A 55,936-nucleotide genomic window follows, 5' to 3' on the forward strand; every position below is an offset into this window, starting at 1 on the left:
CGGAATTGGTAGACGCGCATGGTTCAGGTCCATGTGCCGCAAGGTGTGGGGGTTCGAGTCCCTCCGTGGGCACCACAGAATTCCGCAAGAAAGCCTCCATCGAGTTCATACGAGATGGAGGCTTTTTTCATTTACAGCGCCGCTTTGACGGCGTCCGCCAGCGAGATGGTCGGACGGCCGATCAGCTTGCCCAGCGTGCCGCTGCCGTCGTACAGCGCGCCCCTGGCGGCCTGCGCATCCGAATCGGCGATCAGCTCGGCCAGCGGCGCCGGCAATCCGACGCCGAGCAGCATGTCGCGGTAATCCTGCTGCGGCAGGTTGTGGAACGGGATGTCCTTGCCCGACTGGCGCGACAGTTCCGCCGCCAGATCACCCAAGGTGAACGCGGTATCGCCCGCCAGTTCATAGACCTGCTCGACCGCTTGCGTGGACGCCAGCACGGCGGCGGCCGCGTCGGCATAGTCGGCCCGCGCCGCCGCCGAGATCCTGCCCTCGCCCGCGCCGCCGGCCAGCGCGCCGTGCGCCAGCGCCGCGCCCAGGCCGCCGGTATAGTTCTCCACGTACCAGCCATTGCGCAGCAGGCTGTAGTTCAGGCCCGACGCCCGCACCGCCGCCTCCGTTTGCCGGTGCTCTTCGGCCAGGCCCAGCGCCGACGTGTCGGCATGCAGCACGCTGGTGTAGGCCAGCAGGCCGGCCTTGGCGCGCACCGCCGCGGCTATCACGTTGCGGTGCTGCGCCACGCGCTGGCCCAGTTCGCTCGACGAGATCAGCAACACCTTGCCGGCGCCGGCGAAGGCCGCGTCCAGCGACGCCGGATCGCTGTAGTCGGCGCGCCGCACCTGCACGCCCTGCGCGGCCAGGTCGGCCGCCTTGGCGACGTCGCGCACGGCGGCGACGATCTGCGCGGCAGGAACGGTTTTCAACAGGCTGGCAATCACCAGGCGGCCCAGTTGGCCGGTAGCACCCGTAACGATAATCATGATGTAGTCCTCTTGGTTGGCTGCCGCGGGGAGGTTTCCGCGCGGTTGAAACCATCATAAACTCTGTACTTACGAATTGTAAGTACGTACAATTTGGTAAGTACCCCCACCCACCGGAAACCGCCATGAGCCAGCCCAAAACCAGCAAATCCCTGCGCAACACCCTCGCCGCCGGCGTCAGCGCCCAGCGCGGCCAGCTGATGGCGGCGGACTGCCCGTCGCGGCTGGTCCTGGGTCACATCACCAGCCGCTGGGGCGTGCTGGTGCTGGTGGTGCTGCTGGACGGCACGCATCGCTTCAGCCAGCTGCGGCGGGCGGTCGGCGGCGTCAGCGAGAAAATGCTGGCGCAGACGCTGGACGCGCTGGCCGTCGACGGCCTGGTGCTGCGCGTGGCGCATCAGGTGGTGCCGCCGCACGTCGAGTACAGCCTGACGCCGCTGGGGCGCGAGGCGGCCGAGCGGCTCGAGGTGCTGGTCGACTGGATCGAGGACAATTTCCCCCTGATCAAACAGGCGCAGGAGGCCAATGCGCGGCAGGCGGCATGATCGGGCAGAAAGGCCCGAATCGCGGCATAATCGCTTGACCAGGCATCACCATCCTGTGAAACTGGTCCCAATTCGCCTATGGAATGCCCATCCCAGCCCATGATGCAGCCTTCACCCTCGGATCCGCCTCAACTCGTGCTCATCGTCACCAACTCGGCCTATGACCTGGCGACGCTCAGGCCCATGCTGAGCGGCCACGGTTTGCGGGCGGAGGTGGTCGGCCGCGGCGACGAAGCGCTGGCGCTGGCCGCGCAAGGCGGTGTCGCGCTGGCCTTGCTCGATGCGGCGCTGGCCGGCAGCGCCCGGCTGGAACTGTGCCAGCGCCTCAAGCAGATCTGCGGCGACGGGCTGCCGGTGTTCCTGCTGTCCGGCATGCCCGACAGCGAGGAACGCGAGCAAGCCGCCGAAGCCGGCGCGGCCGCCTACCTGCCGCTGTCCTTCCCGGCTGACGACATGGCCGAAAAAATCCTGCTGCAACTGGGCCGGGTCAAGCCAGCGCCGCTCAAGCGCAACGCGCCGACCATGGCCACGCTGGAGGTCAACTACCACAACATGCTGGCCGGCTCGCCCGACGCCGTCGTGCTGATGCAGCGTGGCACCAACCTGATCCTGGACGTCAACCGCAGCACCCGCACGCTGTTCGGCATGACCGAGACCGAGCTGGTGCAAACCGACCTGCTGTCGCTGTGCCCGCCGTTGCAGCCGGACGGACAGTCTTCCGCCACGGTGCTTGACGCCGTGGTCGAGCAGGTGATGGCCGGCGCGGTGCAGGTGTTCGAACTGACGATGCGCCATAGCTCGGGCAGGCAGCTGGCGTGCGAGCTGCGCATGGTGCCGCTGAACACGCCCGACTTCCGCCTGATGCACGTGCGCATCGTCGATGTCAGCAGCCGCAAGCTGGCCGAGGAACTACGCGACGGCAAGAACGCGTTGCTGGAAATGATCGCCCGTGGCGCGCCGCTGAACGAGACGCTGGAGAAGCTGATGCTGCTGGTGGAATCGCAGGCGCCGCCCGTGCTGTGCAGCGTGATGCTGCTGGCGGACGACGGCACGACCATGCTGTCCGCCGCCGGCCCCAGCCTGCCGCCGGATTATCTGCAGGCCATCCACGGCGCGCAGATCGGCCCCACGGTCGGCTCCTGCGGCACCGCGATCTTCCGCAAGGAAACCGTGGTGGTCAGCGACATCATGAACGATCCGCTGTGGGCGCCGTACAAGGAGCTGGCCGCGCAATACGGCCTGCGCGCCTGCTGGTCCACGCCCATCCTGCTCGACAAGAGCACGGTGCTGGGCAGCTTCGCCATGTACTACCGCGAAACGCGCAGCCCGACCGACGAGGACCGCAGCCTGATCAAGGCCGCCACGCACATGGCCGGCATCGCCATCGCCAGCACCCGGCGCGAGGCCGAGCTGCGCCGCCATCGCGAGCACCTGGAAGAGCTGGTGCAGGCGCGTACCGCCGAACTGCAACGCACCAAGGACGAGGCCGAGCATGCCAACGAGGAGCTGACCACGGCGCTGTCCAACCTCAGCATGACGCAGGAGGAACTGGTGCGGCGCGACAAGCTGGCGGCGCTGGGCGCGCTGGTGGCGGGCGTGGCGCACGAGCTGAACACGCCGATCGGCAACAGCCTGACGATGGCCAGCAGCATGAGCGAGCGCACCGCAGAACTGCGGCACGACCTGGAGGGCGGCTTGCGGCGCTCGGTGCTGGCGGCCTATCTGGATCAGGCGGCGGCGGCCGACGAGGTGGTGCTGCGCAACCTCAACCGCGCCGCCGCGCTGGTGGCCGGTTTCAAGCGCATCGCGGTCGACAGCGCCAGCTCGCAGCGCAGCCGCTTCGTGCTGGGCGACCTGGTGGCGAAACTGCTGCAAGCCATGCAGGGCGAGGTCAGGCAGCATGGGCTGGAACTGGTGGAGGACATCGAGCACTGGCTGGAACTGGACAGCTATCCCGGCCCGCTGGAGCAGGCGCTGGGCAACCTGATCGAAAACAGCATCGTGCACGGTTTCAACGGGCTGACGCAGGGCGCCATCACGGTGCGCGCCCAGGACGCCGGCAACGGCGAGATCGCCATCACCGTCAGCGACAACGGCGCCGGCATTCCCGCCGCCCACCTGCCGCGCATCTACGACCCCTTCTTCACCACCCGGCTCGGCTCGGGCGGCTCGGGGCTGGGCTTGTACGTCACGCACAACATCGTCACCGGCGTGCTCGGCGGGCGCATCGAAGTCGCCAGCACGCCGGTGCTGGGCACCAGCTTTACCATGCGCCTGCCCAAGGTCGCCCCGCTCTGAAGGCCGGTCAAATATTTTCCTATACGCAATTGTTGCAGTCGTATAATGAACGCTACCAGACCGGCAGCCAGCCGGCATAGCGGAGACCAGCCTTGCATTCACGATCTGCCCCATCGCAGAAGTCGGAAGTGGCGGCCTTGCGTTGCGAGTATCGCGATGCCAGGACCGAGAAGGCGTTCCTGCGCCATCACCTGGCCATGACCCAGGCGCAGCTGCGCGTGACCTTCCTGTTTTGTTCGTTGTTCTATCTGAGTTTTGCCGTCACCGACGTGATCTGGGTCGGCTACGGCGGCCGCACGCTGCTGCTGGTCGGCGCGCGCCTGATGGTGGCGGCCACCGCGCTCGGCAGCCTGATGCTGCTGCGGCGCTATCCGCGTTCGATCTACATCACGAGGATGGTGGCCAGCCTGGTGGAAACGGCCGGCGCCGCCGGCTTTTTGCTGATCGCCGCGTTACGGCCGAACGAGTTTTCGCTGCACTCGATTTCGATGTCCATCGTCATTACCGTGATCTACATCTACATCCCGAACCGGCTGCTGTACGCCGGCGCGATCGCGCTGCCGGCCACCGCCGGCTTCGTCGCCCTGGCCGCGCTGCTGGGCAATCTGCGCACGGCCGAACTGGCGACGATGGCGGCGCTGCTGACCATGGCCAACCTGTTCGGCTACGTCGCCGCGCGGCGCTACCAGATGCTGCTGCGCGACGAATACAGCGCGCAGACGGTGCTGAAAAACCTGTCGGTGCGCGATCCGCTGACGGGCTGCTACAACCGCCGCCACCTGCACAACCAGCTGCTGGAAACGGAAATCTCGCGGGCCCAGCGCTACCGGCTGAGCCTGACCGTCATCATGTGCGACCTGGATCACTTCAAGGCCGTCAACGACACCTACGGCCACCACGGCGGCGACGCGGTGCTGCAGCGCTTCGCCACGCTGCTGCAATCGATGACGCGCGACAGCGTCGACAGCGTGGTGCGCTACGGTGGCGAAGAGTTCCTGCTGATCCTGCCGGAAACCGACCTGGCCGGCGGCGAGCTGCTGGCCGAGCGCCTGCGCCAGGCGCTGGCCGCCGCGCCGGTCGAGCACGACGGACGCCGGATCGCCGTCACGGCCAGCTTCGGCGTGGCCAGCGTGGACTTCGCCAGCGCCACCCACACCGCTCACCTCAACATGATCGCAGCCGCCGACGATTTGCTGTACGCTGCAAAAAACGGCGGCCGCAACCGCGTCTGCGTGCGACAACTTGCCTGAATCATGAGAAAAATCAAACACTCCGCGATGTGCGCCCTGCTGCTGGGCCTGTCTTGTGCCAACCTGAGCGCAGGCCCCGCGCCCTGGTACAAGTGGCGCAGCAAGATAGACGGCTACCTCAGCTGTTCGCAAACGCCGCTGGGGCCGGGCTGGGAAAAGGACTCCGGGCCCTACAAAGATAGCCGTTGCGAAAAGCTGGTTATTGCTAAATAATGGGGCTGCAACAACAGGGGGAACCCCGGGGCATCATCAGCTACATCCCATCGTCATCATGAGGAGACTGTATGTTTACAAATCCCGAACAATTTGCCAACGCCACCAAAGCACTGTTTGAGTTTCAGCTTGAAACCTTTAATGCCCTGACCAACAAAGCCGTGCAAGGGGTCGAGCAAGTCGTCGCCCTGAACATGGCCACCGCCAAATCCAGCCTTGAAGACGGCCTCGCCGCCGGCAAGGAAATCAGCCAGACCGCCGATCCGAAAGCCGCCATGAGCCTGGCCGCCGCCAAGGTGCAGCCCGGCATGGCCGGCGCCGCGGCCTACAACCAGCAGCTGGGCGTGATCATCGCCGAGATCCGCGAAGAATTCACCCGTGCCGCCGACGCCCACATGACCGAAGCCAAAAGCACGCTGAGCGCGCTGATCTACGACGTGACCAAGAACGTGCGTCCCGGCTCGGAAAACGCGGTGGAGATCGTCAAGAAAGCGATCGACAACGCCTTCACCGGCTACGAACAAGTGACCAAGGCCACCAAGCAGGCGGTGGAAGCGGTGGAAACCCAGATCGCCAAGGCCAGCGCGCTGGTCGAGCAAACCACGCCCAAGGCCGCCAAGGCCGCGAAAAAATAAGCGCAGCAAGCTCCCCCATCAGCCAGGCCTGCGCGCCTGGCTTTTTTATTTTGCTGGGCAAGCACGGCGGAACACGATACACTGTACATAAACACAGTTAATCGCCCGCAACTCCCCCGCAATGATCAAAGTTCTTGAAAATCCGTTGTATTACCTGGATAACTTCCAACAGGTACTGACGTGGATAGGCGACCGCTACGACGATCTGCTGACCGCCGAGGAACGCGATTTCATCACCTCCTTCCCCACGCTGCCGCAAGCCTCGCGCGCGCTGTTCGTGCGCATGGTCATGCGCAAAGGCACGGTGTTCCGCGCCAGCAAGCTGGTGTACGCGGAAATCGGCAGCACGCACGAGGCCGCTCGTCCGCTGGCGGCGCTCGGCCTGATCGAGGAAGACCCGCTGGTCGATCTGGACCAGTTGTTCGACCTGCTGCAAAAGCCGGAGATCGGCAAGATCTTCCAGCTGGCGCCGCACGTCAAGCACCTGCGCAAGGCCGAGCAGCTGGAAGCGCTGCGCGAACACTTCGACGGCCAGCACCGCTTCTCCGGCTGGTACCAGGGCTCGGGCGACCACGCCTACCGCAACCTGGCGCAGGAACTGTGCGACCGTTTGCGCCTTATCTTCTTCGGCAACTACCACCAGGACTGGACCGAGTTCGTGCTGTCCGACCTCGGCATCTACCAGTACGAGAAAGTGGAGTTCTCGCCGGCCGCGCGCGGCTTCCGCAACCGCCGCGACATCGACGATTTCCTGGCATTGCACCGCTGCCACGAACGCTTCATCGAAGGCGACGATCCGGCCGCCGTCATCGCCGCCCTGCCTCCCTGCCCGGACGACAACGAATGGCTGCGCAGCCGCCGCGACAAGCTGACCTTCCAGATCGCCCAGCATCTGGAAAAGCTGGCCGACTGGAAGGCCGCGCACGCACTGTACGCCAGCTGCAACTATCCCGGCGCCCGCGCCCGCGCGGTGCGCGTGCTGGAAAAGGACGAGCAGCCGCGCGCCGCCTTCGAGCTGCTGCAGACGGCGCTGGAGCAACCGGAAAGCCCGGCCGAACAACAGCAGCTGCTGCGCATGGCGCCGCGCCTGGCGCGCAAGCTGGGCCACGCCAAGCCGCCGCCGGCGACCGCCGCGCAGGCGCTGCGCATCGACCTCAGCCTGCCGCCGCCGGCTGAACCGAACTACGTTGAATTCGTCGTGCGCGACCACCTGACGCGCGACGACGCGCCGGTCTACTACGTGGAAAACTCGCTGATCAATTCGCTGTTCGGCCTGCTGTGCTGGGACGCCGTGTTCTGCCCCATCCCCGGCGCGTTCTTCCACCCCTACCATCGCGGTCCGGCCGACCTGCACAGCGCAGACTTCCAGCGCCGCCGCGCGCAGCAGTTCGCGGCGGCGCTGGCGCAGCTGGACGGCGAACAGTACCGGGCCACCATCCTGGCCAACTACGCCGCCAAGGCAGGTATCCAGTCGCCCTTCCTGTACTGGGACGCGATCGACGAGGAATTGCTGGTCCTGGCGCTGGACTGCATCCCGGCGCTGCACCTGCGGCGCGCCTTCGAGCGCATCCTCGAGGACATCAAGGCCAACCGCAGCGGCTTCCCGGACCTGATCCAGTTCTGGCCGGCCGAGCGCCGCTACAACATGATCGAAGTGAAAGGCCCCGGCGACCGCCTGCAGGACAACCAGCTGCGCTGGATCGCCTATTGCGCCGCGCACGAGATGCCGGTGTCGGTCTGCTATCTGCAGTGGGCGGCATGACGCAGTCCGCCCGCTACACCGTCGCCGTGCGCGCGCTGTGCGAGTTCACCGCCAAGACCGGCGACCTCGACCTGCGCTTCACGCCGTCGCCCACCGCGCAGGAAGGCATCGCCGGCCACGCGGTCGTGGCCTCGCGCCGCGACGACGATTACCAGACCGAGATCGCGTTGAGCGGAGAATTCGGCCCGCTGCGGGTGCGCGGCCGCGCCGACGGCTACGACCTCCGCGCCAACCGGCTGGAGGAAATCAAGACCTATCGCGGCGACCTGAAGAAGATGCCGGACAACCAGCGCGCGCTGCACTGGGCACAGCTGAAGGTCTACGGCCACCTGCTGTGCCAGGACCAGGGCCTGCGGAAGGTCAACCTGGCGTTGGTCTACTTCGATATCGGCAGCCAGAAGGAAACCCTGCTGCACGAAGAGCACACGGCGGCCGGCCTGCGGGCCTTTTTCGAACATCAGTGCGGCCTGTTCCTCGACTGGGCACAACAGGAGATGGCGCACCGCGCCGAACGCGACCTGCAGCTGAAGGCGATGCGCTTCCCCCATGCCGATTTCCGCCCCGGCCAGCGCCAGCTGGCGGAGGCCATGTACAAGGCCAGCAACCGCGGCGTATGCCTGCTGGCGCAAGCGCCCACCGGCATCGGCAAGACCGTCGGCAGCCTGTTCCCGATGCTCAAGGCCAGCGCCGAACATGGCGTCGACAAGGTGTTTTTCCTGGCCGCGAAAACCTCCGGCCGCCAGATGGCGTTGGACGCGGTCGACGTGATCCGCAGCGGCGCGCCGCTGCTGCCCTTGCGCACGCTGGAGATGGCGTCCAAGACCAGCGCCTGCGTCAACCCGGACAAGGCCTGCCACGGCGAGTCCTGCCCGCTGGCCAAGGGCTTCTACGACCGCCTGCCGGCCGCGCGCCAGGCCGCGCTGGACATCATGCGGCCGCCGGCCGAAGGCAACGGCCCCTTCCTCGCGCTGGACCGCGACACGCTGCGCGCCGTGGCGCTGGCGCACGAGGTGTGTCCGTACTACCTGAGCAGCGAACTGGCGCGCTGGTGCGACATCGTCATCGGCGACTACAACTATTACTTCGACATCAGCGCCATGCTGCACAGCCTGACCTTGCTCAACGACTGGAAGGTCAACGTGCTGGTGGACGAGGCGCACAACATGGTCTCTCGCGCGCGCAAGATGTATTCGGCCGACATGGAGCACGCCGGCCTGCGCCTGCTGCGCAAGGCGGTGCCGGAGGAATTGAAAAAGCCGCTGGACCGCGTGCACCGCCAGTGGAACCAGCTGGAAAAAGACCAGTCCGCCGACTACCAGTCCTACGCCACGCTGCCGGAAAAATTCATGGGCGCGCTGCAGACGGCGGCCACCGCCATCTCCGACTACATGGCCGACCATCCGGCCTACGTCGACGCCGACCTGCAGAACTTTTACTTCAACGCGCTGCTGTTCGCGCGGCTGGCGGAAACCTTCGGCGAGCACGCGCTGTTCGACATCGAAAAATCCGAAGGCGCGCGTGCCAGCCACAGCAATTCGGTGCTGTGCATCCGCAACATCGTGCCCGCGCCGTACCTGAAGCCGCGCTTTGAAAGCACCCATGCCACGGCGCTGTTCTCGGCCACGCTCAGTCCCTGGAACTACTTCGGCGACATGCTCGGCATGCCCGACACCACGGCCTGGGTCGACGTCGAATCGCCCTTCGTGGCGGAGCAGCTGTCGGTGCAGGTGGCCGCGCACATCTCGACGCGCTACCAGCACCGCCAGCAGTCGCTGCGGCCGATCGCCGAGCTGATGGGCGCGCAGTACCAGCGCCAGCCGGGCAACTACCTGGCTTTCTTCAGCAGCTTCGACTACATGGAAAAGGCCGCCAACCAGTTCGCCGAGCATCATCCGCAGGTGCCGGTGTGGCGCCAGTCGCGCCGCATGGATGAGGCCGAACGCGCGCAATTCCTGTCCCGCTTCACGCTCGACAGCGAGGGCATAGGCTTCGCCGTGCTGGGCGGCTCCTTCGGCGAAGGCGTCGATTTGCCGGGCGCGCGGCTCATCGGCGCCTTTGTCGCCACGCTGGGGCTGCCGCAGATCAACCCGGTCAACGAGCAGATCCGCCAGCGCATGGACGCCATCTTCGGCGCCGGCTACGACTACACCTACACCTTCCCCGGCATGCAGAAGGTGGTGCAGGCGGCCGGCCGCGTGATCCGCACCCAGTCCGACCGCGGCACCGTCTACCTGATCGACGACCGCTTCGGCCGGCCCGAAATCCAGCAGCTGATGCCGGCCTGGTGGCGCATTGAATCGAACGGCGCCAGACGATAGCAATATGCAATGGAGTGCCGGCGGCATGTCTGGTATATTGAAATCGACCAGCTTCAAAGCGCCCCACCTTCGCGCGACTCGACTGTTTATCACCTCACCTCAGCGCCGTGAGCTCTTAGTTTGTAAGGATGCTCCTATGCGCCCCCGAGAAAATGCTCGCCTCGCGGCAGCGATTCAACATGCCATAGTTATCGATGCCGTCGAAGGCGCCGCCCATGCATGGGCTTATCTGTCGACCCATGCCGTCTCCCAGGCCACCATATTGCGGGTACTGTCCGGCGACGGCGCGCGCCGCGCCTCCGACGTCAAGGTGGCCCACCAGGCCCAGGCAGACGGCCAGAAATAGCCGTCGTCCTACTGCAGGACATCGCGGATCTTCTGGTAGCCGCTGCGGCTGACCGGGATCCTGCTGCCGTCCTTGAGGATGGCCACGTGGCTGTCCTTGGTGGCCTGCTCGATGCGGTCGACGCAGGCGATGTTGACGACGTAGGAACGGTGGATGCGCAGGAACTGGCCGGCGTCGAGCTGCCCCTCCAGCTCCGTCAGGCGCTGGTTCTTCAGATAGGATTTCCCCTCCGAGCGGATCTGCACGTAGTCGTCCTGCGCTTCGATGACCTCGATTTTCTCGCTGTTGATGACGTGGACCTTGGCGCCGTCGCGTATCAGCACGCGGCCCAGCGGCTTGTTGCGGCCGGCCGCCTCGCGCACCATGTTCTCCACCGCAGCATCGCCCGCGCCCTTGCCCAGATTGGCGCGCGCATGCGCCAGCGCCTGGTCGAAGCGCTGCTGGCTGAACGGCTTGAGCAGATAGTCGAGCGCGTGGAACTCGAACGCCTTGATCGCATACTGGTCGAACGCGGTGGCGAAGATGTAGCGGGTCTTGCTGCCCGCCAGTTCGGCCACTTCGAAGCCGTCCAGCTTGGGCATCTGGATGTCGAGGAACACCAGGTCCGGCGCCAGCTCGGTGATCGCCTTGACGGCCTCGAAGCCGTTGGCGCATTCCGCCACCACCTCCACGTCGGGATGCTCGGCCAGGTATTCGCGCACCACGCCGCGCGCCAGCATTTCATCGTCCACGATAATGACACGCATGCTCTATTCTCCGTCTTCGCTTGTTTGCGCGGGCATTGCGATCTCCACGCCAAAGCTGTTTTCCTTGCGGCCCCAATGGATGCTGGCCTCGTGTTTATAAGCGCCGGACAAACGCTGGCGCACGTTGGTCAGGCCGATGCCATGGCCGCTGGCTGGCGCCGACGGCATGTCCTCGTCCACCGGGTTGTCGACGCGGATATGCAGCACCGATCCGGCGCGCCGCGCGCTGACGCGGATGGTGCCGCCGTCCGTCATATTGCAGATGCCGTGCTTGACGGCGTTCTCCACCAGCGGCTGAATGATCATCGGCGGCACCAGGCAGGCGGCGGCCTCGTCCTCCACCGCTTCTTCCACCTGCAGCCGGGCGCCGAAGCGCACCTGCTCGATGGCGAGGAAGTGCCGTATCAGCACCATCTCCTCGCCCAGCGTGACTTTTTTATGCGCCTCCATGCCCAGGCTCTGGCGGAAGAAGCTGGCCAGTTCCAGCGTCATGCGGCGGGCTGCCTTCGGGTCCTGCGAGGTCAGCGCACTGATGGAATTGAGGCTGTTGAACAGGAAGTGCGGATCGATCTGCGTGCGCAGCATGCGCAGCTCGGCCTCCTGCGCCATCAGCAGCGATTCAAGCTCGCGCTGCTCGGCGCTCTTGGCGCGCAGGAATTCGATCACCAGGTAATGCACCGCCGCCGCAAAGCCGTACAGCAGTATGCCCAGGCCGACGATCAGCGCCGACAGGTGCGGGCTGAGTTCTATGCCCGCCCATGCCGTTCCCAGCGTCAGGCAGGCGCCGTTCCACACGCGCCCAACCACCAGCCACAGGAAACCCGACACCACCGCCGCCACCGTCAGCACCAGCGCGATCGCGCCGGGCCGGCGGCTGCCGAGCGGATAGGCGCGGCACAGATAGTAGGCCGAGTAGCCGGCGGCGAAGGCGTACACCAGGTTCATCGGAATCGCGAACAGCATCGCGTTGCCGGCCGGCGCATCGCTGGCCAGCGAAATCACGCCGCCCAGCGCGATGCCCAGGAACAGCCACACCGTCAGGTAGATGACGGTGCCGCGCCGGCTGGAGGAAATCTCCTGCATGCCTAGTTACGCACTTCCAGGCCGCCCATGATGGCGTAGCCGCGCACGATCAGGCGCTTGTCCGGCGTGGTCGGCGGCACCGTCTTTTCCTCGAAGCCGCCCATGATGGGTGTGCCCTGCAGGACCACGGTCCAGTCGATAGGCACCTTGATGGTGACGCCGCCGAACATCGAGAACACGTTCAGCACCGCCTCGCCATTGATCGAGCTTTGGCGCAGATCGAGTTCACAACCGCCCATCAGCGCGGTGATCTCGCCGCCGCGGAAATCCGGCGTCGTGATGCGCCGCTTGAAACCGCCCATGACGGCCGTGATGTTGATGACGCTGTCGTCGCTGGTTTTTTCCAGCGGGCTGTTGAACTGCTCCAGCAGCGAACGTCCGTTGGTGGACTTGAACACCACCGACAGGCCGGCGGCGATCAGCAGCAAGGGCCACAGCGAGCGCCAGCCGATGGAAATCAGCCCGGTCTCGTTCAGCAGGATCACGCTGCCGACCAGGATCAGCGCGCCGCCGACGATGGCGCCTGCGGTGGTGCGGGTCTGCACCACTTTCAGCACGCCGAAGAAGATCAGCGCGGTCGGCCACAGGTGCAGCGTGAAGTCGATATCCAGCCAGCCCAGGTTATCGAGCAGGAACACCATGCCGACAGCGACCACGAACAGGCCGACGATCATCTGCGACGCGGGAGTTTTTTGGCGTTTCGAGCTCATTTCGGCTCCTTGGTCGAAGGGAAGATATTGTCCAGCAAAGGCCGCAGCAGCATGCCCAGGCCACAGGCCACCACCAGCGCCGGCCAGGTTTCGCCGAAGCCCAGGCCCCAGATGTGGTTGAACGACACATACCACCAGCCGGCGAAGAAAATCTCCCACAGGCCGTTGAGGAAGTAGCGCGGCGTGGTCGGCGGGATGATCTTGGTGATGCCGCTGATGACCAGCAGCCATGGCCACCAGCGCCAGAAGCTCAGCGGGTTGAAATCCAATTCGATGATGCCGGCGCGGTCCAGCAGCAGCACGCAGCCGGCGGCGATCAGCGCCGTGCCCCAGACTATCTGTTGGCGCCAGCGGTATGCGGTGTAAATACTCATGTCAGTCCCCCAAGTCGGTATGGATAGAACAATACCGGGGAACGGCTGGCGGGGAAACGGCTATTCGGCGAACGGCGGAAAAGGACGGGTGAATGGCGAAAAAAACTCACGCCGGGGGTGCGTGAGTCGTGTCGGCGAGGCTCAGCTCAGGAGCGGCCGCCGTTGCTGACCTTCTGTTCGAACATCATCATGCCCCAGCCGAGCTGGCGCCGGATTTCTTCCGGCGTAGGCGGCGGCTTGACTTCATGCGACCGGCGTTCCAGGTAGGCGCGCACCAGATATTTTGATGGATGAGTAGTCTGCGACATGATGGCCTCCCAGTAGCGGCAACATCGTTGTTGGTGCCGGTACTTGAGGCTACCGGCTTACCTGCTGCCGAGCACCTCTTGTATATCTTGTATGAGGCACTCCAAGCATGCAAGGCCAGTGTAGCGCCGCGGACGAGCGCTCTCTGTACGGAGCCGCACACTCCCGCTGATCAGAGTTTTTGCTGCAGGAATTCGAGAAAACAGCTGATCCGCTGCGCCAGCTGGGTGTTGCGGTAGTAGACCGCGTGGATCTGCTGGCAATAGCCGGTGTAGCTCGGTTCCAGCACCTTGACCAGCCGGCCCGCCTCGATGTCGGCGCGGGTCATGAAGTCCGCCAGGCAGACGATGCCCTGCCCCGTCAGCGCCAGCTGGCGCAGCGTCTCGCCGCTGGACGCGGAAATCGACGGCGTGATCGGCAGGCTGTTGCCGCTGCTGTGGCGCAGCGGCCAGTTGTTGCCCTGCTCGTATTGGGCAAAGCCGATCAGCGAATGGCGCGCCAGGTCTTCCGGCGTGTCCGGCGTGCCGTGGCGGCGCAAATACTCGGGACTGGCCAGCACGTACAGCGGGCTGGAACTGAGCGCGCGCGCATGCAAGGTCGAATCGGTCAGCGCGCCGATGCGGATGGCGATGTCGGTGCGGTGCTCGATCAGGTCGGCGATCTGGTCGTTGCTGCTCAACTCCAGCCGGATCTCCGGATACATCGCGCGGAACTCGGCCATGTGCGGCACCACGCAATGCAGCATGAACGGCGAGGCCGCGTCCACGCACAGGCGGCCGGCCGGCTTCTGGCGGCGGATGCGGATGGTCTCTTCGGCTTCTTCCATGGCGCCGAGGATGGCGCGCGCGCGCTCGAGGAACAGATGTCCCTCTTCGGTCAGCTCCATGCGGCGCGTGGTGCGCGTCAACAGCGAGGTGGCCAGCTTTTCCTCCAGCCGCGACAAGGCGCGGCTGACGCCGGAGGTGGTCTGGCCCAGGTGGACCGACGCGGCGCTCAGCGTGCCGCTGTCGATCACCGTGATGAAGGTTTTCAGATCGTCTGAATTAATATCCACTGCTGCTCCGTTGTTACGCCACGTACAGCAGCACCGCGCCGAAATGGCAGGCGCTGCCGCCCAGTACAAACAAGTGCCAGACACCGTGGCCATAACGCCACTTGTGGTCGGTGACAAAAAAGGCGATGCCCACGGTGTACACCACGCCGCCGGCGGCCAGCCAGCCGAAACCAGCCCAGCCCAGCGCATCGATCAGCGGACTGGCGCCGATCACGGCCACCCAGCCCATCGCCACGTAGATCAGCAGCGACAGCACCCGCGCGCCCTTGGCAAACCATATCTCCTGCAGGATGCCGATCAGCGCCAGGCCCCATACCACGCCGAACAGCGACCAGCCCCACGGCCCGCGCAGGCTCACCAGCGTGAACGGCGTGTAGCTGCCGGCGATCAGCAGGTAGATGGCGCAGTAGTCCATCTGCCGCAGCACGTCCTTGGCGCGGCCGCGCAGACTGTGATACAGCGTCGACGTCAGGTACAGCCCAAACAAGGTGACGGCGTAAATGCTGAAGCTGACCACTTTCCAGGGATCGCCCGTGCGGGCGGCCAGCACGATCAGCAGCGTGCCGCCGATCGCGGCCAGGGCGGCGCCCACCGTGTGCGTGATGCTGTTGAAGCGCTCTCCGTAATACATATGTGTTTCCAATGCCGAAGTGGCGGCGGCGGAATAGCCACGGCCCCGAGCATTGTATAGCGCATCGCATAACGGTGCCGCGCACCGGTACATAAATGGCAATTAGCAAAAACTTAATCGTAACATATAAAGAATTAATTAAATGCAATGTTACAAATTTTACGTTTCCGGCTTGACTCTGTGCGACACATGTCGCACAATCTCCCCATTGGTCGCAGAAAGGTAAATATGTCCCCTATTCCATCCGTCAGCGAATTGACGATACTCAAGGCGCTGTGGAAACAGCAGCCGCTGAGCGCGCGCGAGGTTCACGAAGCCGTCGCCGGCGAGCTCGAATGGTCGTTCTCTTCCACCCGCAAGACGCTGGACCGCATGCTGGAAAAGCAGATGGTCGGCCAGCACACGGCGCACGGCGTGAACGTGTACAGCGCGCTGCTGGAAAAAGTCGGCACGCTGGCGGCCTTTGCGCATGATTTCGGCCGCCGCGTGATGGAGATCGATGCACCGCTGCCGGTGACCATGTTCACCGGCAGCAAGCTGGTCGACCAGCAGGAGCTGGCGCAGCTGGAGCAGATGCTGCAGCAGTGGCCATCGGACGAGGCCGGCAAGCCATGATGCCGGCCTATGTGGCGATGTTCAAATGGCTGGCGGCCAGCGCCGCTTGCGTGGCGACGGGATTGCTGGCGTGGGCGCTGCTGACGGCCGCGCTGCGCCGCTGGCCCGCCCTGCTGCCGCGCCGCGCGCTGTGGCTGGCCGCGCAAGGCGTGACCGCCGGCGCCGCGCTGCTGGCCTTCGTGCCGCACGCCGCGCAGCTTGGCATTGCGCCTACCGTCACCTTGAGCGAGCCGGCGGCCGTGGCCCGCCAGCCGTCAATCCGTACCGTCACGCCGGGCGGCACACCGCTGTCCGCCGCCTCGCCGTCATCTACCTCACCGTCATCCGCTTCCGCCGGCGAGCGAAGCGACGACACCGGCGACACCAACGACATCAAACCGCCGCCGCCAGCGCTCATCCTGGCGGCGCTTTGGTCCTTGATCTACGCATGCGGGCTGGCCCGGGCGCTGCTCCGGCTGCTGCAGGCCCGCCGCCTGTGGCGCCAACTGCTGGCAAGCGCCGATCGACTGTCCCCGCAGGACTTGCTGGCCCACGGCGCCTTCAGCGCAAGCCAGCTGGCCGATATCGCCCGCCACCGGCTGGCGGTGATGGAAACCGGCGCCGCCATCTCCCCCATGCTGGTCGGCGTGCGCCGCCCGCTGTTGCTACTGCCGCGCCATCTGCGCGATTTCAGCGCCGAGCAGCAGCACATGATCATCGCCCACGAACTGCATCACTGGCGGGCGCGCGATCCGCTGTGCCTCGGCATATCGACAGTGCTGCAAACCGTATTCTGGTTCAACCCAGCGCTGCGTTGGATGCACGCCAGGATGGAGTGGGCGCTGGAGCTGACCTGCGACCAGCAGGTGCTGGCCGGACGTCCGCAGCAGCAACGCAAGCAGTACGCACAAGCCCTGCTGCTGCAGTGGAAGACGCAAACCGCAACCTTGCCGGCGGCAGGCGTGGCATTTGGCGGCATTGACGGCGCCACCGCCGCCGCGCGCATCCGGCACATGCAGCAGAGCGCATTGCCGGCGCTGAGCCGCGCCGCCGTCTGCGGCGTATCCGTATCGTTGGCTGCGCTGCTGGCGGCCGGCGTCATGCTGCAGCCTGTGCTGGCGGTCACCTCCCCCCAGCCGGCAGCCATCGTCGTCCAGACGGCGCCGTTTGCGGACAGCGGCGAAACCGCGTGGCGCTACCCGCTCGACAAGATGCACGTCAGCGGCTTCTTCGGCGTAACGCGCACCGTATCGGTCAGGCCGCACACGGGCATCGACATCGCCGCGCCGGTCAACACGCCGGTCCACGCGTCGGCGGCGGGCGTGGTGATCGCAGCCGGACCGCTGGCCGAAAACGATGGGCGTTATGGCACAACCGTCATCGTCGACCACGGCACGCAACGTTCGCTGTACGCGCACTTGAGCAGCGTGGCCGTCAAAGCCGGCACCCGTGTCGAAGCGGGCCAGTTGATCGGCGCGGTCGGCGAAAGCGGCTTCGCCACCGGTCCGCATCTGCACTTCGAAATCCGCCAGGGCGAACAGGCCATCGACCCCGCCACCAGGCTCGCCAACCTGGATGCCCACGCCACCAAACGCGCGCTGAAAATCCGCCGACAACAACTAGGTTCCTGAACTATGCAGATTCACCATCTTGCCGGCAGTGCGCTGCTGGCGGTGGGCGCTTGCGCCTACGCTTCCGACAACGACGCACCGGAACCGCCACAGGTCAAGGTCACCGCCGCCCGCGCCGACCAGCGCCAGCGCGAGACCACCACCAACATCGTCGTCAACCACGACGACATCATCCGCCAGGGCGACCAGACGCTGGCCGACGTGCTGAAACGCCTGCCAGGCATCAGCATCTCCGGCGTGCCCGGCCAGGGCGGCGCGATCAGCATGCGCGGCCTGGGCAACGGCTACACGCAGATCATGCTGAACGGCGAGCCTGTCGCAGCGGGCTTTTCGCTCGATTCGGTGGCGCCCGAGATGATCGAGCGTATTGAGATCATGCGCAGCACCACGGCGGAATTCAGCAACGCCGCGGTGGCCGGCGCGATCAACATCATCCTCAAGAAAACCGTCAAGCGCGGCCAGCGATCGCTGAGCGCCAGCGTCGCCAGGCAGGCCGGCGCCACCACGCCGGCGCTGTCCGCCACCTTGTCGGACCAGGATGGCGGCTATTCGTACAGCGTCGCCGCCACGTTGACGCGCAAGCGCAACGCTGCGTCGTCGACCGACTGGGAGGAACAGCGCAACACGGCCGGCGAAACCATCCTGCTGCGTCGCACGCCGCAAACCGAATCCGGCCTCACCGATGCGCTGACCATCGCGCCGCGCCTGAACTGGACGTTGGACGGCGGCGATACGCTGACCTGGCTGGGCTTCGCCAACCTGCGCCGGGTCGGGATCCAGCGCCGTGCCGATGAAACGGCGTTGATTGGTGAGCACAGCGAATACCCGCACAACGTCTCCGACTTCGCCGCCAACTTCAGCATGCTGCGCAGCGACTTGAACTGGATGCACCTGCTGGCCAGCGGCGCCAGGCTGGAAACGAAGCTGGGCCTGAGCAGCAACCGCCGCAGCGGCACCTTCGACTTCATTGGCCAGGACAGCGACCTGCAGCCGGCCGGACGCCATCATGTCGACTCCGGGCCGTCCGAAACCAGCATCACCGCCAGCGGCACGTATCGCCACCCGGTCGGCGAACGGCACGCGATCGCGCTGGGCTGGGACGCCAGCCATGCGGCCCGCAGCGAGGACCGCAGCGAAACCCTGTTCGGCCCGGACGGCGTGCAAACCGGCGCCAACAACGCCGACTACCGCGCCACCGTCAATCGCATCGCCTTGTTCGCTCAGGACGAATGGCAGGTCACGGAGCGCTACTCGCTCTATCTGGGCCTGCGCCATGAACGGCTGGACACCGCCAGCCGCGCCACCGCCGCCAATGCGCCGGATGCGCTCAGTTCGCGCTCGCAGGTCTGGAGCCCGTCGCTGCAATCGCGCTACCAGCTGCCGAACAAGGACCTGCTACGGCTGGCCATCAGCCGTACCTACAAGGCGCCGCCGTTGTCCAAGCTGGTCCCGCGCCGCTACACCAACGACAACAACAATAACCAGACCAATCCCGATGAACAGGGCAATCCCTACCTGCGGCCGGAACTGGCATGGGGATTGGATGCGGCATATGAACACTATCTGGGCGAAGGCGCGCTGGTCAGCATCAGCACCTATGTGCGGCGCATCCGCGACGTGACGCTGACGCGCCTGTTCCAGCAGGACGGCGAGTGGGTCGAGTCGCCGTTCAACCAGGGCAACGCCAGCGTGCACGGGCTGGAGCTGGAGGCAAAACTCCCGCTGTCGCCCGCGCTGGACCTGCGCGCCAATCTCTCCCGCAACTGGTCCAGCGTGGACAGCGTGCAGGGGCCGAACAACCGCCTGGAGAACCAGGTACCGTTCACGGCCAACCTTGGCGCCGACTATCGCCTGCCCGGCGCGGCGCTCACCGTCGGCGGAAGCTTGAACTACCAGGCGGGCGGCCCGGTACGGCAATCGCCGTTGCTGGAGATCGGCGGCAGCCCGAAACGGGAGCTGGACCTGTACGCGCTGTGGAAGATGAATGCGAAGACGCAGCTGCGCTTCTCGGCCAGCAACCTGCTGCGCCAGCAAGCCAGCGAGTTCCACGACTATCGCGACGCCGACGGCCGCCGCTACCGCGTCACGCAGACGCCAAGCTATGCCACACTACGCATCCTGATGGAGCATCAATTTTGAACGAATCAATGAGAAACAAACATATCGACGCCCTGCGCGGCGTCGCCATATTGTGCGTGCTGGTGCTGCACTTTACGCTGGCCTACGGCTTGAAAAACAGCCCGCTGGGCGACCTGCTGCCAGCCTGGCTGCTGCGCGCGGCTTACCAGGGCAACTTCGGCGTGACGATGTTCTTCACCGTTTCCGGTTACCTGATTACATCGACGTCGCTGCGGCGCTGGGGCGACCTGGCGAACATCGATATCCGTACATTCTATTTATACCGTTTCGCGCGCATCATGCCCTGCCTGCTGCTGGCGTTGGCGATCATCGTGCCGCTTGGGCTGATGGAGGTGCCCTTCTTTTCCAATTCGGACGGCGGCGTGCACCGGCCGGCCAGCTACTTCGTCGTCGCGGCGGGATCGGTGCTGACGTTCTGGCATAACCAGCTGATGCAAACGGCCGGCTACTTCAACTACTGCCTGAACGTGTACTGGTCGCTGTCGGTGGAAGAGGTGTTTTACCTGCTGCTGCCGGTATTGTGCCTGTTGTTGCGCAGGCAGTGGCTGATCGTGCTGCTGTGCTGTGCCGCCATCGTGGCGGGACCGATCTACCGCAGCCAGCATACCGACAACGAAATCTTCTTCATGTATGGCTATCTGGCCTGCTTCGACGCCATCGCCTTCGGCTGCCTGACCGCACTGTTGGCGCACGGTACGCGACCCAATGCCCGACAAGGCACGGCGCTGCGCTGGATCGGCGGCATCGCGCTGGCGGCGCTGTATTTGCGGGGTATCGAGGGACACGAGGTATGGGGCTTCACGCAGGTGGCGATGGCCAGCGCTGCTTTCCTGTTCGGAAGCGCGGCGCAGCCTGGCAGCGCCACCGTCTCGCGCGCTCCGCGCATCGCCCCGCTGCGCTGGTTCGGCCAGCACAGCTACGAGATCTACCTGTTCCACATCATCGTGCTGGCGGCGATGCGCAACGTGGCGACCAAGGCCAGCCTGAGCTACGCCGCCAGGCTGCCGTGGCTGCTGCTGTTCCTCGGCCTGACGGCGCTGGTAGCCGCCCTCGTCGCCCGCTACGTCTCCGAACCCGCCAACGCGGCACTGCGCCGCCAACAGCGACGGCAGCCATATTTGCAAGGCTAGATCCCTTGCTGTGGTATGGTTTCGCTATGACGCAAGCACAAATTCAATCTTCGCAACAATCGTATAAACCGTATAAACGCTGCATGGTGCTGGGTGGAGGCGGGTTTCGGTTCGGCATCTACATCGGCATGTATGCCGCGCTGCGGCAGGCCGGGCGCGCGCCCGATGTGCTGCTGGCCAGCTGCGGCGGTGCGATCGCCGCCACCATCATCCACAACCTGCCGGATCCGGAGCAGCAACGGGCCTGGCTGTCTTCGCCGGAGATGTACAGCTTCTGGTGCAGCCTGAAATCGACCCGGCGCGCGGCGCTGATCGGCAGCCTGGCGCGCGCCGCCAAGCGCAAGTTGTCGACGGCGCGGGCGCCGGTGATTCCGGACCTGTTCAGCGACTACCTGTTCGAGATTCCAGCGCAGCTGCCCTTCCCGCCAGCCACCGGCACACCGGAGGTGGACATCGCCATCATCGGCGGCAAGCTGCTGTTCGACGAATCGGAAGTGGGCCAGCCGCGCGGCCAGCGCAAGCTGTATGCGGAAACCGTGTTTTGCGGCGAACGCGCCGCCGCCCAGCTGCAGGGCATGGACTCTCCGCTCAGCGACGCCCGCTGGGGCGACCACGCCGTCGCGCGCGAGCTGCTGGTCGACGGCACCGTGCCGATCACCGTCGCCGCCCGCATCTCCATCGCCGACATGATCTACTTCCGCTGCGCGCAATACCAGGGGCAGGAATATATCGGCGGCGTGCTGGACCTGTTTCCGGTCGAAATCGCCCGCCGTCTCGGCACGGAAGTCGTCATGGAATTCAAGGAAGCGTTCGACCAGGTATTCTCGATTCCCGCCTGGCGCACCGTGCTGGGCGTGGACGGCAACGCGCGCCTGCGCTACGCCAACACGCACCTGGCCGACATGCGCATCGATTCGTCGGACGTGTCGGTGGTGCTGGAGAAGCAGCAGTTGCAGCAAAAGCTGGACTGGCGCCGCAACCGCATCGAACTGGCCATGCCGCCGAGCTACGAGACCTTTGTGCAGCACATGACCGACCAGTGGCAGTTCGGCCACGACCGCGCAAGCGAGGCGCTGGGCCGGCCGGCGCGCCAGCATCCGCCGGTCCGCCGCGCCCACCGCCACAGCAAGCCGTTGCGCAGCATAGAACCTTAACTTAACGCTAGTCCGACGCCAGCACCTGGTGCAGCGACTGCACCGCCGCCGAACCTTCGCCGACAGCGGCGGCCACGCGCTTGACCGAACCGCTGCGCACGTCGCCGACGGCAAAGATGCGCGGCCGGCTGGTCTCCAGGAAGTGCGGACTGCGCTCCAGCGGCCACGAGGACGACCCCGATACCTGCGGCCCGGTCAGCACGAAGTTCTTGTCGTCGAGATCGACGCAATCGCCCAGCCACGCGGTGCTTGGCTCCGCGCCGAGGAACAGGAACAGGTGGCGCGCCGGCGCGGTCTTGACCTCGCCGCCGGCCGGCTGCCAGCTGATGCGCTCCAGCCGGTCCTCGCCCTGCAGCTCGACGATCTGCTTGCGGGTATGCAGCGTGATGTTAGGCGCCGCCTCGATGCGCTGGATCAGGTAGCGCGACATGCTGGAGGCCAGGCCGTCGGCGCGCACCACGATGTGCACGTGCTTTGCGTGGCCGGCCAGGAACACCGCCGCCTGTCCGGCCGAATTGCCGCCGCCGACGATCACCACTTCCTCGTTGGCGCAGAACGTCGCTTCCATGAAGGACGCGCTGTAATAGACGCCGCGCCCCTCGAAGCGCTCCAGCCCCGGCAGGTCCGGCTTGCGGTAGCGGGCGCCGGTGGCGATGACAATCGATCGCGCGCGCAAACGCTCGCCGCTGTCGATGGCGATTTCGAAATCCGGGCCTTCGCAATTGACGGAGCTGACCTTGACCGGCACCGCCACCTCGGCGCCGAACTTGCGCGCCTGCGACAGCCCGCGACCGGCCAGCGCCTGGCCGGACACGCCGGTCGGGAAGCCGAAATAGTTTTCGATCTTGGAGCTGGAACCGGCCTGGCCGCCCGGCGCCTTGGCGTCCAGCACGGCCACGCTCAAGCCTTCGGAAGCCGCGTACACGGCCGCCGCCAGGCCCGCCGGGCCGGCGCCGACCACCACCAGGTCGAAGCTGCGGCCGTCGATGTTGTCGGAGCTGAGGCCGATGCTGTCGGCCACCTGGCGCAGCGTCGGCTGGCGCAGCACGTCGCCGGACGGCGTGACCACGGCCGGGATATCGGCTTCGGTGACGCCAAAGCGCTCCATCAGCGCCGCCGTTTCGTCGTGCAGTTCGACGTCGAAGTAGGCGGCCGGCTGGCCGTTGCGGGTCAGGAAATGGCGCAGGATCAGCGTCGCCTGCGAATGGCGCGCGCCGAACACCACCACGCCGCCGGTCTGGTCCTGCATGTAGGCGACGCGGCGCAGGATGTAGGCGCGCATGATGGTCTCGCTCAGCGCCGCTTCCGAGATCACCAGCGTGCGCAGGGCTTCCTCGGGGATGACGATCAATTCGCTGTCGCTCTTCACGCGGCCGGTGGCGACGGCGGCGCGGCCCGCCAGCGTGCCGATCTCGCCGGTGAACATGCCGGGACCGTGGTTGCCGATGACGGTCGAGCCGAGCGCCGAGCCGCGCTCGATTTCGATCGCGCCGGAGATGATGACGTACATCGAGATGTGGCGGTCGCCCTGGCGGAACAGGATGTCGCCGGCGCGGAAGCTGCGGCGTTCGCCGTAGCGGCTGAGCAGCTCGAATTCGCTTTCGCTCAGCGTGGGGAATATCTGGTGGCGGCGGTTGCCGATGTCCGATGATGCGAGATGAGGGCTGGCGCTATTGCCGCTCCCTGGGTTCTGTTCCATGCCGTGTCCTCGTTCAATATGCGGCAATGATAGCGCTTATTCAGCGACAGAGTTGCTGCCACTGCTGCTCGAATTCGGCCGGCGAAACATCCTGCGCCAGCAAGGTCAGGTCGCGCGCGACCGAGATGTAGCGCTGGTAGCCGATGTAGCCGCCAAACGCGTCCTTGGCGTTGACTTCGCCGCATGGGGCGCCGCCCTTGCCGATGAACTGGTTGCGGAACTGCGCCGACGCCGGCTCCCGCACCTTTTCCTTCACATATTTCTCGCCCAGGCTGGTCAGTGTGGCCGCTTCCTCGCGCTGTTTTTCCGCCGCGCTCTTGCCGCAAGCACTCAGGCCCACGGCCAGCAAGGAAGCCAGCACTAACGCCGCGCCCTTGCGCATGGTGTTAGCCAAATCCATAATGTTTTCTCTTTTGTAATTATCTGTAAGCAATTATCTACTATCTTAACAATTTCTGCATAGTCATTAACGCGGCATGGGCTTGCATTGTTGACAGACCACGTATTTGTTATTATCCCAAGCTTTACAGCCTGATCAGGAGATCACATGTCCCACCCGATACCCGCACGGTTCTTCAAGGCGCTGCTGTGCTGCGCATTACTGCTTGGCAGCTATGCCGGGGCGGCAGACAAAGTGGCCGCCCCGCTCGCCCATGTGACCATCCTGGCCACCGGCGGCACCATCGCCGGCAGTGGCGCCACCAGCACCACCACGGTCGGCTACACGGCCGCCACCGTCGGCGTGGACCGCCTGATCGCCGCCGTGCCGGAGCTGGCCAAGGTGGCCCAGGTCAAGGGCGAGCAGGTGTTCCAGATCGCCAGCGAAAACATGAGCAACGAACACTGGCTGACCTTGGCCAAGCGCGTCAACGTGCTGCTGGCCCAGTCCGACGTGGACGGCATCGTCATCACCCACGGCACCGACACGCTGGAAGAAACCGCCTACTTCCTCGACTTGGTGGTCAAGAGCAAAAAGCCGGTGGTGCTGGTCGGCGCGATGCGCCCGGGCACCGCGCTGTCGGCCGACGGCCCGATCAACCTGTACAACGCCGTACTGCTGGCGGCCAGCCAGGAAGCCGTCGGCAAGGGCGTGCTGGTGGCGATGAACGACCAGATCCACGGCGCCCGCGACGTGACCAAAACCAACACCTCGACGCCGGACAGCTTCAAGACGCCGGAATTGGGCATGCTGGGTTACATCCAGGGCAACAAGCCTTACTTCTACCACGCGTCGACCCGCAAGCACACGGTCGACACCGAGTTCGACGTCTCCAAACTGGACGCACTGCCGCAGGTTGATATTTTCTACGGCTACGCCAATGTTAATCCAGTTGCGCTGAACGCGCTGGTGGCCGCGGGCGCCAAGGGTATCATCCACGCCGGCGTGGGCGACGGCAGCCTGGCCGCCAAGGTGACGCCGTCGCTGACGGCCGCCCGCAAGCAAGGCGTAGTGATCGTGCGTTCGAGCCGCGTCGGTCAGGGCATCGTGGCCCGCAACGGCGAAGCCAACGACGACGAGCTGGACTTCGTGGTCTCCGATACGCTGAACCCGCAGAAAGCGCGCATCCTGCTGATGCTGGCCTTGACCAAGACCAGCGACAGCAAGGAAATCCAGCGCATGTTCTATACCTACTGAACGAGGTGGGGAGTTTGAATGCGCCGGAACCGGCGCATGATGAGATATTAGTTTGTTAGTTTGTCACTCCGGGGCCACCTGGCCCCGGGGATCCCAGCGCCTCACCGTCTTCGCGTCGAGGCCGAACAGGTCCAACACCCTTCCCAGCGTATGGTCGACCATCTCGTCGATGCTCTGCGGCCGCGCGTAAAACGCCGGCACCGGCGGATAAATGATGGCGCCCATCTCGGTCACCGCCGTCATGCTGCGCAAATGGCCCAGGTGCAGCGGCGTCTCGCGCAGCATCAGCACCAGCCGCTTGCGCTCCTTGAGCATGACATCGGCGGAGCGCGACAGCAGCGTGCCGGTCATGCCGGTGGTGATCTCCGACATGGTCTTGATCGAGCACGGCGCCACGATCATCCCCGAAACCTGGAACGAACCGCTGGCGATGCTGGCCCCGATGTCGCTGTTGGAGTGGACCACGTCGGCCAAGGCGCGCACCTCGGTCACGCTCAGGTCGCTCTCGTGGGCCAGCGTGACCTGGGCCGACTTGCTCATCACCAGATGCGATTCCACATCAAGCTGGCGCAGCAGCTGCAGCAGGCGGATGCCGTAAACGACGCCGGAGGCACCGCTGATGCCGACGATAAAACGGGGACGGGATGATGGTTGCATGATGGTAGATGTCTGGTAGTTGCAGCGCTGGAGAGCCGATGGTAACAGAGCCAAACAGCCGTGAACGGCGCGGTCAAATTAATTAGTTTTTCTAATTAAGTGATCAGATATTGTTGCTTCAGTTATGTGCCGTAGTGCTTTAGATTGCGATGGTCGACACCTGTCGACACCGATCATGACATACGGAGACAACATTGAGTTCCCATCCCGATTTCAACGCCGCGGAGCAGGCGAGCGCCCTTCCCGACCTGGAGCGTTTCGAACTGCGCCGGTTTGCCGCCGCGCTAGGCGAGGCCGAATTTGAACGCCACGCCGGCCCGGTCGAGCTGGCCGACGTCGCGCGCCTGCTGGAAGGCAACCCGAAAGCGGTCATCTTCGACCGGCCCTCCGGCGCCGGCGACGCCGCCCCGTTCGCGCTGTGCGGCAACCTGGCCGGCAGCCGCAGCCGCCTGGCGGCGGCTTTCGACACCACCTCCGAAAACCTGCTGCAGGAGGTGCTCAAGCGCCTGCGCCGGAAAGCCAGCATCCACCAGGTTGCGCGCGAGGCGGCGCCGGTGCAGCAGGTGGTGCTGACCGGCGACGACTGCGACTTCACCAGGCTGCCGGTGCACCTGCAGCACGGCCTGGACGGCGCCCCCTACATCTCGTCGTCGATCGATTTCGTCATCGACAAGAACACCGGCTGGACCAACGTCGGCGTGCGCCGCCTGATGCTGCGCGGCCGCCGCACCGCCGGCATCGACCTGATCGCGCCGTCCGACCTGCGCGCGATCTACCTTGAACACGCCAACCGCGGCGAACGGCTGCCGATCGCCTTCGCGGTGGGCACCCACCCGATCGACCACGTGGCCGCCACCATGCGCCTGCCGACCGATGAACTGGAACTGCTGGCGTCGCTGCGCGGCGCGCCGCTGGGCGTGGTCAAGTGCGTCACCAACGACCTGATGGTGCCGGCCGACGCACAGTTCATCCTCGAAGGCTACCTCGACGAAAACGGCCACGTCGAGCCGGAAGGTCCGTACGGCGAATTCCTCGGCTACTACGGCGGCGTCAAGCGCAATCCGCTGTTCCACCTGACGGCGATCACGCACCGCCGCGACCCGGTGTTCCAGACCTCGACCATCAGCGGCCGCGACATGGCCTATACCGACACCGCCCAGCTGTGCGCGTTGCGCACCGAGGTGACCGTCTGGCGCGCGCTGGAAGTGGCCGTGCGCGAAGTGAAGGCGGTGTACGCCAGCGCGGCCAACGGCGGCATGTTCAACGTCCGCGTCTCGCTGCAGCAGCGCGTGCCGGGCGAGGCGCGCAACGCCATCGCGGCGGTATTCGCCTGCCTGGCCAACGTCAAGCATGTGTTCGTGGTCGATCCCGACATCGACATCTTCTCCGACGACCAGATGGACTGGGCGCTGGCCACCCGCTTCCAGGCCGACCGCGACCTGGTGCTGCAGGACCGCATGCGCGCCATGCCGCTCGATCCGTCGCTGGCCGGTTCCCACCACACGGCGAAGGCCGGCTTCGACCTGACGCTGCCGTTCCTGCGTCCGGGCATGAACCGTTCGATCGAGCACCGCGTGCCGGCCGCGCCGGTCTTCGACGGCGCGCGCTTCGAGTCGCTGCAGGCGGCGCTGGAACATGGACCAAAGCTGTTCGCGGAACTGATGGCAGCCGTCGGCAGCCGCGACGGCCGCGAAGTGGTCCGCTGGCTGGAAGACACCGGCGCCACACGCGCCATCACGCGCGACGACGAAGGCCGCTACCTGTTCGCCTGAGCGACGCCGTCCCCGTAAAAGCAATGAGCCGCCATCCCCACGCCGGGGATGGCGGCTCATTTTTTTGACGTGCTTTAAAAACGTGTAGAGAGCGCGGTGGCGGCAAGATGGCCAGCCAGCACGCTGGCCGATGCCGGCGCCATGCCGGGGGCCAGCGACAGGAACTGCTTGACGGCGCGCAGTGTCACGGCGCCGTTGCCGAGCATCGTCTGGACCAGCATATCGGCCGCGGCATCGAGTCCGGCGGCCGGCATCACGCTGGCCACCAGTCCGGCCTCGAGCGCCTGCACGGCGCTCAGCGGCATGCGGCTGTAGATCATATGCGCCAGCGTCTTGACCGGCACACGGTCGGCCAGCGCAGCCATCACCAGCGTTGGCGGAATATCGCGCTCCATCTCGGGAATCTGGAACACTGCGTCATCGGCGCACAGCACCAGGTCGGCCACGCAGGCCAGCGCACAACCGGCGCCTATCGCGCGGCCCCGCACTACTGTCAGCACCGGCACGGGCACCGCCTTGATCGCGTCGTACAACGCCAGCGGCGGCAGCGCCACCACCTGGCGCACGGTCTCCGCCGATGGCTTGGTGCCGAGCGTGGGGATAGGCGAATCGCGGCCGGTGCAGAAATCGGCGCCGTCGGCGTCGATGCGCACCAGCTTGACGCCGGGGTCGAGCGCCGCCAGCGCGGCGACGATCAATTCGCCCATGCGGGCCGTCAGCGCGTTGCCCTTGTCGGCGCGTTCCAGGCGTATCGCCAGCACGTCGCCGTCGCGAATGATTTTTACCTGTTCTTTATCCATTTTTCTGTTCCCGGCGTATGTAATTCCAGATCACCGCCGGCGTGGCGGGCATGTCAAGTTCCTGGGCGGCGCCCTCGCCCAGCGCGTCGGCCAGGGCGTTGTAGATGACGGCGGTGGCCGGCGTGATGCCGCTCTCGCCGCCCCCCTTCACGCGCAGCGGATTGCCGGCGGTCGGATCCTCGGAGAATTCAAGCGTCATGCGCGGCACCCGGCCGGCGCGCGGCACGCCATAGTCCATATAGGAGCCCGACAGCACCTGCCCGCTGTCGGGATCGACGTAAAAGCCTTCCGACAGCGCCTGGCCTATGCCCTGCGCCAGCCCGCCGTGCACCTGGCCCTCGACGATCATCGGGTTGATCGGCTGGCCGACGTCGTCCACCGAGATGTAGTGCAGCAGCTCGACTTCGCCGGTGTCGGGATCGACCTCCAGTTCCATCGCGGCCGCCCCGGTCGGGTGCGCGGCCATGCGGCCGTTGAATTCGGCCTCGGCTTCGAGCGGCGCCAGGCCCGCCTCGGCCAGCCGGCGCGCCAGCTCGAACAGGCCGACCCTGTGTTCGCCTGTGCGGAACGTACCGTCGGCGAACGACACCGTGGCCGCATCGACCTCCAGCAGCCCGGCCAGCGCGGCCTTGCCCTGCTCGACGATCTTGGCCGCGCCATGCACCAGCAGCGTGCCGCCCAGCCGCATGCTGCGGTCCGAGTGGGTGCCGCCGCCGACGCTGACAAAGGCGGTGTCGCCGGTGCGCAGGCGTACCGAGTCGACCGGCACGCCCAGCTGCGCCACCACCACCTGCGCGAAGGTCGTCGCGTGGCCCTGGCCCTGGGTCTGGGTGCCGGACACCAGGTCGATCACGCCCTGCGGCAGCACGCGCATCTCGATGCGCTCGCGCGGCGCGCCCACCGGCGCCTCGATGTAGTTGACCAGGCCGATGCCGCGCAGCTTGCCGTGCGTGGCGGAAGCGGCGCGGCGCGCCGCGAAGCCGTCCCAGTCGGCCAGTTCCAGCACACGTTCCATGTTGCCGGCGAAGTCGCCGCTGTCGTAGTTCAAGCCCATCGGGCTCAGGTAAGGCATGGCGTCGCGCCGCACGATGTTGCGGCGGCGGATCTCGACCCGGTCGATGCCCAGCGCGTGCGCGCCGAGATCGAGCAGGCGCTCCATCATGTGGTTGGCCTCCGGCCGCCCGGCGCCGCGATAAGGCGCGGTCGGCGCGGTGTTGCTCAGCACCGCGCTGATGTGCACCGCCGCCACCGGCACGTGGTACACCGTGGTCATGACGCGGGTCCCGTTCGACATCGGCACGTACGACACCGTATGGGCGCCGACGTTGCCTATCCATTCATTGTCGATGGCCAGGATATGGCCGTCGGCGTCGAACGCGATTGCCGCGCGCAGCATCGCGTCGCGGCCCTGGTAGTCGGACAGAAAGGCCTCGCTGCGGTCGCCGGTCCACTTGACCGGACGCCCCACCTCGCGCGCCGCCCACACCACCGCCAGCTGCTCGACATAGAGCGAGCTGCGCGGACCGAAGCCGCCGCCCACGTCCGGGCACACCACGCGCACCTTGTCGGCCGGCACGCGCAGCGCGGCCACCAGGCCCATTTTCTGGCGCACCGCGCCCTGGCTGCCCGAGATCAGCGTATAGCTGCCGGCCTCGGGATCGTAGACGCCGATCGCCGCACGCGGCTCCATCTGGCAGTTGACGACGCGGCTGTTGTGGAATTCGCGCCGCAGCACGTAATGGGCGCCGGCGAAGATGGCGCGCGCCTTGTCGCGGTCGCCCAATTGCGTCTGGAAGCACAGGTTGCCGGGCGCATCGTCGTAGAGCTGGGGAGCGCCGGCGGCCATGGCGGCATCGGCAAGCACCACCGCATCGAGCACGTCGTAATCGACGTCCACCAGTTCGGCGGCGTCGCGCGCCTGCGCTGCGCTGGCGGCGATCACCATCACCACCGCCTCGCCCACGTGGCGCACCTTGTCGACCGGCAGCGGCAGGTGCAGGCGGCTGTAGACGGAGCCGGTCAGCGACTCCCTGAACGCCGGCGCCGTGTGGTCGATGGCGTCGAGCGGCATCGGCACGTGCTGGATGCCCTGGAAACCGGCCGCCAGGTAGTCGTCGCCGGTCAGCACCGCCAGCACGCCAGGCGCGGCGCGCGCGGCGGTGGTGTCGATCGCATGGATGCGCGCGTGTGCGTGCGGCGAGCGCAGGAAGGCGGCATACACCTGGCCATCGACGCTGATGTCGTCGGTGTACTGGCCGTTGCCGGTCACCAGGCGCCGGTCTTCCAGGCGTGGCAGGGACTGGCCGATCATGGCTGTACCTCCAGTTCGGGATACAGCGCGCGGGCAGCATGGCGCACCGACGCGATGATGTTCACATAGCCGGTGCAACGGCAGATATTGCCCTCCAGCGCAGTATGAATGGCCTCGTCGTCCAGCGACGCCGGCTTCTCGCGCAGGAAATAGTCGATCGCCATGATCATGCCCGGCGTGCAAAAACCGCACTGCAGACCGTGGCACTGCACGAAGGCTTCCTGCACCGCGTGCAGCCAGCCATCCCGCTCCATGCCCTCGACGGTGCGCACGCTGCCGCCGCTGGCCTGGGCCGCCAGCACCGTGCACGACTTGACGGCGGCGCCGTCAAGGTTGACCGTGCAGGCGCCGCATTGCGTCGTGTCGCAGCCGACATGGGTGCCGGTCATGCCCAGCTCCCGCCGCAAAAACTCCACCAGCAGCGTGCGGTCCTCGACCTCGCGCTCGACCTGTTGGCCGTTGACCTGTAATTTCACTTGTACCACGTCTCACCTGCCTGTTCTTGATAACTGTCTGTGGCTCAGCCGCGCTGCCACCATTTTTTGGGCGCGCCCTCGGCGGCTGGGGCGTCGTCGACGGCTTCGGCCGGCGGCGCCAGCTGCTCGCTGAAGCGCTTGAAGAATTCGTCCGCCATGCGGTTGGCCACCGACGCCACCAGACGCGACCCCACCTGCGCCAGCTTGCCGCCCACGTCGGCCGTGGCGTCGTAGGTCAGCACGGTGGCGCCGGCCTCCGGCGCATCGGCCAGCGTGACCACGGCCTGCATCTTGCCGAAGCCGGCCACGCCACCCTCGCCCTTACCGGCGATGCGGTAGCCTTCGTTGGCGCGCCGCTCCGACAGCGTCAGGCTGCCCTTGAAGCGCGCCTTGACCGGGCCGACCGCGGCCTGCACCACGGCCTCGTATTCATCCTCGCTGCGCGCGCTGAACGATTCGCAGCCGGGCACGCAGGCTTGCAGCACGGCCGGATCGTTGAGTGCGGCCCACACGGTTTCACGTGAGGCTGCGATGGTTTGGGTTCCGCTGAATTCCATGTTGTCTCCTTGTTCGGCCGCCTCTAGCGGACGGCCAGTGCCGCGACTGCGCGGCGGGTGAATACTTCGACCAGGTTGGCGCGGTAGCGCGCCGGCGTGCGCTCGTCGTCAAGCAGCAGGTCGGGATCGATGTGCAGACCGTCCAGCGCCGCCACGTCGCAGCCGGCGCCCAGCGCCTGCTCGGCCTCGCGCCAGCGGAACACCGACGGCGCGGCGCCGGTGACGGCCAGCCGCACGCGCTCGCCGAAGTCGGCCACGAACACGCCGGCCAGCGCGTAGCCGGACGCCGGGTGGCGGTATTTCCGGTAGGCGGCGCGCTGCGGCAGCGGATACTCGATCGCCACCACCAGTTCGCCCGGCGCCAGCGCGGTTTCGAACATATCGACGAAAAAGTCATCGGCCGGCAACCGACGCGCGCTGGTCACCACGGTCGCGCCCAGCCCCAGCACCGCCGCAGGGAAGTCCGCCGCCGGATCGTTGTTGGCGACCGAACCGCCCATGGTGCCGCGGTTGCGCACCTGCGGATCGGCGATCAGGCCGGCCAGGCAGGCGAGCGCCGGTATCGCCTGCCGCACCACGGCGCTCTCGGCCACCTCCGCATGGCGGGTTGCGGCGCCGATGCGCAGCACGCCGCCTTCCAGTGCGATACCCCTGAGTTCCTCCAGTCGGGTCAGGTCGACCAGGTGCGACGGTGCGGCCAGGCGCTGCTTGAGCGTCGGCACCAGCGTCATCCCGCCCGACAGCGGCTTGGCGTCGGGGTGTTCTTCCAGCAAAGCCAGCGCCTGCGCCAGCGAGTCCGGACGGACGTAATTAAGTGCGTACACGTTGTTCTCCAGTGGCCGCGCGTCGCCGCCGGCCGGCCCGTTCAGGGCTGTTGCAAATAGTTGTCGAGCGCCGCGGCCAGCGCCAGCGGCGTCTCGTGCATCGGATAGTGGCCGCAGCCCTCCAATACTTCGAGCTCGGCGTTCGGATACCAGGCCAGCCAGCTGCGTTCCATTAGCTCGCGTGTCAGGGTCGGGTCGTTGGCGCCGATGAATACCTTGACCGGCGTCGGGTTGCCCTGCACGCGGTCGGAAAAATCCACCATGCCCCAGTCGCGCAGGTAGCCTTCAAACGCCTGCGGCAGGCTTTGCTCCGCCGAGTCCCGCGCCAACCGGCACAGCCAGGCAAACGGCAGCCGCTTGCCGGTCGAGAAGTCGAGGATGAACTGGCGTTGCGCCAGGTCGGTGGCGGCCTTGCCGAACATCGCCAGGCGCTGCTCGTCCATCCGCGAGCCGCAGGCCGGCACCGCGGCGATGGCTGCCATGCGCTCGATGCGTCCGGGACGCGCGGCCAGCAGCACGCGCTGGATCGCCACCCCGCCCATCGAGTGGCCGACCAGCGCGAAGCGCCCCCAGCCCAGGCTGTCGGCCAGCGCCAGCACGTCGGCCGCCGCCTCGTCGAAATTGAACTCGCCATCGAGCCCGCGCGAGCGGCCATAACCTCGGTAGTCGGCGAACACCCAGGTGGCGCGCTCGGGATCGAGTCCGGCCAGGATGCCGGTCCAGTCCTCGGCCCAGCCGAAGGCGCCGCCCAATACCATCACCTTGCGCGAGCCTTGCCCGAACTGCATGTGGCCCAGCATCAGCGGCTCCCGCCGGACAGGTCGCGCGCAGGCTCGATGCGGCCGCGGCACTCGCCAAAGCCGATCGTCACCGCGCCCTTGCGGGTGGCGCGGGCGCGCAGCACGATCTCGTCGCCGTCTTCAAGCGCGGTGCGGAATTCCTCCGGCCCGACTTTCAGCGGATCGGCGCCGGCGTTGGTCAGCTCGGTGATGCAGGCGCGCGCGCCGTCGTCGGCGCCCGAGATCGTGCCGCTGCCGATCAAATCACCCGGGCGCAGGTTGCAGCCATTGCTGGTGTGATGCGCCACCATCTGGCCGAAGGTCCAGTACAGGTTGCGCAGGTGGGTCCTGGTGATGCGCAGCGGACCTTCGCCAGCGGCGCGCCGTGCGGGGGTCGACAGCCAGGCTTCCAGGCCGATGTCGATGCCGCCTTGGGACTGGTCGCGCGGATCGGACAGGTGCGGCAGCGGGTCGGGATCGCCGGACCCGCGCGGCGGCGCTGGCATGCGGAACGGCGCCAGCGCTTCCTGGGTAACGATCCACGGCGAGATCGAGGACACGAAGCTCTTGCCGAGGAAAGGCCCGAGCACCTGCTCCCACCACTGGATGCTCTTGGCCGACCAGTCGTTGAGCAGGCAGTAGCCGAAGATATGTCCGTTCGCCTCGCCCAGCGGGATCGGCTGGCCGAGCTGGTTGCCCTGGCCGACGAACGCGGCCAGCTCCAGCTCGAAGTCCAGCATCGGCGCCGGACCGTATTCCACGGCGCCGGCGGCGTTCTTGTACTGGCCGTGCGGACGCACCACCGGTTCGCCGCTGACGCGGATCGACGAGGCGCGGCCGTGGTAGGCGATCGGCAGCGACTTGAAGGCCGGCGGCAGCGGATCCTTCAAGCCCTTGTAGCGGCCATGGCGTTCGGTGTGATGCAGCGAGGTGAGGAAGTCGCTGTAGTCGCCGATCTCGCACGGCAGCGCCATCGATACCTTGGACATCGGCACCAGGATGCGCTCGCGCTGCGCCAGCACCTGTTCGAGTTGCGGACTGTCGCTGCGCAGCAGGTCAGACAGCGCGGCGCGCAAGGCCGACGCGTGGCGCGGGCCGAGCGCCATCAGCCCATTGAGACTGCCGCCGGCGCAGGGGCGCGCCGCTTCGGCGGCGTCGCCGTCCAGCAGCTTCAGTGCGAGCAGCGCGGCGAGGTCGACGATCTGGTCGCCGATGGCGACGCCGGCGCGGCGCGCGGCACCATCGTCGAAGACGCCGAACGGCAGGTTCTGGATCGGGAACTCGGCGTCCGCGAGATTGGCGCTATCGATCCAGGCGCGGCGCGCCGGATCGTGGGTGGCGTTCAGTTGGATCATCAGTGCACCTCTCGTGCCGGACGCGCCGCTTTTTCAGCGCTCCAGTTGTCGATAGCGCCGCGCGCCTGCCGGCGGAAGCCTTCGTGCATCTGCGGCGTGCCGACCGGCGTGGTGAACTCGAGCCGGAAGCCGTTCGGATCGAAGAAGTAGATCGACTTGACGAAATGATGATCGACCGGGCCGATCACCTCGACACCGGCCGCCTGCAGTCGCGCCTTCATCGTCTCGAGATCGCCCACGCTGTCGACGCGCAACGCGATGTGGTTGACCCAGGCTGGCGTATTGGGCGAAGGCTCGGCGCTGACGTTGTCGCCGAGGTCGAAGAAGGCGATGTTCGAACCGTCCGTCATCTCGAAGAACAGGTGCACGTACGGGCAGTATTCGCCGGTGCTGGGCACGTGGTCGAGGCGGATCACGTGCACCAGCGGCAGGCCGAGCAAGTCCTCGTAAAAGAAGCGGGTTTCTTCGGCATCGCGGCAGCGCCAGGCGAAGTGGTGCAGTCCGCGCACGGCGGGCGTATTGGTCATGATGATCTCCTTGTTGTTTGGGCTTACAGGGGAACGGCGTCGACGTCGTACTGGAACAGCCATTCGTAGCGTTCCTTGACGCGCTCCTCGCTCCATTCCCTGGTGACATAGGCGGCGGCGCCTTCGGCATGCGCCAGCGCCGGGTTGTGGAAGCGTTCGGCGTTGGCGGCCGAGCCGCGCACGATGCGCGCGGTGCGTTCGTGGCGCGCGGCCTCGTAGCGGCGCAGCGCGTCCGGCAGGTCGCCGCCGTACTGCGCCAGCGCGCGCGCCAGGATGTAGCCGTCTTCGAGCGCCATGCCGGCGCCCTGGGCCAGGAACGGCAAGGTCGGATGGCAGGCGTCGCCAAGCAGGGTGACGCTGCCCTTGGACCACTGCGGCATCGGCTCGCGCACCATCAGCGCCCACTTGTACGGCACGTCGATGGCGCGGATCATGGCTTGCACGTCCTCGTGCCAGCCGGCGAAGTCGGCCAGGCATTCTTCGTGGGTGCCGCGCTCGGACCAGGATTCGACTTCCCAGCCACCGCCTTCGACCGCGCCGACGAAGTTGACCAGCTCACCGCCGCGCAGCGGATACTGGATCACGTGCGCGCCGGGACCGACCCAGTTGGAGCCGTACGGTTCGCGCATATGGGCCGGCAGGTCGGCTGCGCGGATCACGCCGCGCCAGGCCATGATGCCGGAGAAGCGCGGCGCATCCGGCCCAAACAAGGCTTCGCGGGTGCGCGAGTGGACGCCGTCGGCGCCGATCACCAGGTCGGCGGTCCAGCTGTCGCCGTTGGCGCCGTGCACGGTGACGCGCCCGTCGTCGTGCTGCTCGTGGCGCTCGACCTTCACGCCGAGGCGGATGGCGTTCGGATTGCGCTGGCGCACGCCGTCGGCCAGCACCGTGTGCAGGTCGGCGCGGTGCAGCGTGAAGTAGGGATAGCCAAAGCGCTCGCGCGAAATGGCGCCAAGGTCGAACAGGGGCCAGGACTGGCCGGTATTCCACAGGCGCACGCGCTTGCCGGCAGGCTCCGAGGCGATTTTTTCAAGCGCCGGCCCCAGGCCCAGGCGGTACAAGACGCCGGTGGCGTTCGAGCTCAGTTGCACGCCGGCGCCGATTTCCTTCAGTTGCGCGGCCTGTTCCAGCACGGTGACGTCGAAGCCCCGGTCGAGCAATGCGCTGGCGGCGGTCAGGCCGCCGAGACCGGCCCCGATGATGATGATTTTCATATGCTGTCTCGCTAATTTTTTATACTGTTTATGAAGGGGCGGACAGGCCCCGTCGCTGAACCAATATAAAGAATCCACATGGAGAGCGGAAGCAAAAAGAATCTATCGTTTAATCGAAAAGCCTAAACAATGAAGACGGCGAACAGCGCCATACGGCCTCAGGCTGCGGCCTTGCCGCGTCCGCGGCCCTTCTTGACGACGCCGGCCTTGGCGATGTAATCCTGCGCCACCTGTTCGAACACGGCCGACAAATGGCCCAGCGTTTCATTGCTGCCGCGCCCCGCCCGCGTGATGCAGTAGAACGGCAGTTCGATGGACGGCACGATCGGGTACAGGCGCACCCTGAAGCGCTGGCAGGCGGCGGCAGAGATCGACGGCACCACGGCCACGCCGAAGCCGGCTTCGGCCATCGCGATCGCCGTTTCCAGATGGCCGACCTGGGTGCGCTTGCCGGTGGTGACGGCGGCCGCGCTGAGGTTTTCCTCGACCATGCGCTGGATCGGCGTCTCGTCCGAAAAACAGATCAGCGGCACGCCCTGCAGCGCGCGCCAGGTGTCCGCTTCGGCGCTGAAATCCGGCCAGTCGGTTTCCTGCATGCCGATGGCGAGCATCAGCCGGGTCGGAAAAATCGGCATGCGCTCGACGCCGGATTCCTTGCGGAAGAACGGACCGTAGGCGGCGTCCAGCGCACCATCCTCGACCATGCGCAGCAGCTCGACCGGTGTGTTGTCGACGACGTCGACCCGCACCAGCGGGTACAGGCTGGCGAAGCGGCTCAACACTGTCGGCATCAGGCTCACGGCGATATGCGGCATGACGCCCACGCGCAGCAGGCGCTGTTCCTCGCGGCCGATCTTGCGCAGCTCCAGCGCGGCGTTCTCGATGGTGGCGACGATGTGGGTGGCGGTGGGCAGGAACATCCGCCCGGCCTCGGTCAGCGCCACCGAGCGCGTGGTGCGGTCGAGCAGGCGGCAGTGCAGCTGGGTCTCGAGCTCGCGGATGATGGCCGACAGCGCCGCCTGCGACAGGTGCAGCCGCTGCGCGGTCTTGGTGAAGCTGGAGGCCTGGGCCACCCCGATGAAGACCTTGAGCTGCCTGAGCGAGAGATTCATGAGTAGTCCGATGAAGCGGGCGCTGCCGCAGATTGCGAAGATCCTATTCTAGCAGCAGCGGCAGCAGCGGATGACAGCGGGCACCGTCCCTCAATCGCAGAGATTGGCGGCCAGCCACGGGAAGCGCCGCAGGCGTTCACTCTCGAAGCCGGCGATGCGTTCGCGCTGCTGCAACGCCAGGCCGATTTCATCGAGGCCGTTGAGCAGGCAGTGGCGCGTGAACGGCGCTATGTCGAAGCCGGCCGTGAAGCCGTGCGCACCGGTGACGCGCTGCCGTTCCAGGTCGACGCGCAGGCGGCACCCCACAGCACTTTCGGCGGCGGCGAACAGCTGTTCCATCGAGGCGGCGTCCAGCTCGACCGGCAGCACGCCGTTCTTGCCGCAGTTCTGGCGGAAGATGTCGGCGAAGCTGTGCGCGATGATCACCTCGAAGCCATATTCCAGCAGCGCCCACGGCGCATGCTCGCGCGAGCTGCCGCAGCCGAAATTGCGTCCGGCCAGCAGGATGCGCGCGCCCTGGTAGCGCGGCTGGTTCAGCACGAAGTCCGGATTGAGCGGACGGCGCGCATGGTCCTGGCCCGGCTCGCCGGCGTCCAGGTAGCGCCAGCTGTCGAACAGGTTGGGGCCGAAGCCGGTGCGCGCCACCGATTTCATGAACTGCTTGGGCAGGATGGCGTCGGTGTCGACGTTATCGCGCCGCAATGGCGCGGCCAGACTTTCCACGATCGTGACCGGCTTCATTGCGCGCCCTCCCCGGCCAAGCTGCGGACATCGGCCAGGCGGCCGGCCAGCGCGGCGGCGGCCGCCATGGCGGGGCTGAGCAAATGACTGCGCCCGCCGGCTCCCTGGCGTCCTTCGAAATTGCGGTTCGAGGTCGAGGCGCAGCGTTCGCCCGGCGCCAGCCGGTCGTCGTTCATGGCCAGGCACATCGAGCAGCCCGGCTCGCGCCACTCGAATCCAGCGTCCTTGAAGATGCGGTCCAGGCCTTCGCGCTCGGCCTGTTCGCGGACCAGGCCGGAGCCCGGCACCACCAGCGCCAGCGCGATGTTGTCCGCGATCCGCCCGCCGCTGGCGGCGAGTACGGCTGCGGCGGCGCGCAAATCTTCGATGCGGCCGTTGGTGCAGGAACCGATGAAGACCTTGTCGATGCGGATATCCCGCATCGGCGTGCCCGGCGCCAGGTCCATGTAGGCAAGCGCGTGTTCCAGCGCCTGGCGGCGCGCCGGATCGTCCTCGCGCGCCGGATCGGGAACGGCGCCGCCGATCGGCGCCACCATCTCGGGCGACGTGCCCCATGTCACCTGCGGCGCGATCGCGGCGGCGTCGATCTCGAGCACGCGGTCGAAGCAGGCATCGTGGTCGGACACCAGCGTGCGCCAGTGCGCGGCCGCGGCGTCCCACTGCGCCGCCTTGGGCGCGAACGGACGGCCGCGCAGGTAGTCCAGCGTGGTCTGGTCGACCGCCACCAGGCCAGAACGCGCGCCGGCTTCGATCGCCAGGTTGCACAAGGTCATGCGCGCCTCCATCGACAGCGCGCGCACCGTGGCGCCGGCAAACTCGATCGTATGCCCGGCGGCGCCGCCGCTGCCGATGCGGCCGATCAGATACAGCGCCAGATCCTTGGCGCTGCAGCCCGGCGCCAGCTCGCCTTCGATACGCACCAGCATGTTGCGGCTCTTGCGCGTCGCCAGCGTCTGCGTGGCCAGCACGTGCTCCACTTCGGAGGTGCCGATGCCGAACGCCAGCGCGGCCAGCGCGCCATGCGTGCTGGTATGCGAATCGCCGCACACCACCATCATGCCGGGCAAGGTCATGCCCTGCTCCGGCGCGACCACGTGGACGATGCCCTGGCGCCGGTCCTGCATGCGGAACTGGGCGATGCCGTGGCTGCCGCAGTTGCGCTCCAGCGTTTCCACCTGCAGACGCGAGAGCGGATCGGCGATGCCGTTGGCGCGGCCGCTGGTGGGCACGTTGTGGTCGCACACGCCGAACGTGGCGCCCGCGCGCCAGACCGGGCGCCCGCTCGCGGCCAGGCCGGCAAACGCCTGCGGGCTGGTCACCTCGTAGACCAGGTGGCGGTCGACGTAGAGCAAGGCCGCGCCGTCGTCGTCGATGCTGACCAGGTGCTCGTCCCAGAGCTTGTCGTAGAGGGTGCGCGGGTGCGGGAGAGCTGGCATGGTCATCAGGGTGCGATTTCTTCCAGCGACTTCTGGCGCGTCTCGGTCATGCCCATGGCGGCGACGATGCCGAGCACGCAGACGCCGGCGAACATCAGGAACACCACGGCGACGCCGTTGGAGCCCAGCACCACGCCGACGATGGCCGGGCTGGCGGCCGAGGCGGCGCGGAACCAGGACGTCGCCAGCGAGGTGCCGATGGCCCGCATGCGGGTCGGGTAGATTTCCGGCGTGTACAGGAACAGCATGATGGTGACGGTGCCGATGACGGCGTACGCGGTCGAGCCCAGCAACATGACGGTGTAGGCCGAATGCGCGCCGCTCAGGTACAGCGCGGCCAGCAGCACGGCGGCCACGCCGAACGCGCACATCGCCCACCGGCGGCGGCCGACGCGGTCGACCAGGAAGGCGCAGACCAGCACGAAGATGACGCTGAGCACATTCGACATCGAGGCCAGCCGCAGCGACTCGCCCAGCGGCAGGTGGTAGACCGTCTTGTACAGGCTGGGCAGCCAGTTGTTCAGGCCGTTGGCGACGAAATACGCGATGCCCCACAAAGCCCATACCACCAGCGTGCGCTTGCGGTAGAACGACGAGAACAGTTCGCGCATGCCCGCCTTGCGCGGCGCCGCCAGGGCGGCCGCCGGACGCGGCTTGGGCACGATGCGCTGGTCGGTGCTGGCCTCGAGGCCTTCGATGATCTTTTCCGCTTCGTCGTAGCGGCCCTTGCCGATCAGCCAGCGCGGCGATTCGGGCAGGAACCAGATGAAGCCGACGATCAGCAGGCCCGGGATGCCGCCCACCAGGAACATCGACTGCCAACCCACGTTGGGCACCATCAGCGCGCCAGCCTGCGCCGCGGCCAGCAGGCCGATCGGGAAGATCAGTTCGTACAGCATGAAGAAGCGGCCGCGGTTGTGCGCCTGCGACAGCTCGTTGATATAGACCGCGGCGACCGGATTGCCGCCGCCCACCCCGATGCCCTGGATGAAGCGGCACACCATCAGCGCGCCGAAGTTGCCCGTCAGCGCGCAAGCCAGGCTCATCACCGACATCAGCAGGATGGTCCAGAACTCGCTCTTGACGCGGCCGACGCGCTCGGCCAGCCAGCCGAAGAACAGCGCGCCGATCAACTGGCCCAGATAGCCGGTCGCGATCAGCACGCCGATGTCGGCGGGCTTGAGGTGCCACATGCCGATCAGCACCGGCAGCACATACGCCAGCGACAAAGCGTCAAAGGCGTCGAAAAACGTTGCGCTGCCCATCACCACCCGGGCCTTGATATGCCAGCGCGAAATCGGCACGCTCTCCATGCGGGTCAGCAAGCTGGCGCCGCGATCGGCATGCTGGTCCGGCACGCCGGCGGCAGGCTGGTAGTCGATAATGCTTTGAGACATGTAACACCTTTCTGGTTATTGCTGTTTCTGCTCAGAACTGCACTTGTACGCCGGTGCGCAGCAGCGCCTGCGATTGGCCGCTCGACGGTGTATAGCCGAAGGCGCCTGCCACCGCCCCTTTGCCGCTGGCGCGGACATACGAAGCACCAGCATAGACCTGGGTGAACAAGGTGTACAGGCTCAAGTGCTGGCTGACGAACAGGTTCAACTGGTTGTACTTCATGTCCATGAAGGTCGAGTGGGCGGCCGAGACGCCGAGGAAGCGCCGCTTCTGGCCCCCGCTGAGGTCGACGTTCACGCCGGCCTGCAAGTTGCGCTGCTCCTCCTCGCCGCGATTGTTTTCAAACGACACCTGGGTAAAGGTCGCGTGCGGGATGAAGATGCCGATCTGGTAAGAGCCGCCGAGGACAATGGTGCTGTAGCGGTCGGCGTTGAACACGCTGTTGCTCAGGTTCTGGCCCAGCACGCTGGTGACGCCGAACACGCTTTTCAGGTCGGCCGTGCGGTTGTGGAACATCGAATACGAACCGGCCAGGCGCGACTGGCTGCCGCTGTAGCGGAAGCCGGCCGAATACTGGCGGCTGCGCGAGAAATTGCTCGGATCCTCGCCAAAGCCGTTCATCACGCCGACCTGCAGGCCGTCGACGACCGGCGTTTCATAGCGCACCGCGTTGTCGATGCCGTACACATTGGCCAGGTTATCCAGGTTGCCCGGCGAATAAGCCCAGGAGATGCCGGGAATACTGTTGTTCAGCGGTCCCACATAGTCGTAGGCGAAGTCGGGCATGCGGCCCAGCGTGAGCGTGCCCAGCGTATTGCTGGTCAGGCCGACCGTGGCGTAGCGGTTGAACAGCTTGGTTGGATTGGCCTGCGTGCCGGCGTCGGAATTGAAGCCGGTTTCGAGCTTGAAGAAGGCGCTCAGGCCGCCGCCGAGATCTTCGGTGCCGCGGAAGCCGATGCGGTCGGGCGAACGCTTGCCCGCGTTGACAGCCCACAGGTGCGCCCCGTGGGCGTTGCTGACATAGTCGAGGCCGTCGTCGATGCTGCCGTACATGACGACGCTGGTCTGGTTGGTGGTTTGGGCGTAGGCGCCGGCGCAAGCAAGGGCGCCAAGCGCGCATACCAGGATCTGGGATTTGATGATAAGTCTCCGTTTTGATTTATAAACAACGGCACATAATGCGCAGCATTGTCGCGAACCGTTTCCTTCTTCCGTCTTGAGTGCGGAGTCGCTCCAATATAGGGGAAAAATTAAATTGGAATAAGCAAAAAGATTCTATCGATAAATCGGTTTTCCCGAACAATTACCTCGATCGCCGCCACGACGTCAGATAGTGCGGAAATCGATTGCGGCCATGGCACATCATGCGGCATCATATCCGCCGAGAAATAATTGACGCGATTTGAGACATCAATTTTTTCTATCAATTAATAGAATTTTTCGATTAATGCCTTGCGGCTAGGAGACGGACATGAAGTGGTTTGCCAAGTTCAATATCGGGAAAAGGCTGGGAGCGGGGTTCGCCCTGATGCTGGCGCTGATGCTTTTCACCACCGTGCTCAGCATCTGGCGCATGAATGACATCGCCGCCGCGTCGGAGGCGATGTCGGCCCCGCTGGCCAAGGAGCGCCTGATCGCCGAGTGGAATACCCAGATCTTTGGCGCGGTGCGCCGCACCGGCGCCATCGTCAAGAGCAGCGATCCCGGCGTGGCGGCCTACTTCAAGGACGAGACCGATACCGCGTCGCAACGCTCCGCCGCCCTGTCCAGGCAGATCGAACCCTTGTTGACGACGCCGGAGGAAGCCGCGCTGCTGGTGAAAATCAACGCCCAGCGCAAGCTCTACCGCGAGGCGACCAGCACGGCGATGAAAGCCAAGGCGCAGGGCGACCACGAACTGGCCGACAGCGCGCTGGAAAAATTATTTACCCCGGCCGCGAAAGGCTACCAAGACCTGCTGGAACAACTGCTGGCGCAACAGCACAAGCAAATGGATGCGCAAAGCCGGTCTATCCAGGATATCCGCGCCTATAGCGTCAAGCTGATCGCGCTGCTGGCCGTCGCCGCCCTGCTGATCGGCGCCTGCTGCTCGTGGCTGCTGACGGCCGGCATCGTCGGACCGCTGCGCGCCGCCGTCGGCATGGCCGAAACGGTGGCCGGGGGTGATCTCAGCCATACCATGGACATCCACGGCAACGACGAGACGGCCGCTTTGATGCGCGCCCTGCGCCACATGAACGACAGCCTGGTGGGCATCGTCAGCGAGGTGCGCGGCGGCACCGACACCATCGCGACGGCGTCGAAGGAAATCAGCGCCGGCAACCTGGACCTGTCCGGACGCACCGAGCAGCAGGCCAGCGCGCTGGAGGAAACCGCGGCGTCGATGGAGGAACTGACCACCACCGTACGCCAGAACGCAGACAACGCGCGCCAGGCCAGCCAGCTGGCGATCACCGCCTCCGACGTGGCGGTGCGCGGCGGCGCGGTGGTGGGCGAAGTGGTGGCCACCATGGGCGCGATCAATGAATCGGCCAACAAGATCGTCGACATCATCAGCGTCATCGACGGCATCGCGTTCCAGACCAACATCCTGGCATTGAACGCCGCGGTGGAGGCGGCACGCGCCGGCGAACAGGGGCGCGGCTTCGCGGTGGTGGCATCCGAAGTGCGCACGCTGGCCCAGCGTTCGGCGGCCGCCGCCAAGGAAATCAAGACCCTGATCGGCGACTCGGTCGGCAAGGTCGACGCCGGCGCCAGGCTGGCCGACCAGGCCGGCGCCACCATGGAGCAGGTGGTCGCCAGCATCAAGCGCGTAACGGACATCGTGGCCCGCATCGCCAGCGCCAGCCAGGAGCAGACCGCCGGCATCGAGCAGGTGAACCAGGCCATCGGCCAGATGGACGAGGTCACGCAGCAGAACGCCGCGCTGGTCGAGCAATCGGCCGCCGCCGCAGCGGCGATGCAAGAGCAGGCCCATGCGCTGGCCGGGCTGGTGGGCGTGTTCAAGCTCGACCAGGCTCACGCGCAGACGGGAGCTACCGCCGCAGCCGGACGTTCCGGCCGGGGACGCGCGGTCGCGCTGGCCCCCGCCACGCGCCGGCGGTCGCTTCAGGGATAGTCAGGGCGCCGCATGCGGAACAGGTTGTCCCGGTTGATCTCGAAGTAATCGGCCGGGCCGCCGCCGCGCAGGATGGTCTGCGAGCCCGCCGTGTCGTAAATGCCGTCGCGCAGCAGTTCTTGCGCGATGTGCACGCCCACCACCTCCCCCATCACCAGCCAGCCGTTGGTCGGTTCGCCGGACGCGCTTTGCAGCCGGATGATCTGGCTGCACTTGCATTCGAAGGCCACCGGGCTCTCGGCCACGCGCGGCACGCCGACGATGCGCGAGGCCGCAGGCGTCAGGCCGGCCAGCCCGAACTCGCTCACCTCCGGCGGCGCCGGCGCGCAGCTGGCGTTCATCGCCTCGGCCAGCGGCCGGGTCGCCAGGTTCCAGACGAACTCGCCGGTCTGCTCGATATTGCGCAGCGTATCCTTGCGGCCCTGGCTGGAAAAGCCGATCAGCGGCGGCGTGTAGTTGAAGGCATTGAAGAAACTGTAGGGCGCCAGGTTCAGGCCGCCGTCCTCGCCGCGCGAGGAAATCCAGCCGATCGGGCGCGGCCCGACGATGGCGTTGAAAGGGTCGTGCGGCAGGCCGTGGCCCAGCGCCGGTTGGTAGAAATAGCGATCGTCCATGGCGGCATTCTCGCACAAGCCCGCGGCGCCCGCTTCGACCGCAGCGCTTCGGCTGCAGTATGATATCCGCATGAGCTTGCCCATCTTTTTTTTAGCCGCCCTGCTGCTGGCCGCGCCGTCCCGGGCCGGCGAGCTGGTCTACGTGGTATCGACCGGCAGCGCGATGCCGATGACGGACTTCCGCGACGGCGTGCTGGCGGGCGGCCTGCTGAAGGAGTTCGGCGATGCGCTGGCGCGCGAGCTGGGCATGACGCCGCGCTACCTGACGGTGCCGCGCAAACGGGTCGAAGTGCCGCTGGCGGCCGGCCAGGCCGACATCCTGTGCGATCTGCGGCCGGAATGGCTCGACGGCAAGGACTGGCTGTGGAGCGCCGCCATCTTCACCAATAACGAGATCATTGCCAGCCGCAGCGATACGGCGGCGATACGCAGCGTGGACGAACTACGCAGGCAGCGCATGGGCACCATCCTCGGCTACCGCTACAGTCATCTGGAGCAACCGCTGGGCGAGGATTTCATCCGCGACGATGCCGCCAGCGACGACCTGAACCTGGCCAAGCTGCTGCGCTATCGCTTCGCCTACATGCTGACCAACTCGCTGTATTTCGATTACCAGCGCAAGATCCATCCGGAACGGGCGCTGCTCAATCCGGTGGCCTACAAGGTGTCGGCCTTCGACACCTACTGCGCACTGCCGCCGAACGGCAAGCTGACGCTGCCGAACGTCGACAGGGCGATCCAGTCGCTGAAAAAACGCGGCGCCATCCAGGCCATGATGGCGCACTTCCGTCCCAACTGACACAAGACTATACAAATCCCCGCTTGTACTCCTATCGTGCGGCGTTTACCCTACGTGTATCCCTTAGCTGAATACACGTATGCACGAAGATTTGCAGTTTGTTCCCCTGAAGTCGCCTTTGTCCCCCAAGGCCTTGAGCGCGTTTCGCAAGGACGCCGACTGGCCCGATACGCCACAACCCAAAGCAATCGACCCGCGCGGCAAGATCGTCTGGGTCAGCGTCGAATCCAACAAGAAGCCGATCGCCATTGCGCGCCTTGAACTGGCGCCGCCCGAGTTTTGCTATGTTGCCGACGTGATTGTCAGCAGCAAGTTTCGCGGCCGCGGCGTCGGTCACTGGTTCATGCAGCGCATCGAACAGTATTGCCACGGCCTGGGCATACGCCGCTTGCTGCTGGAGGCCGCCAACGGCACCGAATCGTTCTACAAGTCGCTGGCGTTCATGCAGGATCCGTTCGTGCCGTCCATGCTGAAAAAAGACGTCAATCCGTTGCAGCGGAAGATGTTCCTGCCCCCGCAAGGGAGGTAGACGGCAGCGGCGGCACGTCAACTCGTAGCTGAGGCACGTGCAGGTCGCCTCGTCCATGCCTGATCAACGCTTGAGCCGCGCCAGCAGCTGGTCGGCCACGCCGACTGCCGACGCCGGGTTCTGGCCGGTGATCAGCTCGCGGTCGGCCACCACCCAGCTTTGCCAATTGGCCGCGCTGCTATAGACGCCGCCCGCGCGCTGCAGGGCGTTTTGCGGCCAGATCTTCATGGCACCGCCATTCAACATGCCTTTGGAGGCGTCTTCCTCGGCGTTGCTGAAGACCGTCATTTCATAGCCGGCGTAGATCCAGGCCGGCGCCTTGGCTTTGCCTCCGGCGGCCAGCGCCGCGGTGAACTGCTCAGGCTGCTCCATTGCCGACAGCAAGGCGATCGGACCGTGGCAGGCCAGCGCGGTCGGCTTGGCGTTGGCGTGGAAGTCGCGCAGCAAGCGGCCAAGCGGCGCGCTGTGCAGCAAATCCTGCATCGGCGCGTGGCCGCCGGGAATGTAGATGGCGTCATAGTGGCCGTAGCCGTTCTGCTCCACGCGCGCCAGGCTGATGACCGGCGAATGCAGGGCCGACGTCAGTTGCAGCTTGTCCAGCAACGCCAGGTGTTCGCGCATGCTGGCCTCGTCGTTGCCGAAATAGGCCTTGTCGACCGACAGGCGATCCAGTGTCGGCGCCTTGCCCAGCGGGGTGGCGAAGGTGACGACATGGCCGGCGTCCAGCAGCTTTTTAACCGGCTGCATCAACTCGTTGGCATAGAAGCCGGTGTTGAAGCTGCGATTGTCACGCAACTCCAGTTGCGCGGCGTCAGACAGTACCACCAGCACGTTGGCGGCATTGGCGGTCAACGCGGCCAGGCCCAGTACGGCACCGGCGGCGGTTTTGAGGATGGTGTGGTTCATATTGCGCTCCAGAGTAGTGTTTTGCAGTAGCGCTACTTTATTGATGACTGTAGAGTGTGTAAATAATCTGAAAATCAAATCATTTGTTCTTGAAAGGCTGGAATGGCCAGGCAATTCGATCACATGGCGGATGTGGAAGCTTTCGTCACCATCGTCGACAAGGGCACGATCAGCGCCGCCGCGGTGGCGCTCGGCACCACGCCGTCGGTGCTGAGCCGCGCCGTGGCCAGGCTGGAAAGCCGGCTCGGCGTGCAACTGCTGCGCCGTACCACGCGCCGCCTGAGCGTCACCGAGGCCGGCACGCTTTACCTGGAGCAAGCCCGCAGCGCCTTCGGCCTGATCGCCGACGCGGAGCGGGCGATCCAGGGCCGGGGCGGCGAGTTGTCCGGCACGATACGCATCAGCGCGCCGACCAGCTACGGCCATTACCGGCTGCCGCAACTGCTGCGGCCGTTCATGGAGCAGCATCCCAAGGTCGTCATCGAACTGAGCATCACGAACCGCAACGTCGATCTGGTCGACGAAGGCTATGACATGGCGATACGCCTGGGCGAGCTGGCCGACAGCGGGCTGGTCGCCAGGCGCCTCGACGAATCGCCGGTCTGCCTGGTCGCCGCGCCGGGCTACCTGCAGCGAGCGGGCACGCCGCAGGACCTGGAGCAACTGGCCGCGCACGCCTGCCTGCCCTTCACCTTGCCCAGCACCGGCAGACAGGCGCCGTGGCTGCTGCGCGTCGACGGCCGCGACGTCGACTGGCTGGCGCCGCCGCGCATGCGGGTGGCCGACGACGTGCTGGGCGTGGTGTCGATGGCGCAGCAGGGGCTGGGCATCTGCCAGACCTACCGCTTCGTGGTGGAGGAACGACTGCGCAACGGACAACTGGTGGAAGTGCTGCCGGCGCTGTGCGACCGCAGCAAGCCGTTCTCGCTGATCTACGCGCCGCACCGGCGCATGTCGGCCGCCTGCCGCGCGCTGATCGACAGTCTGGCGCCAGCCTGACGGAGCAACTATTTGGCCTTGTCCGGCGGCGCCGATTCGGCCTCCGGCTTGGGCGGCAGCTTGAGCGGCGTCACCGCCACCGGTGCCACGCCCTCTTCCTTCATATCCAGCTTGTCGGCGGTCTTGGGCGTGACATCGATGATGCGGCCATCGACATACGGTCCCCGGTCCTTGACCACCACCACCTCGCTCTTGTTGTTCTCCAGATTGGTGACCTTGGCAACCGTGCCCACCGGCAGCGTCTTGCTGGCGGCTGCATTGCTGTCGGGCTTCATGATTTCGCCGTTCGCCATTTTCTTGCCGTGGAAACGGCGGCCATAGAAGGAAGCCTTGCCCTTGCGGGTTTTACCTGAGCGGTCGATACGGTGGCCTTGCGCCGCCTTTTCTGCATGAGCCTGCTTTTGCGGCGTATCGGCGCTGGCGTGTCCGCCCCAAAGCAGGCACAACGCCGACGCCAACAACACTTTGCGCAGGGTCTTCATGTCCGCATTGTAGGCCGTTTGCGCGGCGCTCCGCGCTCGATAGCGTCATGCAACTAGCCGCAATCGGCCCTGCGCCAAAGCCGATGCTGTCAACGCAAAAACGCGCCTGAGTCGTAGTCTCAGGCGCGTTTCTTACTTGTTGCCGAACTTAGGCTTGCTTGCGGCGACGCGCAACCACACCCAGCAGACCCAGGCCGACGACCATCATGCCGTAGGTTTCTGGCTCTGGAACGGCCGCGATCGACACGTTCAGGTCGGAAGCATAGCTGCCGCCGGCATTGCCCAGCACCTTGCCGTCGATCTCAATCGCATACTTTCCGGCGCTCAGTGGCAAACCATTCAGTTCCCACTTGTCGACATGGCTGCCGCTGGCCGTGGTATTGGTGCCCATATAGGTTTGAACGACGGCGTTCGAAGCATCGTATTTGACCAGGCTGAAACCGGTGATCAACAGGTCTTTCAACGTCGTCTTGTTCAGGTAGGTCGAGGTCAGCGAGGCCGACGAGTCGTACGAGTCGGACAGCGTGAAGGTGTAGAAATCGCTGAAGGTCTTGCCCATGGCCGCGCTATTGAACGTCGCACCCAGCGTAGCGGCGAAACCGCCCAGGCCATCGTCGTCCAGCGTAACGACGGAGGTTTTGCCGATATCGGCAGCGAAGGCCGAGGTGCCGAACAGGCTGGCGCCGGCGATCATGGAGGCGAGCAACATATTTTTGATTTTCATTTGGTATCCGATAGGAGTAGCGAGTTGAGCAAAGTTGTCCGAATGTCCCCATCCGGTAATGCGAAGCATATAAAGATGTTGCGAGCACAACTGTACGTTTGCTAACACAAAGAGAAAATTGTAAAATTTTGCAACAATCCTTTGCCCCATACTTGTTAACAGAATCTGTGGATAAGGCTGTTAACAACGGCTCCCCCCATCTTCCAAGCTGCTGTTTTCTATGGATAAAGTTCGGATGCGCAAATTTGTCGCAGCGAAAGTTATCCACTGCGATTACACTTTACGGGTTTGCTTTTCAACAAAAAAAGGAACCTATGAAACTGCGTCTTACCGCCATAACCTTGGCCTTGATGCTGGGTGGACTATCCGTTCACGCCGGCGCAGCCGATACCGCGCCCAAATACTCCCTGCGCGAGCACTACACCAAATACGAATTCCGCATCCCGATGCGCGACGGCGTGCGGCTGTTCACCGCCGTCTATGTGCCCAAGGACGCCAGCAAGACCTATCCCTTCCTGGTCCAGCGCACGCCCTACAGCGCCGGCGTGAACAGCGGCGGCGAGCTGCATTACGGCGTGGATTTTTATCCGGAACACATCGGCCCGTCGCAGGAGTTTGAGGACAGCGGCTACATCTTCGTCAAGCAGGATGTGCGCGGACGCTATATGTCCGAAGGCAAGTGGCAGGAAATGACGCCGCACGTCAACGCCGCGCGCGCCAAGGGCGAAGGCAACGAGAGCGAAGACATGCACGACACCGTCGAGTGGCTGCTGAAAAACGTCGCCAACAACAACGGCAAGGTCGGCATACTCGGCACCTCGTATCCGGGCTTCTACACCTCGGCCAGCATCATCGATTCGCATCCGGCGATCAAGGCCGCGTCGCCGCAGGCGCCGGTGACCGACCTGTACATGAACGACGACTCGTATCACGGCGGCGCCTTCATGCTGGCGGCCAATTTCGATTTCTACTCGGCCTTCGTCGAAGCGGAAAATCCGACGCCGCTCCCGAAGTCCTGGGACCATTTCGACTACGGCACGGCCGACGGCTACGAATTCTTCCTGTCGCACCTGACCTTGTCCAACATCACCGGCACGCTGACGCCGAAACAGCGCGCGCTGCTGATGCCGACCATCGAGCACAGCAGCTATGACGATTTCTGGAAAACCCGCAACGTCGCGCCGCACCTGAAGAACATCAAGGCCGCCGTGCTAACCGTGGGAGGATGGTACGACGCCGAGGACCTGCAAGGCCCGCTGACCACCTACAACACCATCAAGCGCAACAATCCCGGCATCTACAGCGGGCTGGTGATGGGCCCGTGGTCGCACGGCGCCTGGGGACGCGCGGACGGCGCCAGCCTGGGCTACGTCAAGTTCGATGCCAAGACCGGCCAGCAGTTCCGCAGCAATATCCAGTTCCCCTTCTTCGAGCAGCATTTGAAGGGTGTGGCCAACAAGAACGTATCCGAAGTCTATGCGTTTGAGACCGGCAGCAATGTCTGGCGCAACTACGCCGCCTGGCCGCCGAAACAGGCGGCCGCGCGCACGCTGTTCCTGGGACCGAACGGCACGCTGAGCTGGAAACAGCCGGCGGCCGGCGCGGCGTTCGATGAATATGTGGCCGATCCGCACAAGCCGGTGCCGTTCACCGCCTACCCGGCGCAGGGCGCGCCGAAGGAATACATGGTCGGCGACCAGCGCTTCGCCGCCAGCCGTCCGGACGTGCTGACCTACCGCAGCGAGGTGTTGGAAGAGGATGTGACGCTGAGCGGTCCGGTCAAGCCGCGCCTGTTCGTGTCCACCACCGGCACCGATGCGGACTGGGTGGTCAAGCTGATCGACGTCTATCCGCCAGAATATCCAAGCGCCGGCGGCGACGAGGAGCGCGGCCCGGACGTGCCGAAACCGACGCTGACCATGGCCGGCTACCAGCAACTGGTGCGCGGCGATCCGCTGCGTGGCAAATTCCGCAACAGTTTTGAAAAGCCGGAACCGTTCACGCCCGGCAAGGTGGAAGCCGTCAATTACAGCATGAGCGACGTCAACCACACTTTCCGGCGCGGCCACCGCATCATGGTGCAGATCCAGAGTTCCTGGTTCCCGCTGGTGGACTTGAACCCGCAAACCTTCGTCGATATTCCGAAAGCCAAGGCGGAGGACTTCCAGAAGGCCACCCAGCGGGTTTATCACGCGCCGGCGATGTATTCAGGCATCGAAGTTCAGGTGCTGGGCAAGTAAGCGCCGGGTTGTTAACAAATTCTGTGGATAAGCTTGTTAACAAGCCGTACCGGGCCATGCCAAGTAGTTGTTTTCTATAAGAAAAGTCTCGCTGCGCAAATTTGTCGCAGCGAGAACTTATCCACCGCGCCGGCGTTCGAGCAGCTCGAACAATCCCATGCCGGTCAGCATCGCCAAAACAAATAAAACCGCCTTGGGCAAGCCCATGCCCAGGCCCACCAGCGCTGGGCCGGGACAAAATCCCGCCAATCCCCAACCCGCACCGAATAATATCGATCCGATTATTAATCGGCGGTCGATATTTTTTGACGTGGGTAATTTCAACTCCATACCCAGCAAAGTGGTTTGGCGGCGGCCGGCGTAAAGAAACGCAAAGAAACCGATCAATATCGCCCCTGCCATCACAAATGCCAGCGAAGGATCCCATTTCCCGGCCAAATCAAGGAAGCCCAATACCTTGGCCGGGTTGGCCATGCCGGAAATAATCAATCCCAGGCCAAAAATCAAGCCGCACGCGAACGAAATAATCATGACAGATGCCTCAAAAGGAAGACAGTAACAAAACCGACGGCCATGAATATCATCGTGGCGGCCATCGATCGGGGCGATAAGCGGGATATTCCGCAAACGCCGTGGCCACTCGTGCATCCCGATCCATAGCGGGTACCAACGCCCACCAGCAAGCCGGCCGCAATCAATATGGCGGTGCCGGCATCGACTTGAACCGCGGGCAATTCATAAAATATGCCGTAGATGACAGGCGCGAGTATCAGGCCGGCAATAAACGCGAAGCGCCAGCCGATATCGCCTTTATTCGGACGCAGCAGGCCGCCAATAATTCCGCTAATGCCGGCGATGCGGCCATTCAACAGGATAAATAACGCCGCCGCCAGGCCGATCAATATTCCACCGGCCAGGGCGGGCCACGGTGTGAAATGCAGGGTGTCTATCGTCATTCAGTGTCTCCTCGGACACGCGCCAGAAAACGGCGCATACAAGCCAATTTTTGGCATACTTTCACTCTCCCAGCAAGCGCAAAGACTCGATCCACGCATCTTTCCAGGGCGCCAGTTCGGCCTGGACAGCGAACGCCTTCTTCAAACGCGGCATCGGCACGCGGTAGACGTCATTCAAACCCAGCGCCAGCGTCACGGGATTCCACAGATAACTATTTTTACCAGCGCGTGAATTCTTTCTCACCCGGGCGCCATCGTCGCCGAATATACCGATGGCGTCAGCCAGCGATTTTCCCAGATCCGTTTTTACCATGCCGCCGAATACATAGATAACTTCTTCCTTGCTCATTCCCTTTGGAATTTCCCTTGCCGGTGGAGCCGCTTCAACCGGTGGATTTAGAATCTCTTCCGCCATCCGAACCACGTCCAGTTGAAAGAACCTGATCGCATCAAGCGGCATGGTGATGCCTGGCGGCTTCAGTTTAAAAGATATTCTATCGGAGTCCCGTGTCATGCGTATCAGCACATCGGGATTGCCTTCGGATAATCTTTTAATGTCTTCGACGAAGAATATCGGCGCGGGATAACGCTTAATTCCCTCGGCAAACAGATCCGCATACTCTTCCGAATAGTCCAGCCAGACGTGGGGCGTTAAACCACGCTCAAGCAAACCTGCCAGATTCCATGGCATTCCGGTTTTATCGCTGAGCCATAAAGAAGTTTCTTCTGCCGTTGCCCAACTTGGCAATGTCAATCCAGTCATATATTCATCACTTTCCTATTGTCGTCGCATGCCCTGACCTCCGTCCCCGGCGGCGAGTCTGTATCGGGGTCTTGGGTGAAATCATCTTAAGGTCTTGCACAGCTTGGCGGCACTCATCTTCAGTACAATATCCCTCCGTTGAAAGGGCAACGACGGCGCCACCGCCATCCCGCAATCTCCATCGCCATGGCTCTTTTGTTGTTGAGCAACTATCTTCGTAAAGTTCGAACCACATGATTGTGTTCTCCAAAAGTCATCGATGATAGTTACATTCGCTTTGCTCTATACGGTTTTTTTACTTGATGAAGATCAGTACGCCGCCAAAAAATATGTGCTCGATTTTTCCTCATCCTGATGTTGAATGAAAATAAACACAATCGCTATCAAGTTGAAATCTGAGATTGTTGCGTTAATTGCTAGTATCGACTAGCCTGATACGAAGAGTGGCCTGCCCAGCAGGAATCGAACCTGCGACCCTCAGCTTAGAAGGCTGATGCTCTATCCAACTGAGCTATGGGCAGAGATGTTCGCGACGAGAATACGTCGCGGAAATGAAAAACGGGCTGTCCTGAAGACAGCCCGTTTTAAAAGTTCTTGGTCGGAGTACAAGGATTCGAACCTTGGACCCCCTGGTCCCAAACCAGGTGCGCTACCGGGCTGCGCCACACTCCGAAGACAGTATTCTAACGCCTGGCGCTTCCCGCGTCAATGAAACGCCAGCCGATTATTTCACTGCTGAAATTTTAAGCGGCCAGCTGGTTTTCCACCTTGTCGGCGATGCGGCGCGCCATCGACTGCGCATCTTGGGCGTTACGGGCTTCGACCATCACGCGTATCAGCGGTTCCGTGCCGGAGGCGCGTATCAGCACCCGGCCGCTGTCGCCCAGCTCGCGCTCGACCTGCTCCTTTTCCGCCACCATGGCGGCGTTCTTGGTCCAGTCGAAACCGGGCGCGACGCGCACGTTGATCAGCGTTTGCGGGAAGATCACCAGTTCGCCGGCGCACTGCTCCAGCGAACGGCCGCTGCGCTTGAGCGCCGACAGCACCTGCAGCGCCGAGATGATGCCGTCGCCGGTGGTGTGCTTGTCCAGCGCCAGCAGGTGGCCCGAGCCTTCGCCGCCCAGGATCCAGCCCTTGTCCTTCATCACTTCCAGCACGTAGCGGTCGCCGACCTTGGCCCGGGCGAAGCCGATGCCCTTCTCCTTCAGCGCCACCTCGACCGCCATATTGGTCATCAAGGTGCCGACGGCGCCGGCCACCGGGCCGGTCGCCATGCGGTCCATCACCATCAGGTACAGCAGCTCGTCGCCGTTGTACAGGCGGCCATTGGCGTCGCACATGATCAGGCGGTCGGCGTCGCCGTCCAGCGCGATGCCGAGATCGGCGCCGTGCGCGCGCACCGCCAGCGCCATCGCGTCCGGCGCGGTGGCGCCGTGGCCCAGGTTGATGTTGAAGCCGTCCGGCTTGTTGCCGATGGCGATCACTTCGGCGCCCAGCTCATGGAACACGTGCGGCGCGATGTTGTAGGCGGCGCCGTGGGCGCAGTCGACCACCAGCTTCAGGCCGCGCAGGTCCAGCTCGTTGGGGAAGGTGCTCTTGCAGAATTCGATGTAGCGGCCCTGGGCATCGTCCAGGCGCTTGGCGCGGCCCAGCTTTTCCGACGGCACGCAGGCCATCGGCAGATCCAGCGCCGCCTCGATATCGAGCTCGACCGAATCGGGCAGCTTGGTGCCCTGGTCGGAAAAGAACTTGATGCCGTTGTCCTGGAACGGGTTGTGCGACGCCGAGATCACCACGCCGGCCGACAGGCGCAGCGCGCGCGTCAGGTAGGCGATGGCGGGCGTCGGCATCGGGCCGGCCAGCATGACGTCGACGCCGGCGGCGGAGAAGCCCGCCTCCAGCGCCGCCTCCAGCATGTAGCCGGAGATGCGCGTGTCCTTGCCGATCAATACGGTCGGGCGGGCGCCGCCGCTGCGGGTGCCGGCCAGGACCTTGCCTGCCGCATAGCCCAGGCGCATGACGAAGTCAGGCGTGATCGGCGACTCGCCCACCAGGCCGCGGATACCATCGGTGCCAAAATATTTACGTGACATTGTGTGTTCTCTTTATCGTTATTGGTTTTAGTGTGCCGCCTGCCATACCTTGAGCGCGTCGACCGTCTCGGCCACGTCGTGCACGCGGACGATGACGGCGCCCTGCGCCACCGCCGCCAGCGCGCCGCCGACGCTGCCGGCCATGCGCCGCTCCACCGGCTTGTCGACCACCGCGCCTATCATCGACTTGCGCGACAGGCCCGCCAGCAGCGGCATGTCCAGCTCGGCGATCAAGCGTCCGGTGGCTTTCAACAAGGCGTAATTATGCTCCACCGTCTTGCCAAAGCCAAAGCCGGGATCAATGCAGATTCGACGCGGATCAATACCGGCGGCGGTCATCGCGTCGATGCGCTCGCGCAGGAAGGCGATCACCTCGGCCACCACGTCGGTGTACGACGGCGCCAGCTGCATGGTCTGCGGCTGGCTTTGCATGTGCATGATGCACAGGCCGCAATCGCTGTCGAGCACGGCCTCGATGGCGCCCGGCGCGCGGAAACCGTTGATATCGTTGATCATGTCG

General features: G+C 65.2%; 55 protein-coding genes and 2 tRNA genes (1 of these 57 cut by a window edge). 20 read left to right on the top strand and 37 right to left on the bottom strand.

Features of this window, described 5'->3' with window-relative positions; translation table 11 throughout:
• Positions 1–131: 131 nt before the first annotated feature.
• On the bottom strand, positions 132–980 hold the full coding sequence (locus ACCD07_RS10205; protein ID WP_413447279.1) for an NmrA family NAD(P)-binding protein: 849 nt from the start codon (positions 978–980) through the stop codon (positions 132–134).
• Positions 981–1,105: 125 nt separating this feature from the next.
• On the opposite strand from ACCD07_RS10205, the gene ACCD07_RS10210 reads away from it, so the two are divergent.
• The 8 genes from ACCD07_RS10210 to ACCD07_RS10245 all read left to right on the top strand — a co-directional run bounded on the left by ACCD07_RS10210 (position 1,106) and on the right by ACCD07_RS10245 (position 10,347).
• Positions 1,106–1,525: a winged helix-turn-helix transcriptional regulator gene (locus ACCD07_RS10210; protein ID WP_413447280.1), complete on the top strand. Its 420-nt coding sequence runs from the start codon at positions 1,106–1,108 to the stop codon at positions 1,523–1,525.
• A 99-nt stretch (positions 1,526–1,624) separates the two neighbouring features.
• Positions 1,625–3,823, top strand: a complete 2,199-nt coding sequence (locus ACCD07_RS10215) for an ATP-binding protein (protein ID WP_413447281.1) — start codon at positions 1,625–1,627, stop codon at positions 3,821–3,823.
• 92 nt (positions 3,824–3,915) lie between these two features.
• Positions 3,916–5,073, top strand: coding sequence for a GGDEF domain-containing protein (locus ACCD07_RS10220; protein WP_353402471.1), 1,158 nt, complete (start codon positions 3,916–3,918; stop codon positions 5,071–5,073).
• A 3-nt stretch (positions 5,074–5,076) separates the two neighbouring features.
• Positions 5,077–5,286, top strand: a complete 210-nt coding sequence (locus ACCD07_RS10225) for a hypothetical protein (RefSeq protein ID WP_176653953.1) — start codon at positions 5,077–5,079, stop codon at positions 5,284–5,286.
• Between the two features lie 71 nt (positions 5,287–5,357).
• Positions 5,358–5,921, top strand: coding sequence for a phasin family protein (locus ACCD07_RS10230; protein WP_176653952.1), 564 nt, complete (start codon positions 5,358–5,360; stop codon positions 5,919–5,921).
• Between the two features lie 121 nt (positions 5,922–6,042).
• Complete coding sequence (locus ACCD07_RS10235) at positions 6,043–7,683, top strand: VRR-NUC domain-containing protein (RefSeq protein WP_413447282.1); 1,641 nt, start codon at positions 6,043–6,045, stop codon at positions 7,681–7,683.
• Positions 7,680–10,001 carry a helicase C-terminal domain-containing protein gene (locus ACCD07_RS10240; RefSeq protein WP_413447283.1) on the top strand — a complete coding sequence of 774 codons (2,322 nt, stop codon included), beginning with the start codon at positions 7,680–7,682 and terminating at the stop codon, positions 9,999–10,001. Before ACCD07_RS10235 ends, ACCD07_RS10240 begins: the two co-directional genes overlap by 4 nt.
• Positions 10,002–10,137: 136 nt before the next feature.
• The gene (locus tag ACCD07_RS10245; RefSeq protein WP_176653949.1) at positions 10,138–10,347 is read left to right on the top strand and encodes a hypothetical protein; all 210 of its coding nucleotides are present in this window, start codon (positions 10,138–10,140) and stop codon (positions 10,345–10,347) included.
• An 8-nt stretch (positions 10,348–10,355) separates the two neighbouring features.
• Here ACCD07_RS10245 and ACCD07_RS10250 read toward each other — a convergent pair whose 3' ends face one another.
• The 7 genes from ACCD07_RS10250 to trhA all read right to left on the bottom strand — a co-directional run bounded on the left by ACCD07_RS10250 (position 10,356) and on the right by trhA (position 15,251).
• Complete coding sequence (locus ACCD07_RS10250) at positions 10,356–11,093, bottom strand: LytR/AlgR family response regulator transcription factor (protein ID WP_413447284.1); 738 nt, start codon at positions 11,091–11,093, stop codon at positions 10,356–10,358.
• A gap of 3 nt (positions 11,094–11,096) precedes the next feature.
• Positions 11,097–12,176, bottom strand: a complete 1,080-nt coding sequence (locus ACCD07_RS10255; RefSeq protein WP_176653947.1) for a histidine kinase — start codon at positions 12,174–12,176, stop codon at positions 11,097–11,099.
• Between the two features lie 2 nt (positions 12,177–12,178).
• Complete coding sequence (locus tag ACCD07_RS10260; protein WP_176653946.1) at positions 12,179–12,886, bottom strand: LiaI-LiaF-like domain-containing protein; 708 nt, start codon at positions 12,884–12,886, stop codon at positions 12,179–12,181.
• Complete coding sequence (locus ACCD07_RS10265) at positions 12,883–13,260, bottom strand: LiaF transmembrane domain-containing protein (RefSeq protein WP_176653945.1); 378 nt, start codon at positions 13,258–13,260, stop codon at positions 12,883–12,885. Before ACCD07_RS10265 ends, ACCD07_RS10260 begins: the two co-directional genes overlap by 4 nt.
• Before the next feature lie 146 nt (positions 13,261–13,406).
• Entirely contained in the window at positions 13,407–13,568 is a 162-nt protein-coding gene (locus tag ACCD07_RS10270; protein WP_176653944.1) for a hypothetical protein, read from the bottom strand.
• Positions 13,569–13,738: 170 nt separating this feature from the next.
• Complete coding sequence (locus ACCD07_RS10275) at positions 13,739–14,620, bottom strand: LysR substrate-binding domain-containing protein (RefSeq protein WP_413447285.1); 882 nt, start codon at positions 14,618–14,620, stop codon at positions 13,739–13,741.
• A 13-nt stretch (positions 14,621–14,633) separates the two neighbouring features.
• On the bottom strand, positions 14,634–15,251 hold the full coding sequence (gene trhA, locus ACCD07_RS10280) for a PAQR family membrane homeostasis protein TrhA (protein ID WP_176653942.1): 618 nt from the start codon (positions 15,249–15,251) through the stop codon (positions 14,634–14,636).
• A gap of 228 nt (positions 15,252–15,479) precedes the next feature.
• Here trhA and ACCD07_RS10285 point away from each other — a divergent pair, with 228 nt between their 5' ends.
• The 5 genes from ACCD07_RS10285 (at position 15,480) to ACCD07_RS10305 (ending at position 21,899) form a co-directional block, all read left to right on the top strand.
• A complete protein-coding gene (locus ACCD07_RS10285) occupies positions 15,480–15,866 on the top strand; it encodes a BlaI/MecI/CopY family transcriptional regulator (RefSeq protein ID WP_176653941.1) in 387 nt (128 codons plus the stop codon).
• Positions 15,863–17,476 (top strand): peptidoglycan DD-metalloendopeptidase family protein, encoded by a 1,614-nt coding sequence (locus ACCD07_RS10290; protein WP_413447286.1) that lies wholly within the window; start codon positions 15,863–15,865, stop codon positions 17,474–17,476. Before ACCD07_RS10285 ends, ACCD07_RS10290 begins: the two co-directional genes overlap by 4 nt.
• 3 nt (positions 17,477–17,479) lie before the next feature.
• On the top strand, positions 17,480–19,615 hold the full coding sequence (locus ACCD07_RS10295) for a TonB-dependent receptor plug domain-containing protein (protein ID WP_413447287.1): 2,136 nt from the start codon (positions 17,480–17,482) through the stop codon (positions 19,613–19,615).
• Positions 19,616–19,623: 8 nt separating this feature from the next.
• Positions 19,624–20,745 carry an acyltransferase family protein gene (locus ACCD07_RS10300; protein ID WP_176653938.1) on the top strand — a complete coding sequence of 374 codons (1,122 nt, stop codon included), beginning with the start codon at positions 19,624–19,626 and terminating at the stop codon, positions 20,743–20,745.
• Between the two features lie 83 nt (positions 20,746–20,828).
• Positions 20,829–21,899 carry a patatin-like phospholipase family protein gene (locus tag ACCD07_RS10305; protein WP_413447288.1) on the top strand — a complete coding sequence of 357 codons (1,071 nt, stop codon included), beginning with the start codon at positions 20,829–20,831 and terminating at the stop codon, positions 21,897–21,899.
• A 7-nt stretch (positions 21,900–21,906) separates the two neighbouring features.
• Here ACCD07_RS10305 and ACCD07_RS10310 read toward each other — a convergent pair whose 3' ends face one another.
• A complete protein-coding gene (locus ACCD07_RS10310) occupies positions 21,907–23,598 on the bottom strand; it encodes an FAD-dependent oxidoreductase (protein WP_413447289.1) in 1,692 nt (563 codons plus the stop codon).
• Between the two features lie 40 nt (positions 23,599–23,638).
• Positions 23,639–23,998 (bottom strand): hypothetical protein, encoded by a 360-nt coding sequence (locus ACCD07_RS10315; protein ID WP_176653935.1) that lies wholly within the window; start codon positions 23,996–23,998, stop codon positions 23,639–23,641.
• Positions 23,999–24,145: 147 nt separating this feature from the next.
• Between ACCD07_RS10315 and ACCD07_RS10320 the strand changes: the two genes are divergently transcribed.
• Positions 24,146–25,234 carry a type II asparaginase gene (locus tag ACCD07_RS10320; protein ID WP_176653934.1) on the top strand — a complete coding sequence of 363 codons (1,089 nt, stop codon included), beginning with the start codon at positions 24,146–24,148 and terminating at the stop codon, positions 25,232–25,234.
• Between the two features lie 63 nt (positions 25,235–25,297).
• Here the strand turns inward: ACCD07_RS10320 and ACCD07_RS10325 are convergent, their stop codons facing one another.
• Positions 25,298–25,891 (bottom strand): UbiX family flavin prenyltransferase, encoded by a 594-nt coding sequence (locus ACCD07_RS10325; protein WP_413447290.1) that lies wholly within the window; start codon positions 25,889–25,891, stop codon positions 25,298–25,300.
• A 194-nt stretch (positions 25,892–26,085) separates the two neighbouring features.
• Between ACCD07_RS10325 and ACCD07_RS10330 the strand changes: the two genes are divergently transcribed.
• A complete protein-coding gene (locus ACCD07_RS10330; protein WP_413447291.1) occupies positions 26,086–27,663 on the top strand; it encodes a UbiD family decarboxylase in 1,578 nt (525 codons plus the stop codon).
• Positions 27,664–27,737: 74 nt separating this feature from the next.
• Here ACCD07_RS10330 and ACCD07_RS10335 read toward each other — a convergent pair whose 3' ends face one another.
• The 14 genes from ACCD07_RS10335 to ACCD07_RS10400 all read right to left on the bottom strand — a co-directional run bounded on the left by ACCD07_RS10335 (position 27,738) and on the right by ACCD07_RS10400 (position 42,336).
• Positions 27,738–28,463, bottom strand: a complete 726-nt coding sequence (locus ACCD07_RS10335; protein ID WP_413447292.1) for an enoyl-CoA hydratase/isomerase family protein — start codon at positions 28,461–28,463, stop codon at positions 27,738–27,740.
• Complete coding sequence (locus tag ACCD07_RS10340) at positions 28,456–30,774, bottom strand: xanthine dehydrogenase family protein molybdopterin-binding subunit (RefSeq protein ID WP_413447293.1); 2,319 nt, start codon at positions 30,772–30,774, stop codon at positions 28,456–28,458. The genes ACCD07_RS10335 and ACCD07_RS10340 overlap by 8 nt, the downstream gene beginning before the upstream one ends.
• On the bottom strand, positions 30,771–31,259 hold the full coding sequence (locus tag ACCD07_RS10345; protein ID WP_413447294.1) for a (2Fe-2S)-binding protein: 489 nt from the start codon (positions 31,257–31,259) through the stop codon (positions 30,771–30,773). The genes ACCD07_RS10340 and ACCD07_RS10345 overlap by 4 nt, the downstream gene beginning before the upstream one ends.
• A 35-nt stretch (positions 31,260–31,294) precedes the next feature.
• Entirely contained in the window at positions 31,295–31,807 is a 513-nt protein-coding gene (locus tag ACCD07_RS10350; RefSeq protein WP_176653928.1) for an SRPBCC family protein, read from the bottom strand.
• Between the two features lie 23 nt (positions 31,808–31,830).
• Entirely contained in the window at positions 31,831–32,631 is an 801-nt protein-coding gene (locus tag ACCD07_RS10355) for an FAD binding domain-containing protein (protein ID WP_413447295.1), read from the bottom strand.
• A gap of 41 nt (positions 32,632–32,672) precedes the next feature.
• Complete coding sequence (locus ACCD07_RS10360; protein WP_413447296.1) at positions 32,673–33,431, bottom strand: alpha/beta fold hydrolase; 759 nt, start codon at positions 33,429–33,431, stop codon at positions 32,673–32,675.
• Positions 33,431–34,765: a fumarylacetoacetase gene (gene fahA / locus ACCD07_RS10365; RefSeq protein ID WP_413447297.1), complete on the bottom strand. Its 1,335-nt coding sequence runs from the start codon at positions 34,763–34,765 to the stop codon at positions 33,431–33,433. Before fahA ends, ACCD07_RS10360 begins: the two co-directional genes overlap by 1 nt.
• Entirely contained in the window at positions 34,765–35,292 is a 528-nt protein-coding gene (locus ACCD07_RS10370) for a VOC family protein (protein WP_413447298.1), read from the bottom strand. The genes fahA and ACCD07_RS10370 overlap by 1 nt, the downstream gene beginning before the upstream one ends.
• 23 nt (positions 35,293–35,315) lie before the next feature.
• The gene (locus tag ACCD07_RS10375) at positions 35,316–36,506 is read right to left on the bottom strand and encodes an FAD-dependent monooxygenase (protein WP_176653923.1); all 1,191 of its coding nucleotides are present in this window, start codon (positions 36,504–36,506) and stop codon (positions 35,316–35,318) included.
• Between the two features lie 158 nt (positions 36,507–36,664).
• Positions 36,665–37,618 (bottom strand): LysR family transcriptional regulator, encoded by a 954-nt coding sequence (locus ACCD07_RS10380; RefSeq protein ID WP_176653922.1) that lies wholly within the window; start codon positions 37,616–37,618, stop codon positions 36,665–36,667.
• A gap of 90 nt (positions 37,619–37,708) precedes the next feature.
• Positions 37,709–38,359, bottom strand: a complete 651-nt coding sequence (gene leuD / locus ACCD07_RS10385; RefSeq protein ID WP_413447299.1) for a 3-isopropylmalate dehydratase small subunit — start codon at positions 38,357–38,359, stop codon at positions 37,709–37,711.
• Positions 38,356–39,795 (bottom strand): 3-isopropylmalate dehydratase large subunit, encoded by a 1,440-nt coding sequence (gene leuC, locus ACCD07_RS10390; RefSeq protein ID WP_413447367.1) that lies wholly within the window; start codon positions 39,793–39,795, stop codon positions 38,356–38,358. The genes leuD and leuC overlap by 4 nt, the downstream gene beginning before the upstream one ends.
• Before the next feature lie 5 nt (positions 39,796–39,800).
• Entirely contained in the window at positions 39,801–41,192 is a 1,392-nt protein-coding gene (locus ACCD07_RS10395; protein WP_413447300.1) for an MFS transporter, read from the bottom strand.
• Positions 41,193–41,223: 31 nt separating this feature from the next.
• Entirely contained in the window at positions 41,224–42,336 is a 1,113-nt protein-coding gene (locus ACCD07_RS10400; RefSeq protein WP_176654086.1) for a porin, read from the bottom strand.
• Positions 42,337–42,664: 328 nt separating this feature from the next.
• Here ACCD07_RS10400 and ACCD07_RS10405 point away from each other — a divergent pair, with 328 nt between their 5' ends.
• Positions 42,665–44,311 (top strand): methyl-accepting chemotaxis protein, encoded by a 1,647-nt coding sequence (locus ACCD07_RS10405; protein ID WP_413447301.1) that lies wholly within the window; start codon positions 42,665–42,667, stop codon positions 44,309–44,311.
• Here the strand turns inward: ACCD07_RS10405 and ACCD07_RS10410 are convergent.
• Complete coding sequence (locus ACCD07_RS10410; RefSeq protein ID WP_413447302.1) at positions 44,302–44,925, bottom strand: flavin reductase family protein; 624 nt, start codon at positions 44,923–44,925, stop codon at positions 44,302–44,304. The two genes, ACCD07_RS10405 and ACCD07_RS10410, sit on opposite strands and share 10 nt — an antisense overlap.
• 70 nt (positions 44,926–44,995) lie before the next feature.
• Between ACCD07_RS10410 and ACCD07_RS10415 the strand changes: the two genes are divergently transcribed.
• Both ACCD07_RS10415 and ACCD07_RS10420 read left to right on the top strand, forming a co-directional pair.
• On the top strand, positions 44,996–45,724 hold the full coding sequence (locus tag ACCD07_RS10415; protein WP_353402432.1) for a substrate-binding periplasmic protein: 729 nt from the start codon (positions 44,996–44,998) through the stop codon (positions 45,722–45,724).
• Between the two features lie 79 nt (positions 45,725–45,803).
• The gene (locus ACCD07_RS10420; protein WP_176653915.1) at positions 45,804–46,253 is read left to right on the top strand and encodes a GNAT family N-acetyltransferase; all 450 of its coding nucleotides are present in this window, start codon (positions 45,804–45,806) and stop codon (positions 46,251–46,253) included.
• Positions 46,254–46,316: 63 nt separating this feature from the next.
• Here ACCD07_RS10420 and ACCD07_RS10425 read toward each other — a convergent pair whose 3' ends face one another.
• Positions 46,317–47,159, bottom strand: a complete 843-nt coding sequence (locus tag ACCD07_RS10425; RefSeq protein ID WP_413447303.1) for a type 1 glutamine amidotransferase domain-containing protein — start codon at positions 47,157–47,159, stop codon at positions 46,317–46,319.
• Between the two features lie 102 nt (positions 47,160–47,261).
• On the opposite strand from ACCD07_RS10425, the gene ACCD07_RS10430 reads away from it, so the two are divergent.
• A complete protein-coding gene (locus tag ACCD07_RS10430) occupies positions 47,262–48,158 on the top strand; it encodes a LysR family transcriptional regulator (RefSeq protein ID WP_176653913.1) in 897 nt (298 codons plus the stop codon).
• An 8-nt stretch (positions 48,159–48,166) separates the two neighbouring features.
• Here ACCD07_RS10430 and ACCD07_RS10435 read toward each other — a convergent pair whose 3' ends face one another.
• The gene (locus ACCD07_RS10435; protein WP_413447304.1) at positions 48,167–48,640 is read right to left on the bottom strand and encodes a septal ring lytic transglycosylase RlpA family protein; all 474 of its coding nucleotides are present in this window, start codon (positions 48,638–48,640) and stop codon (positions 48,167–48,169) included.
• Between the two features lie 148 nt (positions 48,641–48,788).
• Positions 48,789–49,364, bottom strand: coding sequence for an FxDxF family PEP-CTERM protein (locus ACCD07_RS10440; RefSeq protein WP_413447305.1), 576 nt, complete (start codon positions 49,362–49,364; stop codon positions 48,789–48,791).
• Positions 49,365–49,678: 314 nt separating this feature from the next.
• Between ACCD07_RS10440 and ACCD07_RS10445 the strand changes: the two genes are divergently transcribed.
• On the top strand, positions 49,679–51,604 hold the full coding sequence (locus tag ACCD07_RS10445; RefSeq protein WP_413447306.1) for a CocE/NonD family hydrolase: 1,926 nt from the start codon (positions 49,679–49,681) through the stop codon (positions 51,602–51,604).
• 117 nt (positions 51,605–51,721) lie between these two features.
• On the opposite strand, the gene ACCD07_RS10450 is transcribed toward ACCD07_RS10445, so the two are convergent.
• From ACCD07_RS10450 to folP, 8 genes are all read right to left on the bottom strand, one after another.
• Complete coding sequence (locus ACCD07_RS10450; protein WP_413447307.1) at positions 51,722–52,135, bottom strand: DUF6691 family protein; 414 nt, start codon at positions 52,133–52,135, stop codon at positions 51,722–51,724.
• Positions 52,132–52,560: a YeeE/YedE family protein gene (locus ACCD07_RS10455; RefSeq protein ID WP_413447308.1), complete on the bottom strand. Its 429-nt coding sequence runs from the start codon at positions 52,558–52,560 to the stop codon at positions 52,132–52,134. Before ACCD07_RS10455 ends, ACCD07_RS10450 begins: the two co-directional genes overlap by 4 nt.
• A 61-nt stretch (positions 52,561–52,621) precedes the next feature.
• A complete protein-coding gene (locus ACCD07_RS10460) occupies positions 52,622–53,323 on the bottom strand; it encodes a hypothetical protein (RefSeq protein ID WP_413447309.1) in 702 nt (233 codons plus the stop codon).
• Between the two features lie 7 nt (positions 53,324–53,330).
• Entirely contained in the window at positions 53,331–53,558 is a 228-nt protein-coding gene (locus ACCD07_RS10465) for a DUF1508 domain-containing protein (protein ID WP_176653906.1), read from the bottom strand.
• Between the two features lie 209 nt (positions 53,559–53,767).
• Positions 53,768–53,844, bottom strand: a tRNA-Arg gene (locus tag ACCD07_RS10470).
• 74 nt (positions 53,845–53,918) lie between these two features.
• A tRNA-Pro gene (locus ACCD07_RS10475) sits at positions 53,919–53,995 on the bottom strand.
• Between the two features lie 71 nt (positions 53,996–54,066).
• Positions 54,067–55,416, bottom strand: coding sequence for a phosphoglucosamine mutase (gene glmM / locus ACCD07_RS10480; RefSeq protein ID WP_176653905.1), 1,350 nt, complete (start codon positions 55,414–55,416; stop codon positions 54,067–54,069).
• A gap of 27 nt (positions 55,417–55,443) precedes the next feature.
• Positions 55,444–55,936: the 3' portion of a dihydropteroate synthase gene (gene folP / locus ACCD07_RS10485; protein WP_413447310.1), read on the bottom strand. Its footprint extends 347 nt past the window's final position; the window shows 493 of its 840 coding nt (coding positions 348–840); the start codon falls outside the window, past its right edge — the gene reads right to left on this strand; it ends in the stop codon at positions 55,444–55,446.

Source organism: Duganella sp. Dugasp56 (genome assembly GCF_047304105.1).
Taxonomy (GTDB): Bacteria; Pseudomonadota; Gammaproteobacteria; order Burkholderiales; family Burkholderiaceae_D; genus Rugamonas; species Rugamonas hordei.

Excerpts from the sequence above, each read along its gene's own strand:
- ACCD07_RS10340 (WP_413447293.1), bottom strand. The coding sequence starts at position 30,774 with ATGATCGGCCAGTCCCTGCCACGCCTGGAAGACCGGCGCCTGGTGACC.
- fahA (WP_413447297.1), bottom strand. The coding sequence starts at position 34,765 with ATGATCCAACTGAACGCCACCCACGATCCGGCGCGCCGCGCCTGGATC.
- ACCD07_RS10415 (WP_353402432.1), top strand. The coding sequence starts at position 44,996 with ATGAGCTTGCCCATCTTTTTTTTAGCCGCCCTGCTGCTGGCCGCGCCG.
- ACCD07_RS10240 (WP_413447283.1), top strand. The coding sequence starts at position 7,680 with ATGACGCAGTCCGCCCGCTACACCGTCGCCGTGCGCGCGCTGTGCGAG.
- ACCD07_RS10445 (WP_413447306.1), top strand. The coding sequence starts at position 49,679 with ATGAAACTGCGTCTTACCGCCATAACCTTGGCCTTGATGCTGGGTGGA.
- leuC (WP_413447367.1), bottom strand. The coding sequence starts at position 39,795 with ATGCCAGCTCTCCCGCACCCGCGCACCCTCTACGACAAGCTCTGGGAC.
- ACCD07_RS10295 (WP_413447287.1), top strand. The coding sequence starts at position 17,480 with ATGCAGATTCACCATCTTGCCGGCAGTGCGCTGCTGGCGGTGGGCGCT.
- ACCD07_RS10430 (WP_176653913.1), top strand. The coding sequence starts at position 47,262 with ATGGCCAGGCAATTCGATCACATGGCGGATGTGGAAGCTTTCGTCACC.
- ACCD07_RS10205 (WP_413447279.1), bottom strand. The coding sequence starts at position 980 with ATGATTATCGTTACGGGTGCTACCGGCCAACTGGGCCGCCTGGTGATT.
- ACCD07_RS10380 (WP_176653922.1), bottom strand. The coding sequence starts at position 37,618 with ATGAATCTCTCGCTCAGGCAGCTCAAGGTCTTCATCGGGGTGGCCCAG.
- ACCD07_RS10215 (WP_413447281.1), top strand. The coding sequence starts at position 1,625 with ATGATGCAGCCTTCACCCTCGGATCCGCCTCAACTCGTGCTCATCGTC.
- ACCD07_RS10270 (WP_176653944.1), bottom strand. The coding sequence starts at position 13,568 with ATGTCGCAGACTACTCATCCATCAAAATATCTGGTGCGCGCCTACCTG.
- trhA (WP_176653942.1), bottom strand. The coding sequence starts at position 15,251 with ATGTATTACGGAGAGCGCTTCAACAGCATCACGCACACGGTGGGCGCC.
- ACCD07_RS10230 (WP_176653952.1), top strand. The coding sequence starts at position 5,358 with ATGTTTACAAATCCCGAACAATTTGCCAACGCCACCAAAGCACTGTTT.
- ACCD07_RS10370 (WP_413447298.1), bottom strand. The coding sequence starts at position 35,292 with ATGACCAATACGCCCGCCGTGCGCGGACTGCACCACTTCGCCTGGCGC.
- ACCD07_RS10210 (WP_413447280.1), top strand. The coding sequence starts at position 1,106 with ATGAGCCAGCCCAAAACCAGCAAATCCCTGCGCAACACCCTCGCCGCC.
- ACCD07_RS10285 (WP_176653941.1), top strand. The coding sequence starts at position 15,480 with ATGTCCCCTATTCCATCCGTCAGCGAATTGACGATACTCAAGGCGCTG.
- ACCD07_RS10375 (WP_176653923.1), bottom strand. The coding sequence starts at position 36,506 with ATGAAAATCATCATCATCGGGGCCGGTCTCGGCGGCCTGACCGCCGCC.
- ACCD07_RS10265 (WP_176653945.1), bottom strand. The coding sequence starts at position 13,260 with ATGAGTATTTACACCGCATACCGCTGGCGCCAACAGATAGTCTGGGGC.
- ACCD07_RS10305 (WP_413447288.1), top strand. The coding sequence starts at position 20,829 with ATGGTGCTGGGTGGAGGCGGGTTTCGGTTCGGCATCTACATCGGCATG.
- ACCD07_RS10235 (WP_413447282.1), top strand. The coding sequence starts at position 6,043 with ATGATCAAAGTTCTTGAAAATCCGTTGTATTACCTGGATAACTTCCAA.
- ACCD07_RS10460 (WP_413447309.1), bottom strand. The coding sequence starts at position 53,323 with ATGACTGGATTGACATTGCCAAGTTGGGCAACGGCAGAAGAAACTTCT.
- ACCD07_RS10315 (WP_176653935.1), bottom strand. The coding sequence starts at position 23,998 with ATGGATTTGGCTAACACCATGCGCAAGGGCGCGGCGTTAGTGCTGGCT.
- leuD (WP_413447299.1), bottom strand. The coding sequence starts at position 38,359 with ATGAAGCCGGTCACGATCGTGGAAAGTCTGGCCGCGCCATTGCGGCGC.
- ACCD07_RS10260 (WP_176653946.1), bottom strand. The coding sequence starts at position 12,886 with ATGAGCTCGAAACGCCAAAAAACTCCCGCGTCGCAGATGATCGTCGGC.
- ACCD07_RS10465 (WP_176653906.1), bottom strand. The coding sequence starts at position 53,558 with ATGTGGTTCGAACTTTACGAAGATAGTTGCTCAACAACAAAAGAGCCA.
- ACCD07_RS10450 (WP_413447307.1), bottom strand. The coding sequence starts at position 52,135 with ATGATTATTTCGTTCGCGTGCGGCTTGATTTTTGGCCTGGGATTGATT.
- ACCD07_RS10395 (WP_413447300.1), bottom strand. The coding sequence starts at position 41,192 with ATGTCTCAAAGCATTATCGACTACCAGCCTGCCGCCGGCGTGCCGGAC.
- ACCD07_RS10255 (WP_176653947.1), bottom strand. The coding sequence starts at position 12,176 with ATGCAGGAGATTTCCTCCAGCCGGCGCGGCACCGTCATCTACCTGACG.
- ACCD07_RS10350 (WP_176653928.1), bottom strand. The coding sequence starts at position 31,807 with ATGGAATTCAGCGGAACCCAAACCATCGCAGCCTCACGTGAAACCGTG.
- ACCD07_RS10410 (WP_413447302.1), bottom strand. The coding sequence starts at position 44,925 with ATGGACGATCGCTATTTCTACCAACCGGCGCTGGGCCACGGCCTGCCG.
- ACCD07_RS10455 (WP_413447308.1), bottom strand. The coding sequence starts at position 52,560 with ATGACGATAGACACCCTGCATTTCACACCGTGGCCCGCCCTGGCCGGT.
- ACCD07_RS10300 (WP_176653938.1), top strand. The coding sequence starts at position 19,624 with ATGAGAAACAAACATATCGACGCCCTGCGCGGCGTCGCCATATTGTGC.
- ACCD07_RS10245 (WP_176653949.1), top strand. The coding sequence starts at position 10,138 with ATGCGCCCCCGAGAAAATGCTCGCCTCGCGGCAGCGATTCAACATGCC.
- ACCD07_RS10435 (WP_413447304.1), bottom strand. The coding sequence starts at position 48,640 with ATGAAGACCCTGCGCAAAGTGTTGTTGGCGTCGGCGTTGTGCCTGCTT.
- ACCD07_RS10290 (WP_413447286.1), top strand. The coding sequence starts at position 15,863 with ATGATGCCGGCCTATGTGGCGATGTTCAAATGGCTGGCGGCCAGCGCC.
- ACCD07_RS10225 (WP_176653953.1), top strand. The coding sequence starts at position 5,077 with ATGAGAAAAATCAAACACTCCGCGATGTGCGCCCTGCTGCTGGGCCTG.
- ACCD07_RS10335 (WP_413447292.1), bottom strand. The coding sequence starts at position 28,463 with ATGGATAAAGAACAGGTAAAAATCATTCGCGACGGCGACGTGCTGGCG.
- ACCD07_RS10250 (WP_413447284.1), bottom strand. The coding sequence starts at position 11,093 with ATGCGTGTCATTATCGTGGACGATGAAATGCTGGCGCGCGGCGTGGTG.
- ACCD07_RS10440 (WP_413447305.1), bottom strand. The coding sequence starts at position 49,364 with ATGAAAATCAAAAATATGTTGCTCGCCTCCATGATCGCCGGCGCCAGC.
- ACCD07_RS10405 (WP_413447301.1), top strand. The coding sequence starts at position 42,665 with ATGAAGTGGTTTGCCAAGTTCAATATCGGGAAAAGGCTGGGAGCGGGG.
- ACCD07_RS10310 (WP_413447289.1), bottom strand. The coding sequence starts at position 23,598 with ATGGAACAGAACCCAGGGAGCGGCAATAGCGCCAGCCCTCATCTCGCA.
- ACCD07_RS10360 (WP_413447296.1), bottom strand. The coding sequence starts at position 33,431 with ATGCTGGGCCACATGCAGTTCGGGCAAGGCTCGCGCAAGGTGATGGTA.
- ACCD07_RS10420 (WP_176653915.1), top strand. The coding sequence starts at position 45,804 with ATGCACGAAGATTTGCAGTTTGTTCCCCTGAAGTCGCCTTTGTCCCCC.
- ACCD07_RS10325 (WP_413447290.1), bottom strand. The coding sequence starts at position 25,891 with ATGCAACCATCATCCCGTCCCCGTTTTATCGTCGGCATCAGCGGTGCC.
- ACCD07_RS10320 (WP_176653934.1), top strand. The coding sequence starts at position 24,146 with ATGTCCCACCCGATACCCGCACGGTTCTTCAAGGCGCTGCTGTGCTGC.
- ACCD07_RS10425 (WP_413447303.1), bottom strand. The coding sequence starts at position 47,159 with ATGAACCACACCATCCTCAAAACCGCCGCCGGTGCCGTACTGGGCCTG.
- glmM (WP_176653905.1), bottom strand. The coding sequence starts at position 55,416 with ATGTCACGTAAATATTTTGGCACCGATGGTATCCGCGGCCTGGTGGGC.